Annotated in this window: 54 protein-coding genes (2 of these 54 only partly in view); 23 read left to right on the top strand and 31 right to left on the bottom strand. The window is 61.3% G+C overall.

The window, feature by feature from the left end; translation table 11 throughout:
* The 13 genes in view from puhE to bchF are tightly spaced (at most 56 nt apart) and all read right to left on the bottom strand, a layout consistent with a single transcriptional unit that may run on beyond the window.
* Positions 1-612 carry the 5' portion of a putative photosynthetic complex assembly protein PuhE gene (gene puhE / locus E9677_RS06525; protein ID WP_136557309.1) on the bottom strand. Its footprint begins 288 nt before the window's first position, so the window shows 612 of its 900 coding nt (coding positions 1-612); it begins with the start codon at positions 610-612; its stop codon lies off the left edge, out of view.
* A gap of 10 nt (positions 613-622) precedes the next feature.
* Positions 623-1,672 (bottom strand): magnesium-protoporphyrin IX monomethyl ester (oxidative) cyclase, encoded by a 1,050-nt coding sequence (acsF, locus tag E9677_RS06520; RefSeq protein WP_136558100.1) that lies wholly within the window; start codon positions 1,670-1,672, stop codon positions 623-625.
* Positions 1,673-1,728: 56 nt separating this feature from the next.
* Complete coding sequence (locus tag E9677_RS06515; protein ID WP_136557308.1) at positions 1,729-2,034, bottom strand: hypothetical protein; 306 nt, start codon at positions 2,032-2,034, stop codon at positions 1,729-1,731.
* On the bottom strand, positions 2,031-2,525 hold the full coding sequence (puhC, locus tag E9677_RS06510; protein WP_136557307.1) for a photosynthetic complex assembly protein PuhC: 495 nt from the start codon (positions 2,523-2,525) through the stop codon (positions 2,031-2,033). Before puhC ends, E9677_RS06515 begins: the two co-directional genes overlap by 4 nt.
* Before the next feature lie 9 nt (positions 2,526-2,534).
* Complete coding sequence (gene puhB / locus E9677_RS06505) at positions 2,535-3,209, bottom strand: photosynthetic complex putative assembly protein PuhB (RefSeq protein WP_136557306.1); 675 nt, start codon at positions 3,207-3,209, stop codon at positions 2,535-2,537.
* Positions 3,206-3,985 carry a photosynthetic reaction center subunit H gene (gene puhA / locus E9677_RS06500; protein ID WP_136557305.1) on the bottom strand — a complete coding sequence of 260 codons (780 nt, stop codon included), beginning with the start codon at positions 3,983-3,985 and terminating at the stop codon, positions 3,206-3,208. The genes puhB and puhA overlap by 4 nt, the downstream gene beginning before the upstream one ends.
* Before the next feature lie 36 nt (positions 3,986-4,021).
* A complete protein-coding gene (locus E9677_RS06495; protein WP_136557304.1) occupies positions 4,022-5,461 on the bottom strand; it encodes a BCD family MFS transporter in 1,440 nt (479 codons plus the stop codon).
* A complete protein-coding gene (bchM, locus tag E9677_RS06490) occupies positions 5,458-6,174 on the bottom strand; it encodes a magnesium protoporphyrin IX methyltransferase (protein WP_136557303.1) in 717 nt (238 codons plus the stop codon). Before bchM ends, E9677_RS06495 begins: the two co-directional genes overlap by 4 nt.
* 7 nt (positions 6,175-6,181) lie before the next feature.
* Entirely contained in the window at positions 6,182-7,111 is a 930-nt protein-coding gene (bchL, locus tag E9677_RS06485) for a ferredoxin:protochlorophyllide reductase (ATP-dependent) iron-sulfur ATP-binding protein (RefSeq protein WP_136557302.1), read from the bottom strand.
* Positions 7,108-10,881 (bottom strand): magnesium chelatase subunit H, encoded by a 3,774-nt coding sequence (locus E9677_RS06480; protein ID WP_136557301.1) that lies wholly within the window; start codon positions 10,879-10,881, stop codon positions 7,108-7,110. The genes bchL and E9677_RS06480 overlap by 4 nt, the downstream gene beginning before the upstream one ends.
* Entirely contained in the window at positions 10,853-12,400 is a 1,548-nt protein-coding gene (gene bchB / locus E9677_RS06475) for a ferredoxin:protochlorophyllide reductase (ATP-dependent) subunit B (RefSeq protein WP_136557300.1), read from the bottom strand. Before bchB ends, E9677_RS06480 begins: the two co-directional genes overlap by 29 nt.
* Positions 12,397-13,698: a ferredoxin:protochlorophyllide reductase (ATP-dependent) subunit N gene (locus E9677_RS06470; protein WP_136557299.1), complete on the bottom strand. Its 1,302-nt coding sequence runs from the start codon at positions 13,696-13,698 to the stop codon at positions 12,397-12,399. Before E9677_RS06470 ends, bchB begins: the two co-directional genes overlap by 4 nt.
* Positions 13,695-14,240 carry a 2-vinyl bacteriochlorophyllide hydratase gene (bchF, locus tag E9677_RS06465; RefSeq protein ID WP_136557298.1) on the bottom strand — a complete coding sequence of 182 codons (546 nt, stop codon included), beginning with the start codon at positions 14,238-14,240 and terminating at the stop codon, positions 13,695-13,697. The genes E9677_RS06470 and bchF overlap by 4 nt, the downstream gene beginning before the upstream one ends.
* Positions 14,241-14,617: 377 nt before the next feature.
* On the opposite strand from bchF, the gene E9677_RS06460 reads away from it, so the two are divergent.
* The 5 genes from E9677_RS06460 (at position 14,618) to E9677_RS06440 (ending at position 20,449) form a co-directional block, all read left to right on the top strand.
* Positions 14,618-15,400 carry a cobalamin B12-binding domain-containing protein gene (locus E9677_RS06460; RefSeq protein WP_136557297.1) on the top strand — a complete coding sequence of 261 codons (783 nt, stop codon included), beginning with the start codon at positions 14,618-14,620 and terminating at the stop codon, positions 15,398-15,400.
* On the top strand, positions 15,397-16,848 hold the full coding sequence (ppsR, locus tag E9677_RS06455) for a transcriptional regulator PpsR (RefSeq protein WP_136557296.1): 1,452 nt from the start codon (positions 15,397-15,399) through the stop codon (positions 16,846-16,848). Before E9677_RS06460 ends, ppsR begins: the two co-directional genes overlap by 4 nt.
* A 61-nt stretch (positions 16,849-16,909) precedes the next feature.
* The gene (chlG, locus tag E9677_RS06450) at positions 16,910-17,833 is read left to right on the top strand and encodes a chlorophyll synthase ChlG (RefSeq protein ID WP_136557295.1); all 924 of its coding nucleotides are present in this window, start codon (positions 16,910-16,912) and stop codon (positions 17,831-17,833) included.
* Between the two features lie 10 nt (positions 17,834-17,843).
* On the top strand, positions 17,844-19,208 hold the full coding sequence (locus E9677_RS06445) for a BCD family MFS transporter (protein WP_136557294.1): 1,365 nt from the start codon (positions 17,844-17,846) through the stop codon (positions 19,206-19,208).
* A 35-nt stretch (positions 19,209-19,243) separates the two neighbouring features.
* Positions 19,244-20,449: a geranylgeranyl diphosphate reductase gene (locus tag E9677_RS06440; protein ID WP_136557293.1), complete on the top strand. Its 1,206-nt coding sequence runs from the start codon at positions 19,244-19,246 to the stop codon at positions 20,447-20,449.
* A gap of 265 nt (positions 20,450-20,714) precedes the next feature.
* Here the strand turns inward: E9677_RS06440 and E9677_RS06435 are convergent, their stop codons facing one another.
* On the bottom strand, positions 20,715-21,161 hold the full coding sequence (locus E9677_RS06435) for a TspO/MBR family protein (RefSeq protein WP_136557292.1): 447 nt from the start codon (positions 21,159-21,161) through the stop codon (positions 20,715-20,717).
* Between the two features lie 172 nt (positions 21,162-21,333).
* Here E9677_RS06435 and E9677_RS06430 point away from each other — a divergent pair, with 172 nt between their 5' ends.
* The 3 genes from E9677_RS06430 (at position 21,334) to E9677_RS06420 (ending at position 24,857) form a co-directional block, all read left to right on the top strand.
* A complete protein-coding gene (locus tag E9677_RS06430; protein ID WP_136557291.1) occupies positions 21,334-21,717 on the top strand; it encodes a c-type cytochrome in 384 nt (127 codons plus the stop codon).
* A 202-nt stretch (positions 21,718-21,919) separates the two neighbouring features.
* Entirely contained in the window at positions 21,920-23,809 is a 1,890-nt protein-coding gene (gene dxs / locus E9677_RS06425) for a 1-deoxy-D-xylulose-5-phosphate synthase (protein WP_136557290.1), read from the top strand.
* An 82-nt stretch (positions 23,810-23,891) separates the two neighbouring features.
* The gene (locus E9677_RS06420; protein WP_235882878.1) at positions 23,892-24,857 is read left to right on the top strand and encodes a cobalamin B12-binding domain-containing protein; all 966 of its coding nucleotides are present in this window, start codon (positions 23,892-23,894) and stop codon (positions 24,855-24,857) included.
* Positions 24,858-24,885: 28 nt separating this feature from the next.
* Here E9677_RS06420 and treZ read toward each other — a convergent pair whose 3' ends face one another.
* From treZ to E9677_RS06405, 3 genes are all read right to left on the bottom strand, one after another.
* Positions 24,886-26,664 (bottom strand): malto-oligosyltrehalose trehalohydrolase, encoded by a 1,779-nt coding sequence (treZ, locus tag E9677_RS06415; RefSeq protein ID WP_136557289.1) that lies wholly within the window; start codon positions 26,662-26,664, stop codon positions 24,886-24,888.
* Between the two features lie 102 nt (positions 26,665-26,766).
* Positions 26,767-27,876 carry a Gfo/Idh/MocA family protein gene (locus E9677_RS06410; protein WP_136557288.1) on the bottom strand — a complete coding sequence of 370 codons (1,110 nt, stop codon included), beginning with the start codon at positions 27,874-27,876 and terminating at the stop codon, positions 26,767-26,769.
* Between the two features lie 38 nt (positions 27,877-27,914).
* On the bottom strand, positions 27,915-28,664 hold the full coding sequence (locus E9677_RS06405) for a GntR family transcriptional regulator (RefSeq protein ID WP_136557287.1): 750 nt from the start codon (positions 28,662-28,664) through the stop codon (positions 27,915-27,917).
* 63 nt (positions 28,665-28,727) lie between these two features.
* Between E9677_RS06405 and E9677_RS06400 the strand changes: the two genes are divergently transcribed.
* The 12 genes from E9677_RS06400 to glnT all read left to right on the top strand — a co-directional run bounded on the left by E9677_RS06400 (position 28,728) and on the right by glnT (position 40,788).
* On the top strand, positions 28,728-29,885 hold the full coding sequence (locus E9677_RS06400; protein WP_136557286.1) for an LLM class flavin-dependent oxidoreductase: 1,158 nt from the start codon (positions 28,728-28,730) through the stop codon (positions 29,883-29,885).
* Complete coding sequence (locus E9677_RS06395; RefSeq protein ID WP_136557285.1) at positions 29,885-30,778, top strand: aldo/keto reductase; 894 nt, start codon at positions 29,885-29,887, stop codon at positions 30,776-30,778. Before E9677_RS06400 ends, E9677_RS06395 begins: the two co-directional genes overlap by 1 nt.
* A complete protein-coding gene (locus tag E9677_RS06390; RefSeq protein WP_136557284.1) occupies positions 30,778-31,296 on the top strand; it encodes a flavin reductase family protein in 519 nt (172 codons plus the stop codon). Before E9677_RS06395 ends, E9677_RS06390 begins: the two co-directional genes overlap by 1 nt.
* Before the next feature lie 196 nt (positions 31,297-31,492).
* Positions 31,493-32,083, top strand: coding sequence for a TRAP transporter small permease (locus E9677_RS06385; RefSeq protein WP_136557283.1), 591 nt, complete (start codon positions 31,493-31,495; stop codon positions 32,081-32,083).
* Positions 32,083-33,372 carry a TRAP transporter large permease gene (locus E9677_RS06380; RefSeq protein ID WP_136558098.1) on the top strand — a complete coding sequence of 430 codons (1,290 nt, stop codon included), beginning with the start codon at positions 32,083-32,085 and terminating at the stop codon, positions 33,370-33,372. Before E9677_RS06385 ends, E9677_RS06380 begins: the two co-directional genes overlap by 1 nt.
* A 24-nt stretch (positions 33,373-33,396) precedes the next feature.
* Positions 33,397-34,452: a TRAP transporter substrate-binding protein gene (locus E9677_RS06375; protein ID WP_136557282.1), complete on the top strand. Its 1,056-nt coding sequence runs from the start codon at positions 33,397-33,399 to the stop codon at positions 34,450-34,452.
* 97 nt (positions 34,453-34,549) lie between these two features.
* Positions 34,550-35,596, top strand: a complete 1,047-nt coding sequence (locus tag E9677_RS06370) for a YeiH family protein (RefSeq protein ID WP_136557281.1) — start codon at positions 34,550-34,552, stop codon at positions 35,594-35,596.
* Between the two features lie 81 nt (positions 35,597-35,677).
* Entirely contained in the window at positions 35,678-36,337 is a 660-nt protein-coding gene (locus tag E9677_RS06365; RefSeq protein WP_136557280.1) for a helix-turn-helix domain-containing protein, read from the top strand.
* Positions 36,338-36,426: 89 nt separating this feature from the next.
* Positions 36,427-37,332, top strand: coding sequence for a class II glutamine amidotransferase (locus tag E9677_RS06360; RefSeq protein ID WP_136557279.1), 906 nt, complete (start codon positions 36,427-36,429; stop codon positions 37,330-37,332).
* A 29-nt stretch (positions 37,333-37,361) separates the two neighbouring features.
* A complete protein-coding gene (locus tag E9677_RS06355) occupies positions 37,362-38,048 on the top strand; it encodes a GltB/FmdC/FwdC-like GXGXG domain-containing protein (RefSeq protein ID WP_136557278.1) in 687 nt (228 codons plus the stop codon).
* A 14-nt stretch (positions 38,049-38,062) separates the two neighbouring features.
* Positions 38,063-39,391, top strand: coding sequence for an FMN-binding glutamate synthase family protein (locus E9677_RS06350; RefSeq protein ID WP_136557277.1), 1,329 nt, complete (start codon positions 38,063-38,065; stop codon positions 39,389-39,391).
* An 89-nt stretch (positions 39,392-39,480) separates the two neighbouring features.
* Complete coding sequence (gene glnT / locus E9677_RS06345; RefSeq protein WP_136557276.1) at positions 39,481-40,788, top strand: type III glutamate--ammonia ligase; 1,308 nt, start codon at positions 39,481-39,483, stop codon at positions 40,786-40,788.
* 15 nt (positions 40,789-40,803) lie between these two features.
* On the opposite strand, the gene E9677_RS06340 is transcribed toward glnT, so the two are convergent.
* From E9677_RS06340 to E9677_RS06315, 6 genes are all read right to left on the bottom strand, one after another.
* Positions 40,804-41,883, bottom strand: coding sequence for an ABC transporter ATP-binding protein (locus E9677_RS06340; RefSeq protein WP_136557275.1), 1,080 nt, complete (start codon positions 41,881-41,883; stop codon positions 40,804-40,806).
* Positions 41,880-42,707, bottom strand: a complete 828-nt coding sequence (locus E9677_RS06335) for a carbohydrate ABC transporter permease (RefSeq protein WP_136557274.1) — start codon at positions 42,705-42,707, stop codon at positions 41,880-41,882. The genes E9677_RS06340 and E9677_RS06335 overlap by 4 nt, the downstream gene beginning before the upstream one ends.
* Positions 42,704-43,606: a carbohydrate ABC transporter permease gene (locus E9677_RS06330; protein ID WP_136557273.1), complete on the bottom strand. Its 903-nt coding sequence runs from the start codon at positions 43,604-43,606 to the stop codon at positions 42,704-42,706. Before E9677_RS06330 ends, E9677_RS06335 begins: the two co-directional genes overlap by 4 nt.
* A gap of 121 nt (positions 43,607-43,727) precedes the next feature.
* Positions 43,728-44,960 (bottom strand): ABC transporter substrate-binding protein, encoded by a 1,233-nt coding sequence (locus E9677_RS06325; protein WP_136557272.1) that lies wholly within the window; start codon positions 44,958-44,960, stop codon positions 43,728-43,730.
* A 63-nt stretch (positions 44,961-45,023) separates the two neighbouring features.
* Positions 45,024-45,926 carry a sugar phosphate isomerase/epimerase family protein gene (locus E9677_RS06320; RefSeq protein ID WP_136557271.1) on the bottom strand — a complete coding sequence of 301 codons (903 nt, stop codon included), beginning with the start codon at positions 45,924-45,926 and terminating at the stop codon, positions 45,024-45,026.
* Positions 45,927-45,930: 4 nt separating this feature from the next.
* Entirely contained in the window at positions 45,931-46,974 is a 1,044-nt protein-coding gene (locus E9677_RS06315) for a Gfo/Idh/MocA family protein (RefSeq protein ID WP_136557270.1), read from the bottom strand.
* A gap of 136 nt (positions 46,975-47,110) precedes the next feature.
* Here E9677_RS06315 and E9677_RS06310 point away from each other — a divergent pair, with 136 nt between their 5' ends.
* Positions 47,111-48,127: a LacI family DNA-binding transcriptional regulator gene (locus tag E9677_RS06310; protein ID WP_136557269.1), complete on the top strand. Its 1,017-nt coding sequence runs from the start codon at positions 47,111-47,113 to the stop codon at positions 48,125-48,127.
* A 16-nt stretch (positions 48,128-48,143) separates the two neighbouring features.
* Here the strand turns inward: E9677_RS06310 and E9677_RS06305 are convergent, their stop codons facing one another.
* From E9677_RS06305 to E9677_RS06295, 3 genes are read right to left on the bottom strand one after another with little or no spacing between them, the layout of a single operon-like run.
* Complete coding sequence (locus E9677_RS06305; protein WP_136557268.1) at positions 48,144-49,127, bottom strand: PDR/VanB family oxidoreductase; 984 nt, start codon at positions 49,125-49,127, stop codon at positions 48,144-48,146.
* Between the two features lie 33 nt (positions 49,128-49,160).
* Positions 49,161-49,904, bottom strand: coding sequence for a GntR family transcriptional regulator (locus E9677_RS06300; RefSeq protein ID WP_136557267.1), 744 nt, complete (start codon positions 49,902-49,904; stop codon positions 49,161-49,163).
* A 4-nt stretch (positions 49,905-49,908) separates the two neighbouring features.
* Positions 49,909-50,970 carry an aromatic ring-hydroxylating dioxygenase subunit alpha gene (locus E9677_RS06295; RefSeq protein WP_136557266.1) on the bottom strand — a complete coding sequence of 354 codons (1,062 nt, stop codon included), beginning with the start codon at positions 50,968-50,970 and terminating at the stop codon, positions 49,909-49,911.
* A 142-nt stretch (positions 50,971-51,112) separates the two neighbouring features.
* Between E9677_RS06295 and E9677_RS06290 the strand changes: the two genes are divergently transcribed.
* Positions 51,113-51,292 carry a hypothetical protein gene (locus E9677_RS06290; protein ID WP_136557265.1) on the top strand — a complete coding sequence of 60 codons (180 nt, stop codon included), beginning with the start codon at positions 51,113-51,115 and terminating at the stop codon, positions 51,290-51,292.
* 54 nt (positions 51,293-51,346) lie between these two features.
* On the opposite strand, the gene E9677_RS06285 is transcribed toward E9677_RS06290, so the two are convergent.
* The 4 genes from E9677_RS06285 to dctP all read right to left on the bottom strand — a co-directional run bounded on the left by E9677_RS06285 (position 51,347) and on the right by dctP (position 55,260).
* Positions 51,347-52,276, bottom strand: coding sequence for a dihydrodipicolinate synthase family protein (locus E9677_RS06285; protein ID WP_136557264.1), 930 nt, complete (start codon positions 52,274-52,276; stop codon positions 51,347-51,349).
* 32 nt (positions 52,277-52,308) lie between these two features.
* Positions 52,309-53,604, bottom strand: a complete 1,296-nt coding sequence (locus E9677_RS06280; protein ID WP_136557263.1) for a TRAP transporter large permease — start codon at positions 53,602-53,604, stop codon at positions 52,309-52,311.
* Positions 53,601-54,164, bottom strand: a complete 564-nt coding sequence (locus E9677_RS06275; protein ID WP_136557262.1) for a TRAP transporter small permease — start codon at positions 54,162-54,164, stop codon at positions 53,601-53,603. Before E9677_RS06275 ends, E9677_RS06280 begins: the two co-directional genes overlap by 4 nt.
* Before the next feature lie 79 nt (positions 54,165-54,243).
* Positions 54,244-55,260: a TRAP transporter substrate-binding protein DctP gene (gene dctP, locus E9677_RS06270; RefSeq protein ID WP_136557261.1), complete on the bottom strand. Its 1,017-nt coding sequence runs from the start codon at positions 55,258-55,260 to the stop codon at positions 54,244-54,246.
* Between the two features lie 175 nt (positions 55,261-55,435).
* Here dctP and E9677_RS06265 point away from each other — a divergent pair, with 175 nt between their 5' ends.
* On the top strand, positions 55,436-56,140 hold the full coding sequence (locus E9677_RS06265; protein ID WP_136557260.1) for a GntR family transcriptional regulator: 705 nt from the start codon (positions 55,436-55,438) through the stop codon (positions 56,138-56,140).
* A 71-nt stretch (positions 56,141-56,211) separates the two neighbouring features.
* Here E9677_RS06265 and E9677_RS06260 read toward each other — a convergent pair whose 3' ends face one another.
* Positions 56,212-56,593: the final stretch of a bifunctional sugar phosphate isomerase/epimerase/4-hydroxyphenylpyruvate dioxygenase family protein gene (locus tag E9677_RS06260; RefSeq protein WP_136557259.1), read on the bottom strand. Its footprint extends 1,508 nt past the window's final position; only the last 382 of its 1,890 coding nucleotides appear in the window; the start codon falls outside the window, past its right edge; the stop codon is at positions 56,212-56,214.

Here is a 56,593-nt window from a genome sequence, read left to right as displayed (position 1 = left end):
GGCGAAGATACCTGCAGCGATCGCGAGGAGAACCGGAAACAGAGGGGTCATCCGGTCCGTCTTGAAATAGCTTTTCAGATGCCGAATGCCTTTCGGCATCAGCTCACTTATCGCATGCGGGGCGCCGAGGAAGATGAGCAGCTTGGCAGAGATCCGCATGCCCCAAAGCAAGCCGAAGGCCGCAAGGCCGAAGAGATTGGCCGAACCAGAGAGCATGAACCAGAGGGCGACGGCCGTCACCAGAATGGCGATCTCGTGGTCACTGACCGCCTCCCAGGCTGCACGGAAGCGACGAATGCCGGTGAGACCCGGCGGGCATTCGCCCCTTCTCCGTCCTGTCAGTAACCCTGTCAGGAAGGCGGCCTCATGCCAGGCCCAGACGAGCAACGCGCCGAAGAAGCCGACATAGGAACCGAGCACGGTCGGCTCCTGCGCGCCCCAGACCATCAGCGCAACGCCGAAGGCCCCGATAAGTGTCATCAACGCCATGAGCACCAGGCCCCTGCCCCGCGGCCCATTCGACCGGTTGACCATGGCCAGCACCAGTCCGGTCGAAAGCCACCATACCGAGATGGCAACGAGAACGACGGCGAGCGGGTGCGTGAGGGTCATGGCGATCTCCTCACCAGACCGGCTGCAGGCGGGACGTGGCGGGGATGGCGTTGGACTTCGTCGGGATCACATACATCCGGACGAAATTGACGGCGGCCGCCGCCGACCAGAAGCCTTTGGCAATCTTTCCGCCGAGCCCGCCTTTTTCATTCGCCGCCATGATCTTGCGGTTGATCCGCTCCATCCGGCGGAAACCTTCGTGAAGGGCCGGATTATCAAGATCGAGCACCAGTGGGAAGCACTGGCGCGAGATCTCGCTCGTCAGCCGGAAGACTTTCATATCGTAGTCGTCGATGTCGACCCCAAGCCCCTTGTGGAAGGCCGGCCGCATGTGATCGCGCACATACATGGTCGCAAAAACCGCAAGCAGGAAGAACTTGATCCAGTACTTGTTCATGCCCTCCATCAGCCGCTTGTCGGAGCGGATGATCAGCGAGAAGGCCTCGCCATGGGAGAATTCGTCATTGCACCACTCGCGGAACCACTTGAAGATCGGGTGGAAGCGCTGTTCGGGGTGCTTTTCGAGATGCCGGAAAATGGTGATGTAGCGAGCATAGCCGATCTTCTCGGACAGATAGGTCGCATAGTAGATGAACTTCGGCTTGAAGAAGGTGTACTTCTTTGCCTTTGCCAGGAAGCCCATGTTCACGCCGATGCCGAATTCCTTCAGCGCATCATTGATGAACCCGGCATGACGTGACTCGTCACGGCTCATATAGCCGAAGAGCTCGCAGATTTCCTGGTTCTTGCCGCGCCGCTTCATCTCCTTGTAGAGGACGCAGCCCGAGAATTCTGATGTGAGCGAGGAAACGAGGAAATCGATGAACTCCTCGCGAAGATCGTCCGGCAGGGCATCGATGTCGATATCGTCCCATTGTTCGTTGCGCTTGAAGTGGCCGCGGTTCGGATCGCTCTTCATCTGGGCGATCAGCACGTCCCATTCGGCGCGCACCGGCTCGACATTGATCTTGTCCATCTCTTCGAAATCGGTGGTGTAGAAGCGGGGAGTGAGCATCGTGGAGACGAGCGCGCTGCGGGTCGTGTCGCTGACCCCGGCCATACGTTCCTCGACAGTCGGCTCGTGATCGGAAAGATCAACAGGCGAAACATGGTTGTTCATGACAGTGCCCTCTCCGTGAAGCTAAATTCGCACAATTCCATCATGTCGAGATCGCCGGTGGCCCGGGTCCAGGCCCGTTCCAGGGCACCTGCCCGGGTTATGGTCGCCTTGCGGCGAAAATTCTGGCTGGATCCATAGGGGATGGAGACCGGTGCACCATGCACCTGCACTTCGTCACCGGGATGGACCACGACACCATTGTCGAACCTCAAATGCGCACCGAGCGCCTCGAAGGTATTGTTGATCTCGACGGTACAATCGACCGTCTCCTTCCGTCGCATCAAGGCAAAGACCGGGTTCATTGGCTTTCTCCTCCCTGTGGGCCCAGAAGGGCTTCGAATGCGGCCACGTTGTCGCGACCAAAGGCATCGAGATAGATCCGTTCGCCGGTTCCCGTATCGGACAGGCTGATTCCACCGGCGTCCCACTTGATCAGCCTGTATGGCGTATCGAACGGTACCTTGGAGACCTGGCGCATGCGCTCGAAAGCGCGCAACGAGCCAGGCACAAAGCCACCGGCCTGTGGCGCATAGCTTGCGATCTCCTGGCCAGTCGCAGCATCTCTCACCACGACGAAGTCTGAAGTGCTGCGGGTAATGGTGACGTCGCGGATGGCGATCGGTGCAGCCTGCTGCTGCTTGACGAGACCCAGCCCCGTGGTCTTTCCGAACAGAATTGCTCCTGCCGTGAAAGCCAGCAGACCGACGAGACCAAGGAACAGGCCACGGGGGACCCGATTAGGCGTCTTGCCCTTGCGGTCTGCCCAGTAGCCGAGATGCGAGGCCGATCCCATGAGACGCTCCTATTCGGCTGCGACGACGGAAGTCGGCATTGCGCGTCCGGCCGTCTCTTGCACGATGATCCTTGGCTGCTCCGCGCGGGCGCCACGATACTGGCCGATCGCTGCCGATAGGATGTTCGCCGCCTTGTCCGCGTCCGGAAGATAAACCAGGCTCGGCTCGGGCCTGGCGAAACGGAAACCGCGCACATGCGGCCACTGAATAAGCCAGGAGATGCGCTGCTCCGGCAGGAGCGCGATAGCGATCAAGCCGGCCTTCTCGCCGATGCGTGCGAGCGAGACGCCATCGATCTGGCGGAAGGGCAGGTTCAGCGTCATGGAGATCGCCACGCCAAAGCGGATGACGATGCGCTCCGTCGTGATCGTGTAGAGCGTCGTCTTTTCAACAGCCCAGGCGAAGAGCTCGATCATGCCGATCAGCACGCCGGCAAGAGCAGTCAGAACTGCAACCGAAAACAAGATGCCGCCGGCAGGATGCCCGTCGGATAGACCGGCTGCCACTGCCCAGGTCGCGAGGACCAGGAAGTAGCCGACGATCCAACGGACCTTCAGCAGATGGCGGGCGATGAGGGCAGACGACGGCCGCCCCTGCCAGAGAATGACTTCACCAGCCGGCGGTACGCCGGGAAGGCCCGGCAGCGGCTCGATTTCATGTTCTCGCGTGACGAACTGTTTCACAGCAGTGGCTCCTGACGAAAGCGATCCGCATAGAGGAGACCGGCACCGAAATAGGCGGCGATCTTGTCTTCCTCGAGCAGGGTCACGAGTTCGGGGCGTGCAGTCGCCGGGACATCGGCGAACTGCGCGGCGGTCACGGCATGTACATAGAGATGCCGGACATTGCCGCGACCGGTCTGGAATACGACGAAGTTGTTCGGCAGCAGAACGGTACGGCCGCCCTCGCCAAGCTCGACCTCGTAGTAGCGGATCAGATGTTCCGCGCGGTCGACCCAGATGTCCCTGACGGTTCCCGCCACCTGACGGTCGCAACCGAGAACCGCGAGACCCCGCGGGTCGGCGGCACCTTCGGCGAGCCCGAAACCCTCAGCCACGCGCAGCGGCACGATGCGGGCGTCGCCATGGGCGGTAACGTCAGGCTTGTCGGAACGTTCAGCCCAGGAACCGGGACCGATACCGGCGAGCAGCGGATTGCCGACGGGCTCGGACGGATACCCGGGAGCAGGCGCGATGCGGCGGCTCGAGAAGGTGCGTTCGTCGCGCTTGAAATCCGGAGCATGGCGGATGCCCTGGCCATGCGGCAGGATGAAGGTCTTCTTCGGCGGCACAAAGAGCCAAGGGCTCTTGTTGTAGCGACCCGTCACATCCTCTTCGAGCGGATAGCCCTCGCGGCGGTCTTCCTGGCGCAGATACCAGATCAGCCCCGCGAAAAAGAGCCAGAACGCATAGAGCACCACTTGTGCGACATCGATATTCCCAACCAGCGACCCGGTCATATCAGACCCTCCCGTGTAAAGCGCTTCCGCCGGCGGTCAGCCGGGCAGCTCCGCCAGTCCAAAACGCATGTTATGCAGATAGTCCCTCTGGTAGCGCCGGCCGGTGAGTGGACCCAAGACAGCTAGGCACAGAAAGAGGAGAATGATTTCAAAGGTGTAGACGACCAGATACCCAGCAGCCGGCGTCATCATGGCCTCGCCCAGCGAGCCGTTGAGCGCGAGCGCATTGATCGTGTTCTTGATCACGCCACCGGCCAGCATGCTGGCGCCGATCGCTGTCGCCTGCACGGCACCCCAGGCACCGACAACAAGACCGCTGTCCGAGCGCTCGGCAATGCCCATGGCGGCCAGCATGGTGCCGACGGCAAACAGACCGCCACCCAAACCGATGCCCAGAGCACCGAGATGAAAGAGTGCGTTGAAGCCAAGCGGTGAGGCGAAGATGACAGCGCAGAATGCCCCGAGACCAATCAACAGGCCACGCGCCGCTATCCGATACATCTGCGCGCCATGCTTCAGGCTGTGGGCTGCCCAAGCAAAGCCGATCATGGTTCCGAAGGCCCAGAGCCCCGTCAGGCGCGTTGTTTCGCCAACGGACAAGCCGAGGATTTCGCCGCCGTAGGGCTCGAGCAGAATATCCTGCATCGAAAAGGCCGCTGACCCGATGGCGACCGCCAGCAGAAGCCGCATGACGCCGGGCGCGCTGCGATAGTCTTCAAGCGCGTCGAAGAAGCTCGACAGATCCCGGTCAACGGCCGTGCGGCGCACATCGCGGGCCTCCTGCTTCCAGATCGCAATCAAGTTGATGATGATGGTGAGCAGTGCCGTTCCCTGGATCACCTGGATCAGGAGCATCGGGGAAAAGTCGACGAGGAAAAAGCTATAGAAAGTCGACGCACCGATCATGCCGGTGAGCAGCATGAAGTAGAGAAGCGCGACCACCCGCGGCCGCTTCTCCTCCGGCACGAGATCGCTTGCGAGTGCCAAGCCGGCCGTCTGCGACATATGCATGCCGAAACCGGTGAGGATGAAGGCGAGGCTGGCGCCCGCGGCACCCGCCCAGTCGGGTCCGATGGTCTGCGACTGCAGGAGCAGCAGCGCAAAAGGCATGATCGCGAGACCACCGAACTGCAGCAGGCTTCCGAGCCAGACATAGGGCACGCGCCGCCAGCCGAGCACGGACTTGTAGGTGTCCGAGCGGAAGCCGAAAAGCAGCCGCAGCGGCGCGGCAAGAACCGGAATAGCGACCACGGCAGAGACGAGCGCGACGGAAACGCCGAGCTCGACGATCAGCACCCGGTTCAATGTGCCGGTCAGGAGAACAAGCACGCAACCGGCGGAAACCTGGAACAACGAAAGACGCAGCAGCCTGGAGAGTGGCATCTCGGCCGACGCCGCATCCGCAAACGGCATGAAACGCGTTCCAAGCTTTTGCCAGAACGAGATCATTTTGCGGTTGGCGGCAGCGATCGTCATGACCGGACCACCTCCATGGCTTGCGACGTGTAGAAGCCGACGCCGACCTTGTGGCTGCGGCCGGCCTGCCAATGGGCAAACTCCGGATGGTTGATCATCTCAGCGACGAGCCGGGACGGATCGACTGGATAGATTGCAGGCGCCCGGTTGCCGCGGGGGAAGACCTTGCCGGCAGCGAGCATGGCCCGCAGCAGGCGGGATCCAGGCGCCAGCGTGAAGATCATCTGGCGCGAGGTGCGCTCGGCCAGGGTATGGAGCACGCGCACGGCGTCTGCAGGGCGGTAATGGATCAGTACGTCCATCGCGACCACCGCATCGAAATGTCCGTGACAGGGGTCCAGCATGTCGCCACTGTGGAAACTGACAGAACCCTTGAAGCGCCCGTGTGCGGCTTCCATCTCGTGCGTCCGTTGGCGGGCATGGGCGATCATCTGCGCCGAGAGATCGATGCCGACGACTTCCGCGCCGCGTGCGATGAGTTCGAAGGATAGAACGCCGGAACCGCAGCCTGCATCGAGGATGCGCCAGCCGGTGAGATCCGCCGGGAGCCAGGAAGCGAGCGTGCCGCGCATCTCTTCGCGACCTTTCCGCACCGTGGCGCGGATGCCGCTCACCGGTTGGTCGCCGGTCAGGCGTTTCCATGCATCGAGCGCCGTACGGTCGAAGTAGTGTTCGATTTCACCGGTGCGTCTGATGTAATCGGCCTGGCTCATGGCAACCTCACTCGAAGCCGAGAAATTCGAAGATTTCCCGGTCCTTCATGGGTTCGGCTTCCAGCGCGGGCGTGCCCGCCCAGAGCCGCTCTGCCAATTGCGTATATTCGTTTTGAAGGCCGACGATCTCCGGGCTATCACCCATTTCGAACAAGGTGCACTTCTTCAACCGGCTGAGCCGCACATGGTCCGAATCCTGGATATGGGCCAGGCGTGTCAGCCCGATCGCCGCGTTATAGCGGTCGATCTGGTCGGTGTCGCGCGAACGGTTGGCAATCACGCCGCCCAGCCGCACCTCATAGTTCTTCGACTTCGCCTTGATGGCAGCAACGATCCGGTTCATCGCAAAGATGGAATCAAAGTCGTTGGCGGCGACGATGACCGCGCGTTCGGCATGCTGGAGCGGCGAGGCAAAACCGCCGCAGACGACGTCGCCGAGCACGTCGAAGATCACGACGTCGGTGTCGTCGAGCAGATGGTGCTCCTTGAGCAGCTTGACCGTCTGGCCGACGACGTAACCGCCGCAACCGGTACCGGCCGGCGGACCGCCTGCCTCGATACACTGAACGCCGTTGTATCCTTCGACCATATAGTCTTCCGGGCGGAGCTCTTCGGAATGGAAGTCGACTTTTTCGAGAACGTCGATGACGGTCGGGATCAGGCTCTTGGTCAGCGTGAAGGTGGAATCGTGCTTCGGGTCGCATCCGATCTGCAGCACGCGCTTGCCGATCTTGGAAAAGGCGACCGAGAGGTTGGACGAGGTCGTCGACTTGCCGATCCCGCCCTTGCCGTAGACCGCGAAGACCTTGGCGCCATCGATTTCCATCGTCGGGTCGAGATGGACCTGCACGCTGCCTTCGCCATCGGCTCGCTCCCGGAGCTTCTGAGCAATTCGGGCCTCACGTTCTGCGGTCTTGCCATGGGTGTAGATGTTCATTGGGCAGCCTCCCTGACCAGCCCCTCGAGACGGTCTTCCAATTCTTCACCGGCCTGTTTCAGGGCGGCGAGCGTTTCTGCATCCGGCTGCCAATAGTTGCGCTCATGCGCCTCAATCAGCCGGTTGGCGACGCGGGCGGCCGAAGCCGGATTGAGTGTGGCCAGCCGTTCGCGCATGGCCGGATCGAGCACGAAGGTTTCCGTGATCTGCTGGTAGACCCAGGGGTCCACGTCGCCTGTCGTCGCAGACCAGCCGAAGGTGTTTGTCACCTGCGTCTCGATATTGCGCACGCCCTCATAGCCGTGCTTCAGCATGCCCTCGAACCATTTCGGGTTGAGCGTGCGTGTCCGTGTCTCCAGCGCGACCTGCTCGCCGAGGGTACGGACACGTCCCTCGCCCTGTGTCTGGTCGGAGATGAAGACCGGCAGCGAACCGCCACCCTTGGCCCGCGTAACCGCCTTCGTCAGGCCGCCCAGCGTGTCGAAATAGTTTTCGATCGTGGTCACGCCGATCTCGACGGAATCGAGGTTCTGGTAGGCCATGTCGACCTGCCCGATCATCGCATCGAACACCTCGGCCTGGTGGCTGGTCTTGCCCCGACGGTTGATCGCGAAGCTCTTGCGGTTGCTGTAGGTCTGCGCGATCTCGTCGTCGTCGCTCCAGGAGGAGGACGCGACCAGCATGTTGACATTGGAGCCATAGGCGCCATCGGCATTGGAAAAGACCCGGTAGGCCGCGGCCTCGATGTCGCAGCCATGGCTTTCGCAATAGGCGAGCGCATGCTTGCGAATGAAGTTCATCTCGACCGGCTCATCGGCAACAGCCGCGAGATAGCTGGCTTCAGCCAGCATGCTCGCCTGGATCGGCAGGAGATCCCGGAAGATGCCCGAGAGCGTCATGACCGCATCGATACGCGGGCGCTGCAGCTCCTCGAGCGGCACCAGAACTGCGCCGCAGACGCGATTATAGGCGTCGAGTTTCGGGCGGGCGCCCATCAGTGCCATGGCCTGCGCCAATGGGGCGCCGCCTGTTTTCAGATTGTCGGTGCCCCAGAGAACCACCGCCACTGTTTCTGGGAGGTGCCCATCCGTGGCGAGATAACGTTCAAGTACCTTCGCGGCCTGGCGCTCGCCATCCTGGATGGCAAATGCACTCGGGATGCCGAAGGGATCGAAACCATGGATATTCCGACCGGTAGGCAGCAGTTCCGGCGTGCGCAACAGGTCACCAGAGGGCGACGGGAGCACATAGCGGCCGTCCAGCGCCCGGACGAGGCCGTCGATCTCTCCATTGTGGGACAGTTCGCGGTTCATCGTGACCAGCTTGTCGATGCACTCCTTGAGCTCACCGACCGCATTCTTGATGATCCGCGAAGTCTGTGCGCTGTCACCTTTGGAAATCGCCACGAGCAAATCTGCCTGAAGCTCCGGCTGGACGACGGCCGGCATATTGGCGGCGACATGTTCGAGCATCTCCAGGCGCTCACTTTCGTCCATGGCTCGGCCGGCGATGTGCAGACCATGCGGAATGAGCGCATATTCGACTTCTGCTACCTCGGCTACGAGCGCCTGAATCAGGTCGGCTTCGGCAAGCGCGATACCATCCTTGCCCAGGTCCAGTTGATCCGCCTGCACCCGGATGAGCTGGAACAGCCTCTCACGCTCGACGCGTGCCTCGGGCGACGCGCTGCGATAGCGGTCGAGGTTTCCCTTGATCTCCGTCAGACCCTTGTAGAGACCGGAATGAGTGATCGGCGGCGTGAGATAGGAGATCAGAGTCGCAGCCGACCGACGTTTGGCGATCGTGCCTTCAGACGGGTTGTTCGCGGCATAGAGATAGAAGTTGGGCAAGGCGCCGAGCAGACGATCGGGCCAGCAGTCCGCAGACAGGCCGACCTGCTTGCCCGGCATGAATTCGAGCGCGCCATGGGTTCCGAAATGCAGCACGGCATCGGCGCGATAGGTGTCTCGCAGGTAGCGATAGAAAGCAGCGAAGGCATGGTTCGGAGCGAAGCCGCCTTCGAACAAGAGGCGCATCGGGTCGCCCTCGTAGCCGAAGGGTGGCTGGATCGCGATCAAAAGGTTTCCATACTGCCGACCGAGCACGAAGATGCCGCGACCATTGCTCAGAACGCGGCCGGGCGCCGGGCCCCATTTCGCTTCGATGTCGGCCAGATGCTTTTCGCCACGAACATGCTGATCGACGGGAATGACGGTGTGCACATTGGCTTCGACACCGTAAAGCGGCGCGTTGCCCTCGAGTATTCCATCCTTCAGCGCTTCCGCATCAGCGGGAAGGTCAATCGCATAACCCTCTGCCTTCAGCCGACGCATGGTCTCGAAAAGGCTCTCGAACACGGAGAGATAGGCAGCCGTTCCAATGCTCCCGCTGTTCGGCGGGTAGTTGAACATCGCAATCGCGATGCGGCGCTCGGAGCGCTCCTTGCGCCGCAAATCGACCATGGCAGCAAGACGGTCAGCCAGAAGTGCGACACGCTCGTCATCCGGCTGCATGCAGGCGCGCCCCGATGGGCAGGAGGCGAGCTCTCTCGAACAGATACAGGCGCGCGACCCGCCACCGGCGTCGGAGCGGCCACCGAACACCATCGAACCGATGGACCCGTCGAGTTCCGGGATCGCCACCATCAATGTGGTTTCGATTGGTGTCAGCCCCTGGGTTGACGAGAACCAGACTTCCTTACTCTGGAATTCAGTGGCCATCGCGGAGAAATAGGGAACATCGAGTGCGGCAAGCGTCTGGGCAGCGGCGGCGGCATCGCTATAGGCCGGTCCGCCGACAAGCGAAAAGCCGGTCAGCGAGCAGAGCGCATCGATGCGCGAACCACCTGCGGCCGGAGTCATGAAGCGCTCGATCGCGCCCCGCATGTCGAGCCCGCTCGAAAACACCGGAACGACATTGAAGCCGCGCATTTCGAGCTCGCGGATGACGCGGTCGTAGTGGCCTGTATCGCCGGATAGAATGTAGGTTCTGAGAAGCAGCAAGCCAATCGTGCCGCGGGCATCCGGCGTTTGCGGCAGGCTGGAGAGCTGCGTCGTGACCCTTGGTTTCAGGCCTGGATGATAGAGGCCCATATCGGGATATTGGACCGGGTCCCCGACTGTGACGCGGCCCTGCAAACCCTTCCGCTCGCCCTTGGCATATTTGCCGACCAGCAGACGGACCATGTTGGCGATGTTCTCGTCCGAGGCCGCGATGCGGTATTGCAGCGTCAGGAAATAGTTGCGGACGTCCTGTGCCGTGCCGGGAATGAAGCGGAGCAATTGCGGCAGGCGACGCAGCATGGCGAGCTGGCGCTCGCCGGCGGTGCGGCCGCTGTCCTTGCCGCCACGCGAGCTCTTGCCGCGCAGTTTTTTCAGGAGCGCGAGCGGACCCTTCTGCTCCTCGCTCATCTTGAAACGACCCATGGTCGTGTACTTCATGATGGTGCCGGCCGACATGCAGCAGGCCATGGCGTCGCATTCAAGGTGGCGGGCTTCCAGTACGTCGGCGATGGCCCTCACATGTTCTTCGACGAAGATCATGGAAACGATGATGATATCGCCGGAAAGGATCGCCGAGCGGCAGGCGTCGAGGCTTGCCGGATTGTCATTCCAGTCGGTCGCCGCATGGACGGAAAGCGTCAGGCCCGGAAGATCTTCGGCAAGTCTGCGGCGCGCATCGTCGACGGCCGCCACGATGTGATTGTCGAGCGTGACGAACACCACCCGGACCGGGGTGCCGTCAGCGGGCGAAATGGGCTTTCGCGTCATACAACGTCTCCACGGTGATGGGGCGGATACCCTTGCGGGCGGCGAAGATTTCGGTGTTGCGGCGTGCCTTGCCGCGCACGAAGAAGGGGATTTTCCTGAGCTCGCGCTCGGCGTCTGAGGTCCAGACAGAATCGGCCACAGACGGAGCCTCGGCGACGGCCAGGGTCTCTGCGGCCCTCACCGGCTCCTCCGGAGCATGGGCAGGGAGATGCGACGAGGCCGCCTGATCGTTGAACTCGAAGTCGTCGCGGAACATCTGCAGGAGATGCTCTTCGAGCCCCATCATTAGCGGATGGACCCAGCTGTCGAAGATCACGTTCGCGCCCTCGAAGCCCATTTGCGGCGAGTAGCGGGCCGGAAAATCCTGGACGTGCACGGGGGACGAGATGACGGCGCACGGAACCCGCAGCCGCTTGGCGATGTGCCGCTCCATCTGTGTCCCGAGCACCAGTTCCGGCCGGGCCTCGATGATCGCCTGCTCGACATCGAGATGGTCGTCGCTGATCAGGGCCTCGACACCGAATTCTTCGGCCGCTTCCCGCACATCGCGGGCGAATTCGCGCATGTAGGTCCCGAGACCGCAGACCTTGAAGCCGAGTTCGCGATGAGCGATGCGGGCGGCGGCTATCGCATGGGTGGCGTCACCAAAGACAAAGACACGCTTGTTGGTGAGGTAATTGCTGTCGACCGAGCGCGCATACCAGGTTGCCCGATCCTCGGCCTCTCCGACTGGATTTTCTTCGGGAAGGCCAGCCAATGCCCGGACTTCCCGAAGAAAAGTGTGCGTTGCGCCCACCCCGATCGGAATGGTCGAGATGAAAGGCATGCCGAAGGTCTTCTTGAGGTAGCGCGCAGCGCTGTCACCGATCTCCGGATAGAGCACGATGTTGAAGGCGGCCTGCGGCAGCCGGGCGAGGTCCGCGACCGTTGCGCCGAGCGGGGCAACGACCCGCACATCGATGCCATTGGCGGTCAGCAAGCGACGAATCTCGGTGACATCGTCGCGATTGCGGAAACCGAGCGCAGAGGGACCAAGAATGTTGCAGCTGTTCGGTGCGATCTCCGTCGGGCGCTCCAGTCCGCCGGTAAAGTTGCGCACCAGCCGGTAGAAGGTCTCGGCTGCCCCCCAGTTTTCTTTCTTCTGATAGGAGGGAAGCTCTAGCGGTACGACCGGGATGCCGACATCCAGCGTCTTCGCGAGACCCGCCGGATCGTCCTGCAACAATTCGGCCGTGCAGGAGGCGCCCACCAACAGGGCATCCGGCTTGAAGCGCTCGGCGGCATCGCGGCAGGCAGTCTTGAACACGTCAGCCGTCGACCCGGCGAGGTCGCGTGCCTGGAAGGTCGTGTAGGTGACCGGCGGACGCGACGTGCGACGCTCGATCATGGTGAAGAGCAGATCCGCATAGGTGTCGCCCTGCGGCGCATGTAGCACGTAATGCACGCCCTTCATCGAGGCAGCGATCCGCATGGCACCCACATGCGGCGGTCCTTCATAGGTCCACATGGTGAGCTTCATGGTGCGACCCTCCTGGACACGGAGCGGTCACTGGCGATCATCGCCTTGCGGATCAGCGGACGGGCAAAGAGTTCAGCGAGATCGCCGGCCTGTTCGTAGCCCTGGATCGGCGTGAAGGCGAATTCGATCGACCATTTGGTCACAATGCCCTCGGCCTCGAACGGATTTGCCAGCCCCATGCCGCAGACGACGAGGTCGGGCTTGGCGGCGCGGCAGCGGTCGATCTGGACCTCGACGTCCTGCCCTTCAGATATGGAAACGCCGGGCGGCAACATGGCGAGTTCGCCTGCCACGTGTTCACGGTGCAGATAGGGGCTGCCGACTTCGATGATCTCGGCGTCGAGCTCACGGCTGAGATAGCGGGCGAGCGACGGCTCCATCTGGCTGTCGGGGAAGAGGAAGATGCGCTTGCCCTGAAGGGCACTGCGGTAATGCGCGGTGGCCTCGACCGCGCGGCGGCGCGGAGCCTCGGTGACGGCGGCAAAACGCGCCGGCGACACACCGAACGTATCGGCGATCGCCTTCAGCCAGGCAGTCGTGCCTTCTTCGCCGAGCGGGAAGAGTGCATTGATGCGTGTTGCGCCTAGGCTTTCAAGTGCAGCGGCCGTCGCCCCAAGATAGGGCTGAGCCAGAACGAACCGCGTGTTCGGACCGATCTTCGGCAGGCGGTCGCTGCTGCGTCCGGGCAGGAAGACGACGTCTTCGAGACCGAGATCATCGAGCAGCCGGGCAAACTGGTCTTCCACGACATCGGCAACCGACCCGGCGACGACGAGTTTCGCCACCTTGTCGCTCGCGCCGTGCAGCTGCTGGTCGCGTACGAGTGCCGCCAGGAAATTATCTTCGCCCTGGGTGAATGTCGTCTCGATCCCGCTGCCGGAGTAGCAGAGCACCCGCGGCTTCGAGCCGAAGCGTTTGTCGAGGCGCTCGGCGGCGCGATTGAGGTCGAACTTGATCACTTCGGAGGGACAGGAGCCGACCAGCACCAGCATGCGGATATCCGGCCGGCGCTCAAGAAGACGCGCAACCTCGCGATCGAGCTCGTCATGCATGTCCACCATGCCGGCGAGATCGCGCTCTTCCATGATCGCAGTCGCAAAGCGCGGCTCCGAGAAGATCATGACGCCGGCCGCAGACTGGATGAGATGGGCGCAGGTACGCGAGCCGACCACGAGGAAGAAGGCATCCTGCACCTTGCGATGCAGCCAGATGATCGATGTCAGACCACAAAAGACCTCGTGCTGACCACGTTGGCGGATGGTGGCACCTGGCTCACAGGAGACGAGAGGCTTGTTCATGACGCGCTCCCCGACAAGGAGGAGCCGTCTGCGAGCGTCACCGCGGCGTTAGCCTTACCGGCTTGGTCGAGCCTCGCGAGGCGCAGTTTCCAGAGGAATTGCCCGGCGTTGATGACATAGGTGACATAGGCCGCAAGGGCGAGCGCCATCAACCCGCCTGAGGTCATGGAACCGGTGAAGAGCGCGATCAGGTAAGCCGTATGCAGCGCCAAAACCAGGATCGAGAAGACGTCTTCCCAGAAGAATGGATCGGCGAAGAGATAGCGGCCGAAGACCTGCTTCTCCCAGATAGAGCCGGTGACCATGATGGCGTAGAGCGTGAGTGTCTTCACGACGATAGAGACCTGGGCCGCGAAAAGTCCCTCACCTGTTGCGAGGAAGCGCAGGATCAGCCCGAGACTGACGAGGAAGACGAGGAACTGTACGGGAGCGAGGATACCCTGCACCAGTGTCCAGACACTTTCATCGCGTCTGCGACGCTCTTCCTGTGTGTAGAGAGCCCGGCTTGATGCCGAAGGTTTGGGTATGCGCATCGCAGTCATCCCTTCTCCCGTCCCTCCCAAGGGCAATCGGGATTGAGCAAAGACTACGCCCCGGACAATCAAAGTGTCAACTTAGATTGACGTATATTTTTATTTACAGAAATGAAAACTGAGTTCATGCTCCTCTTGCTCGTCCGACGGAACCTCGCACGTCTCCGCTCGACGCCGCATATTGGTCGTTTCGCGGGCGGGGAGCTTGGCGCGTTATGATGGACGGTTCGCTTCAAGACGGGAATGACCCGAAAAATACCGGGAAACCTGCGCGGCGGGAAGGGTTTAGGCCCCTCATAGGGCTTGCGGCCGATAGCAAGAGGACATACCTAACCCAGAGCGAGGGAGACAAACTCCGACGCCTGATTAAGGGAACGGTGGCTTCGATGACGGCCGAAAAGCTGTCGACGCGTTATGACCGGGGTTTGGAGCACGATCGCCTTTATGAGAAGGCGCTCGCAGAGTTTCGCTTTCTGATCTTGAACCCACGCACGCGCGCGGCATCTCTCAGGGCATTCCTCGAACACGAACTGCCGCCGGGACGCCCCAACTATGTCAAGGCGCTCTTTCTCGAGACCATAGCCCGGCAGCTCGGCAAGGACTGGGCCTCGGATGAATGCGATTTCATCGATGTCACCATCGGAACCGCTCGCCTTCAGGAAATGGCAACCGCCCTGTCGATGGAACTTCGCGGTTCCTCTCGGAACGCCGATACACCGAGCGCGCTGATTCTGGCCCCTTTCGGTGAACAGCACACATTGATGCCGCATCTCATCGGACTGCTCTTCGACAGCCTCGGTTGGTCGAGCCAGGTCCTGGAACCGGCAGCATCGAGAACGGGCGCCCTCGCGCGCGCCCTCGAGGGCGCCGACGTCGCCTGCATTGGTTGGAGCAACATAAGGCTGGCGAGGGAGTTCAAGACCCTTGTCCAGGATATCCGCAAGCTTCGCAAAGGGTCGCGAATCCCCCTCGTCGTCGGCGGCGCGGCCGCACTGGATTCCATTGATTTTCTTGTAGGTTTGGGGATTGATTGCATCTGTGACAGCGTTTACTCCGCCGTCAAGATCTGCGACAGTTATTACGAACTAGAAAGAATCAGTCAGCAGGCCAGCGCCGCTGGCAAAACGGCAGTGGTTTCACCCGGCGGAATCGATTGGCTCACTCCATGAAGCCCCTGAACGGTCATAGTGGTACGGATGGCTTCGCAGTTGCAGACAGCCTGCTGAAGACCCTGGACCTCGATTCGATCGGTTCTCTCGTAAGCCTCGGCGCCGATCTCGTCATTCTGGTGGACCGCAACGACATCGTCTCCCAGATCTACATCGCCGGCAAGGACCTGACTGATTACGATCTGTCAAAGACGGTCGGCAAACGCCTTCAGGACTGCGTCACGATCGAGTCGGTGCCCAAGATCGATTCAATGCTCTCGGCGGACAGCAGCCACCACCCTGTGCGCGGCTATCAGGTCAATCACAAATGCGCAGGCAAGCCGGATCTCCCGGTCGTGTATTCAGCCTATAGCGCCAAAGACTTTCCCTATACGATCGTGGTTGGCCGCGAATTGCGCCAGCAGATGCACGATCAACAGCGCCTCGTCCAGACACAGCTGGAACTGGAGGCGGATTACCGGGAGCTGAAGGAAGCCGAAACCCGCTATCGGACCGCCTTCAAGGTTGCCACGGTCGCCTATGTGATGCTGGATGGCGAACGGCGCACCATACTGGATGCCAATCCGGCCGCGGCCTCCCTCCTGTCTTCCACATCTGCCCCCCTGTCGGGAAAATCCATTCGTGACCTCTTCGGAAAGCAGGACCGGGATCGCTTAGGCGATGCGATCAGCGAGGCTCGCCACAGTCCAGACCCGGTCAATCTGGACGGCATCAGCATTGCAAAAGGACCGACCGTCTCGCTGACGATCCGCTCCTACCGCGAAAACGGCATCACGAATGTGCTGCTTGCGCTCTGGCCATCCGAGCAGGACCAGGAGACCAAGCGGCAGCGTACGGAAAAACCGATCGGCGGCGCAGCTGTTGAACTTGCCGATCTGCCGGAAGCAGTCATCCAGACCGACATGAACGGCCTGGTTATTTCGGCAAACACGCTGTTCCTCGACTTGATCCACGCCCCGTCTCTGACCCAGGTTCTCGGCCGCAATGTCACCTCCTGGTTCGGTGGTGCGGCAATCGATATCCGCGTCTTGTACACACGCCTGCTCGACGAGCCTTGCGTTCGAGGCTTCACCTCGACGCTTACCGACAATCTCTCGGCCGAGAGCGCCGTCACCATCTCCGCCCGCCTCAATCTTTCGAGCAATACGGTTCAGCTCATCGTGGCTCCTCAGGCAAACAGCGGTGAGCGACTGACCATTCCTTCGCCGGGCGTTCCCGACCAGGCAGAAGGTTTCTCGGCCCTCGTCGGCAAGGTCCCCCTAAAGGATCTCATTCGCGAATCCCTCGACGTGATCGAGAAGATCTGTATCGAGGCCGCCCTCGACCACACCAACAACAACCGCGCCTATGCGGCAGAGATCCTCGGGCTCTCGCGCCAGAGCCTCTACATCAAGCTGCGTCGGCATGGCCTGGAAGACTACCGTCCAGGCGCCGGGCAACCCAACTGAACGACAGACAAAACTGTCAATTTAAGTTGACACATTCCCGGGTGCGGCTTAGCCTTCATCCATGGCTCAAACTCATTCCCATGTTCCGGCAGCCTCGCATCCGTCCCCTAAGGCGGTCCTGCAGCTGTTGAAGCCGATCACCTGGTTTCCGCCGATGTGGGCTTATGCCTGTGGCGCGGTCGCCTCAGGCGCGGGCATGGGGGAAAGATGGCTTCCGATCGCCCTTGGCATCGTCCTCGCCGGCCCGCTGCTCTGTGGCACCAGCCAGGCCGTCAACGATTGGTTCGACCGCCACGTCGATGCGATAAACGAACCGGACCGCGTCATCCCTTCGGGACGGATGCCGGGCCAATGGGGGCTGTTCGTGGCCATCGCCATGTCCATTCTCTCCATGGCTATCGCTGCCCTGCTGGGCCCGCTGGTCTTCGGCGCCGCGCTGGTAGGCCTCGCAATGGCCTGGGGTTACAGCGCACCACCCTTCCGTTTCAAGCAGAACGGGTGGCTCGGCAATGGGGTCGTCGGACTGAGCTACGAGACACTGCCCTGGATCACGGCGGCAACGGCAGCACTCGGTCACGCCCCGTCGGGAATGACAATCATGGTGGCGATCCTCTACGGTCTGGGAGCCCACGGCATTCTGACCCTCAACGATTTCAAGTCGATCAAGGGCGACCACGAGATGGGCGTCGATACCCTGCCGGTGTTGCATGGCCCGAGGAACGCGGCCCGGATCGCTTGTCTGGTCATGGCGACGACGCAACTCGGCGTGATCCTGCTTCTGGCGCAGGCGGGCCTGACGACAGGTGCGGCCCTGGTCGGCCTAGTCCTGGTCCTCCAAGTCCTCTGCATGCTGCGTTTCCTACGTGATCCGGAAGGCAGGGCCGTCTGGTACTCGGCGGTGGGCGTCGGGCTTTATGTTAGCGGCATGATGGCCGCAGCGATCGCGCTGCGCTCAATGCCCCTGGCAACCGCGACCGTCGGATAGGAGACGGGTGATGGGCCGGGCAATTTCAAACGTCGCGAAGCACCGGCCCTCCATCGAAGGACTGGGCTGGCTTGCGATCATCCGCCTCGGCCTTGTCCAGGCAGCACTCGGCGCGATTGTGGTGCTGACGACCTCGACGCTCAACCGTGTCATGATCGTCGAACTCGGTCTGGCGGCCGTGATCCCGGGGCTTCTGGTCGGGCTGCATTACGGCATCCAGATCACGCGACCGGTCTGGGGGCACAAGTCGGACACCGGGCGCTCGCGAACTCTGTGGATCATCGGCGGCCTCGCACTTCTCGCCTCTGCTGGAACTGGCGCTGCAGCCACAACGCTGCTCTTCGAACAATCCTTCCTCGCCGGCATCATCGCCGCGGTGCTCGCCTACATCCTGATCGGGATCGGTATAGGCGCTTCCGGCACCTCGCTGCTGGCGCTGATTGCGATGAAGACCGCGGTGGAGCGACGCGCCGCAGCCGCGACGATCACCTGGATGCTGATGATTACAGGCATCATCGTCACCTCGATTCTGGTCGGATCCCAACTCGATCCCTACTCACACGAGCGGCTGATTGCCATCACGGCTGCGACCGGCCTCGTGGCGTTTGTGGTCGGCCTTGTCGGCGTTTTCGGCATGGAGTCGCGACCGACCGTCGAGAGGTCAAGATCCCGGGCAGCATCGACGAGCTTTCGCGACAGCCTCAAAGATGTTCTGGAGGATCGCGAGGCCAGACTCTTCACTGTGTTCATCTTCCTGTCGATGCTGGCCTTCGCCACGCAGGACCTCATTCTCGAGCCCTATGCCGGATTGCTCTTTGGCATGACGCCGGGCGAGACCACCAGCTTGTCCGGCACGCAACATGCAGGCGTTCTCCTGGGCATGATCATGGTCGGGCTTTCGGGAGCCCTTTTCGGCAAACGCCACCCGGACCTGCCCCGACATTTCATCACATCGGGCTGCTTTGGCTCCGCTGTTGCGCTCGCAGCGCTCGCTCTCTCGGCCCAGGCTGCACCGAATTGGCCTTTGCAGATCAATATCTTCCTGCTCGGCACTGCCAACGGCGCCTTCGCCGTTGCCGCCATAGGCACGATGATGATCCTAGCGGGCCGCGGCCGCACATCGAACTACGGTATGCGCATGGGCATCTGGGGCGCGGCACAGGCCGTCGCCTTCGGGCTGGGCGGCGTCTTGGGCACGGTAGCCCTCGATCTGGGGCGCTGGCTGACCGCGAAAGATGCACACGCCTTTGCTGCCGTCTTTTCGATCGAAGCAGGCCTCTTTCTCATCTCTGCCCTTGTTGCCACGCGCCTTGGCCGACCGAGCAAACCATACCCGGAGACCATGCCCGATACTGCCTTCATACCTGGAGAATGAACCCTGGCGCCGGCGCTGCCGGCACGGAGACGCGCATGCGCAAGTTCTATGATGTCGCCGTCATCGGCGGAGGCCCCTGTGGGGCCATGGCAGCCGAGAGATTGGCCGAGATGGGCCATAGTGTCGTTCTGATCGACCCCGACAACCGCATCAAGCCCTGCGGCGGCGCCATCCCATCGCGGGCCCTTGCAGATTTCGCAATTCCCGATTCGCAAATTGTGGCGCGGGCGAATGCTGCTCGCATCATCGCCCCCTCCGGGCGAACAGTCGACATGACGATCGGCGATATCGGCTATGTCGGCATGGTCGACCGCGCCACCTTCGACCCCTATTTGCGCCGGCGCGCCGCCGAAGCCGGCGCTGACCGTTTGACCGCAAAGCTGGAGGCGATCAGCGAAGGAGCGAACGACGCGCTCGAACTCACCTTGACACCAACCGCAGCCGAGGCGGATCGTGCGGCTATCCATGTCACTGCACGCCGTGTGATCGGCGCAGATGGTGCCAATTCTGCCGTTCGAAGGCTGATGTTTCCAGCCTCCCGAAAGCCGCCCTATGTCTTCGCCTATCACGAGATCGTGGAAAGCCCTGAAGAAGCGGACCCGGACGTCTTCCGCGCCGATCGGTGTGATGTCGTTTATGACGGCCGGATTTCGCCTGACTTTTACGGCTGGGTCTTTCCGCATGGCGGACATACCAGCATCGGCACAGGCACTGCGGTCAAGGGACACAACATCCGCGAAGCGACCGCAAAGCTCAAACACGCGGCCGGCCTCGCCGATTGTCGGGTCATCCGGCGCGAAGGGGCCCCCTTGCCGCTGAAGCCGATGAAGCGCTGGGACAACGGCCGTAATGTTCTTCTCGCCGGCGATGCCGCAGGCACGGTGGCGCCGTCTTCGGGCGAGGGCATCTACTATGCCATGCTCTGCGGCCAACTATCGGCAGATGCCATGCATCAATCGCTGCTTACAAGCAGCAGCAGGCCACTCACCGAGGCTCGCAAAAATTTCATGCGCGCGCACGGGCGCGTATTTTTGATCCTCGGCATCATGCAGACGGTATGGTACCGCAACGACCGCTTCCGCGAAAAATTCGTGGCCATGTGCGCCGATCCGGACGTGCAGCGCCTGACCTGGGAGTCCTACCTCAACAAAAAGCTCGTCCGACGCGATCCTCTGGCGCATCTGCGCGTCTTCGCCAAGGATCTCGCGCAACTCTTCGGGATACCGGCAGGCCAGAGATGACGGCATGGTTCACGGCACTCTTCACGTCCGGCTGGATCAGCGTGATTGCGATCTTCGTTCTCTGGACAGTCACGATCATGGCCGCTTGGCAGTCTCCAACCCCTGCAGCTATGCTCCGTAGCTTCGTTCCCAACGCCATTTCAGGAAGCGCTTTGCTTGCGGCTTTCGGGGTGGCGATACGCCAGGGCCCGATCCCCGTACTCGCGGCGCTCTTGGCCGTCTCGTTGATCGCCTTCCTCCTGGACCTCCGAGCGAGACTTGCCACTCAAGCCCCTGGATTGAGACGTCGAACGGAATAATTGAGCGTTGCGGCAGCGGTCACCCAGGCGAGATACGGCACGAAGAGCAGCGAGGCCATTGGCGATACCGGCCAGGCAGTCAGAATGAACAGAGCAACCGACAGCCACAGGACCGCGACGTCGATCAGCGCCAGACCCATGCGCCGCTGCCCGAAGAAGAAGAATGACCACAGAGCATTGACCACCATCTGCAGCGCCCAGAAGGCAATCGGCAACGACCAGCCAACCGTGGTCCACACCAGCCAGCCGGCATAGCCGATCATGACATACAGGATTGACCAGACGACCGGGAAGGCCCAGTTCGGAGGTGTCCAGCCGGGCTTTCGCAAGTTTTCATACCACGCGCCAGGCTTGAAGATCGCGCCACTGGATGCGGCTGCAAGCACGATGACAACAAAGATGGCTGCGGCCATGATCCGGCTCCGGGTTGGTTTTCGTATAATCAAACGCATAAGGCCTGCGTCACGGTTCCGCAAATGGGACCGCGACCCGAGGCAAACCATCCTCCCCGAATTGGGGAGTATGGAAAAATGTCATGCCAGCATTACATATGATTTGAATCCGCGATGCCATGGGAGGATACACATGTCGAGGATAATTGCAGCCGCATGCACCGCCGCAGCACTTCTGCTGTCTTCTAGCGCCTTCGCCCAGGACGTGGCGGCCGGCGAGACCGTATTCAAGAAGTGTGCCGCCTGTCACAATGTCGACAGCGACAAAAACAAGATCGGCCCTTCGCTTCAAGGCGTGATCGGCAGGCAACCAGGCATTGTGGAAGGCTTCAAATACTCCAAGGCCATGACCGATTTTGGCGCTGGCAAGGTGTGGGACGATGCCCAGCTCACCGCCTACTTGGCGAACCCTCGCGGCGTCGTGAAGGGCACACGTATGGCTTTCGTAGGTCTCAAGGATCCGAAAGAAGTCACCGACGTCATTGCCTACCTGAAAACCTTCAGCACAGCCCAATAATTGGTCTGCTTTCTTCCGCCGGGATGAAAATTCCGGCGGAAATCGCGACGAATGTGTAAAAAAAAGTTTACATATCGCTCGTCTTCTCCGAATATGTGCATATTGGACCATTCTCAGGCATTCGTTGCCGTTCCTGCCATATCGGCAGCCTCGTCAGCACCACGTCTAGAAGAATTGGCCACATGCGTGGGAGGAGAGCGCAGTGGGTTTGTCTTGTGCGAATGACGTCGCCACCCCTTTGCTCGACCAGGTGAAATCACCGGACGATTTGAAGCGCATGGGCCAAGACGAGCTCTGTCATCTGGCGCGGGAGTTGAGGGGGGAAACCCTCAGGATTGTCTCCGAAACAGGCGGCCATCTCGGATCCAGCCTCGGCGTCATCGAATTGACCGTCGCACTTCACGCGGTCTTCGACGCCCCGAGAGACACGATCATCTGGGATGTGAGCCACCAGTGTTATCCCCACAAGATCCTTACGGGACGACGCGACAGGATGCGGAGCCTCAGAAAACGGAACGGCCTTTCCGGTTTCACGCGCCGCATGGAAAGTGCATTCGATCCCTTCGGGGCCGCTCATTCCTCCACATCCATTTCAGCCGGCCTCGGATTTGCCACGGCACGCGACCTGAAGGGCGAGGACGGCCATGTCGTCTGCATCATAGGCGACGGCGCCATGTCTGCGGGTATGGCCTTCGAGGCGATGAATAATGCCGGAAAGTCGGGTCGTCGCCTGATCGTGATCCTGAATGACAACGACATGTCGATCTCAGCGTCCACAGGCGCGCTGCCCGGTCATCTCGCGGCAATCAGGGACAGGGCGCAAACCCTCGCTGGCAACCTCTTTCAGAATTTCGGGTTCGACTATCGTGGCCCGGTGGATGGCCACGATCTCGACGCCCTAATCCCTCTGCTGCGCGAGCTTCACACCAACAAGACGGGTCCGGTTCTACTCCACGTGGTGACACGGAAGGGCGCAGGTTATGATCCGGCCGAACAGGCCGCCGACAAATACCACGGCGTCAATCCCTTCGACGTGACGACCGGCGTCCAGGTCAAGGTGCCCGCCAAGGCGCCGAGCTATACGAAGGTCTTCGCAGATGCCTTGATCAACGAGGCGAAGGCGGATGACCGGATCGTCGCCATCACGGCGGCCATGGCCTCCGGCACCGGCATCGACCGGTTCGAAGCCGCCTTCCCGGACCGTACTTTCGATGTCGGGATCGCCGAACAACACGCAGTGACCTTTGCCGCGGGCCTCGCGGCAAGTGGCATGAAGCCCTTCTGCGCGATCTATTCGACCTTCCTGCAGCGCGCCTACGACCAGATCATCCATGACGTTGCCCTGCAACAGCTTCCGGTGCGTTTCGCGATAGACCGCGCCGGACTGGTCGGCGCCGACGGACCGACCCATGCCGGCGCTTTTGATATCATGTATCTCGCCCATCTCCCGGGTTTCACCGTGATGGCCGCGAGCGACGAGGCGGAACTGGTCCACATGGTCGCGACAGCCGCCGGGCACGACGAGGGTCCCATCGCCTTTCGTTATCCACGCGGCGAAGGCACGGGCGTCACCATGCCCGCGAAGGGAGAGATGCTGCCGATCGGCCGAGGCCGCATCATCGAACTAGGAACGCAGGTTGCCCTGCTTTCATTCGGCACGCGGCTCGCAGACTGTCTGAAGGCACGACGCCTGCTCGCTCTCGAGGGCATTTCGGTTACCGTTGTCGACGCGCGTTTTGCTAAACCACTGGACACGGCCCTGATTGCCGATCTGGTCGACAATCACGCCATGCTCGTCACCGTCGAGGAAGGCGCTACGGGCGGCTTCGGGGCACTTGTCCTGCATCATCTCGCCAATCGCGGCATGCTGGACGGACGCTGCGCCGTGCGAACATTGACATTGCCCGACACCTTCATCGCACAGGCAAGTTCCGACGACATGTACGAGGAAGCGAAACTGACAGCACGGCATATCGCGGCTGCGGCCCGCAATGGCATCGCTTCGAGCCGCGTTCATGGCGACATTCGCCGATCGGGAAGAGCCGGCCAGCAGGAACTGACAACGCGCCTCCACCGCGCGGAGGATCGCTGAAGCAAAACCGTAGGACGCCGACAATCGTATTCGACTACGAGAAGTTTGCGGTGACGAAAGAATGGAGTAGTATCCCATCGGGATGAGCGAAACCGCCCAAGCCGATGACCGGGAGGGTGACATGGCGGGTGATAGACTTGGGGGGCCGCCGAAAGGGACGGACCAGCCCCCTTATAAAAATGATGGCAGAGCAGGACAGAATGCAGGCGATCCGAGGCTTTCCAGCCTTGAGCAAAAGATTCTGGAAAGTGCCATCAGGGGTGCCGTTCCTCGACTTGTCGAGGCGGCGCAAAAGGAGTTCGTGACTGATCTCCAGGACGACAAGGTGCCGCCGGAGATCGACCTCCACCTGTACCCGGAACTAGACCCGAAGGCTCGGGAACTTCCGGGAATGGAGAAGGCGATCACCTATCGCGGAGCTCTGGCCCAGGTGCTGGTTCAAGCCGACCCTCGCGGCCATCGCGAGATGATCGAGGAACTGCAGCGCAGCGACATTCCCATGCATACGCTGGCGATCCACCTCTTTTCTCCGGTGGCCGCGCAACTCGGGCGCTTATGGTGTGATGACGAGACAGATTTCATCCAAGTGGCCGTTGCATCGACCAGGCTTGGCATGATCGTCAACCATCTGTCCCAGAACCGCAGCCAGACCATCCGAGACCGACAGAGGGCGCGGCGCGTGCTGCTCGCACGGACACAAGGGGCGATGCATACGATCGGCGTGTCGATAGTCGCCTCCTGTTTCCGCGACATGGGTTGGGACGTCGACGGCGGCGCGGACCTGGAACTGGATGACAGTCTCTACATGCGCCTGTCGAATTCTTCCTATGCCCTTCTCGGCATATCGGTCGGCCGCGTCGACGAGGTCGAAGAATGTGCCGAGGCGATTCGTCGGGTCCAATCCAACAGGGCCCTGAGCCGAATGAAGATTGCGGTCGGCGGACCGGCCGTAATGAAGAACCCCGTCGCCTTCGGCGCGATCGGCGCCGACATGGTGGCGAAATCTGCGCTTGAAGTCATGCAGTTGGCCGACAGGATGAGTGCCTGAGAAACCTCAGCCTCTGTCGGCCAGGCGATCAGCGCCCGGCCGAAATGCCGAAGACCAGCGACCATGCCCCCACCCCGTCCGGACGATGTTCGCCGAGGGCGTAGAGGACATCGGTGATATCCGCTTGCATCTGCGTGGGAATGTAGCGGTCTGACGGATTGGCGACGAGTAGATAGACCCGCCCATCGTCGAGCGGCCACTCGACACGCAAGACACCATCTCTCACCTTGTAATGCCCACCTTTCGACATCATCGAAACCAGGGGAACAACACGTTCGCGCCGTAAGGCGATCATCTGCCTGTAACGCTCGACCCAGACAGATCCAGGCTCGGATGATGTGGCCTCCCAGTCGAGCACTGCAGAGCGGAAGGTCTCCTCGGCAGTCGGGTCGAGAACATGTTCCCCGTCGAAGCCCGGCAGTTGGCAAAGCTCGTCCCTGCGACCTTCGCGGACCGCAGCATTCAAATCTTCATCGAAGTCACAGAAGTATGGGAATGGCCGCTTCGAACACCATTCTTCCCCCATGAACAACATGGGCACCTGTGGGGAGAGCAGCATCAACGAGACGGCGAAGGCGAGCGCAGGCTCCGGCAAGGTTGCCATCACCCGATCTCCGGCGGCACGATTGCCGACATGATCGTGATTGTGCAGAAAGGAAACGAAGGCTGTGGGTGGAAGGTGGCCGCTTGGAGCACCGCGTCGTTCGCCGCGATAGGGCATGACCTCACCCTGGTATACAAAACCCTCGGCGAGTGCCTTCGCCAGGGCCTCGATGGCCTCCGCATAGTCGCCATAGTAGCCGAATGTTTCACCTGTTGTCGCGACATGCAGCGCATGATGCACGTCGTCGTTCCATTGGGCGTCGAACAAGGACGCGCGGGCGACCGCGTCCCGTGACAAGAGCCCAGGATCATTCTCCTCGTTTTCGACGATCAGATGCACATGGCGATCCGGGAATTTTCGCCGGATGCGGATTGCGAGTTCTTCGAGAAAATGGCGGGCGCTGTCGTCGCGGATTGCATGCACCGCGTCGAAACGAAGTCCGTCGATATGAAAGTGCTCGATCCAGTAAAGCGAATTTTGCAGCAGGAATTCGCGGATCGGACCATTCTTTGCGTCGTCGAAATTGATCCCGTCACCCCAAGCAGTCTGGTGATGCGGCGTGAAGAGCGGCGCATAGGCGGGCAGGAAATTACCCGATGGTCCGAAATGGTTATAGACAACATCGAGGAAGACCGAGATCCCTCGCCTGTGCGCTGCCTCGACGAGTTCGTACAGATCCTGCGGTCGCCCATAGCGGCTATCCGGCGCATAGGGAAGCACGCCGTCATAACCCCAGTTCCACCGCCCCGGAAAATCGGCAATGGGCATCAGCTGGATCGCTGTGACGCCGAGCTTGGACAGATGATCGAGCCGATCGATGGCCGCGCGAAAAGTCCCCTCCTCCGTAAACGCTCCGACATGCAGTTCGTAGAGCACCGTTTCGTGCCACAGCCTCCCGCGCCAGACGGAATCCCTTGCCCAGAGGTCGCCCAGATCGACGACCTCACTTGGACCGAACACGTCGTCCGGCTGATGACGGCTGGCGGGATCAGGAACGGTCAATCCGCCCGGCAAGTGGAAGCGATAGCGTGTCCCACATGCAGCACCTGGTACCTTCAGCTGGAACCAGCCAGACCCTCGCAGCTCCATCTCCTGCGGCGAGGCGCCATCGCATTCGATGAAAACCCTGTCGATCTGCGGTGCCCATAAGCGAAACAGGACACCATCATTTTCGATCAAGGGCCCAAACAAATACTCTGTCACCGCTGCGTCTCCCTCGATTGATACGAGGTAAGCAAACGCCGCTGGCGCCGAATGGTTCAACCCTGGAGAGCACCCCAAAACAGAGGAGCATCAACGCTCCATTCAGCCAGGAGAGAATGAAAGCGGGAAGGTCACCGCTTGACCTGTCTGTGCCGATTGTTGCGCCGCAAGCCCCATCGACACGGCCCACCAGCCATCGTCGAGACCAACTTCCACCGGACGCTCGCCCTGCACCGCCTTCTGGAAGCGCTGGTGCTGGTAAAAAGTCGAGCCATTATGGTCACCAGCCTCCAGCAATTGCGGATCAACAGGGATTTCCACCACACGCGGCCCCTTGGGGTCACGTGGCGAGACGATGACCTGCGCAACCGGCGGCTCGCCGAGATGCTCCGGCCAGAAGCGACCTGGGCCGGGAACAAGGCACTCGATCTTGCCCTTCGGTCCGACCGCTGAAATCTCTTCCTGATACCGAGCGCCTTCCGCGAACATGCAGAGCTCCAGCATGGCCCGCGCGCCCGACGCGAAGTCGACGATGACATAGGCATTGTCCCAAACATCGGAAGGCTTGCCGTCATAGACCTCATCGAGATGGTTCACAGACTGGCCGCCGGACGCCATGACGCGCACCGGATCGGATTTCAGGATGTGCCGCATCAGATCGAAGAAATGGCAGCATTTCTCGACCAGCGTGCCGCCGGTATTGCGGTTGAAGCGGTTCCAGTCGCCGACCTTCTCGAGAAAGGGGAACCGATGCTCGCGGATGGTCAGCATGCGGATGCCGCCGGTTGCCTCCTCCGCTTGCTCGATCATTCGTGCCACGGGTGGCATGTAGCGATATTCCATCGCCACCCAGATCGGCGCCGGATAGGCGGCGCGCAATGCGGCGAGACGCGGCGCATCGGCCGGATCGGTGAAGAGCGGCTTTTCGACCAGAACCGGCAGCGCTCGGATCGCGGCAATTTTCTCCAACTGGTCGAGATGGACGAAGTTAGGGCTCGCGATCAGCAGGCAGTTCACCGCCTCGACGGCAAGCAGTTCTTCAATGGAATTCACCATATCTGCCGTCGGAACCGCTTCTGCCGACAGCGCCCTCATGCCGGCATCCGGCTCAAAGATCGCCACCACCGATGCGCCCTGCAGAAGGGCAATGTTGCGCAGATGCTCCTGCCCCATCATGCCGCAACCGATGATCCCGTAGTTCAGTCCTGCCACTCTTTCCTCCTGGGTCTGGCCCGCCTCTCGCGGCCCTGTTATTTCAGTCGCGACACGTAGCGGGCGACGTTGTGATCGAGCCAGGTCCGCGAAACTTCGGCGCGGAACCCCTCCTGGTCCTGGCTGATGCGTTGAATGTGGGTGATCGGCGCACCGGAGGCCTGGCCGAAGATCGATGGGACCCAATCGGGCACACGATCGAGGCCGATCTGGTCCTCGGCCCGCACGATCCAGAGCGAAAGCTTGGTGCGGTAGAAGAGATAGAGGGATTCCGACACCGCCTCGAGATCGATCGTGTCGACATAGGATCCGTCCAGCCAGATCTCCTCGATCGCCGCAGGCTTGCCGGAAAGCCTGCGCAGACGGCGGATCCGATGCGCTTCACCGGAACGACCGAAGGAAGGCAGCTCCGAGGGCTTGGCCAGCCGATCGATCGTGAGGATTTCGGCCGTCGGCAATCCACCACCACCCAACAACTCCAGCCGGAACATCGCGTAGACGGACTGGGGGTCGGAAATCGCTCGGACGTAATTGCCGGAGCCCTGGATGCGCTCCAAAAGCCCCCGATTTTGCAGCTCGGCCAAGGCCTTGCGCAAGGTACCCACGGCGATGCCGAGTTCTTCCGCCATGTCCCGTTCCGGCGGCAATTTCTCGCCGTCGATGAGCCGCCCCGCCGCAATATCGCGCACGAGGAGTTCTGTGATCTGGACATAGATCGGAAGGCTGCCGGGCGGCTGGGTCGCGGAGTTCTGTGGCACTTCGGTATCGCCGAGAAAAAATTGATACACTATTGATCTACATCAAATCGAGTGTTAGGCAAGAGGAAAGTTGGAGCCTTGGAGGAGACCTCAATGACTGTCGTACCCGTCACATCGGCCGATCTCGATGGCGCGGAAGTGTCGTGGTTCGCCGCTCTCTGCTCTGACGATTATCAATTCCTTGGCGTGCCAGATGGTGACCTGCGCTCGAGCTGGGAGCACTGCTCCGACATCGTGCAGAAGGCCGAGCAACTCGGCTTCCGCAATATTCTTTGCCCCTCCTCCTACCAGGTCGGCCAGGACACGCTGAGCTTCGTTGCCGGTTGCGCGCCGATCACATCAAAGATCAACATGCTTGCCGCCATCCGTTGCGGCGAGATGCAGCCTATCATGCTGGCGCGCACGGTCGCGACGCTCGACCATATGCTGAAGGGTCGTCTGACACTCAACGTGATCAGCTCGGATTTCCCCGGCGAAGTGGCCGACAGTGCTTTTCGCTACAAGCGCAGCCACGAAGTGGTCGAGATCCTCCGCCAGGCCTGGACCCGCGACACGATCGACCATGAAGGCGAGGTCTACCAGTTCAAGGGCGTGTCGACAGAACCAGCCCGCCCCTACCAGCAGAATGGCGGTCCCCTGCTCTACTTCGGTGGCTACTCGCCCGACGCGCTCGAACTCTGCGGCGCCCAATGCGATGTCTATCTGATGTGGCCGGAAAAGAAGGACCAGCTCGCCGAGCGCATGAAGGCTGCTCACGCTCGTGCGGAAGCCCATGGCCGTACGCTGGACTACGGCCTGCGCGTCCATATGATCGTCCGCGACACCGAGAAGGAAGCCCGGGAATACGCCGAATACATCGTCTCGAAGCTCGATGACGAATACGGCAAGCTGATCCGCGACCGCGCGCACGACTCGATCTCGCTCGGCGTTGCCCATCAGGCCCGTGCCCGTGAGCTTGCGGACCAGTTCGGCTATATCGAACCACATATGTGGACCGGCATCGGCCGGGCCCGATCCGGCTGCGGCGCAGCCCTTGTCGGCTCGACGGACCAGATCCTGTCGGAACTCGAAGTCTACAGAAAAATGGGTATCCGCGCCTTCATCCTGTCAGGATATCCGCATATCGACGAGGCGGTTCACTTCGGCACCAAAGTGCTGCCGGAACTCAAGACCGCGTCGCTCCCCCATGCTTATGGCCGCGTTCCCTCGGAAACGCCGGCTACCCCTCTCGGAAATGGAGTTCGCCGCTGATGCAGCGCGTCAATATTACCCCCGACCTCACCTTCAGTCGCCTGGTCTACGGCATGTGGCGCATCGGCGATGATGCCGACACCTCGCCGAAGCACGTTCAGGCCAAGATCGAAGCCTGTCTGGCTCAGGGCATCACTACGATGGATCAGGCCGACATCTATGGCGGCTACACTGCCGAAGCGGTACTCGGCGGCGCGCTGAAGGCATCGCCTGGCTTGCGCGACAAGCTCGAAATCGTCACCAAATGCGATATCGTAGCGCCTGCTGGCCGGCATTCGGCAGCACGGGTGAAATACTACGACACCTCCGCCGCCCATATCACGGCCTCCGTCGAAGCCTCGCTCACCGATATGGGAACTGATCATGTCGACCTGCTGCTGATCCACCGCCCTGATCCGCTGATCGATCCCGACGAAACAGGCCCCGCACTCGATGCGCTGGTCGCCTCTGGCAAGGTGCTCGCGGTCGGCGTCTCGAATTTCCGGCCCTGGGATTTCTCGCTCCTTCAGTCGTCGATGGAGACCAATCTCGTCACCAACCAGATCGAGATGAGCCTGCTCGCGACAGACACTTTCGTGAACGGGGATCTCGCCTATCTGCAGGAGCGCATGGTCCCGCCCATGGCCTGGTCGCCGCTCGGCGGCGGGCGGCTTCTCGATGGATCGAAACCCGAACTCCTCGCAGCTCTCAAGCGCATCGGCGCCGAACACGGCGTCGATGATACAGCCGTCGCTGTCGCGTGGCTTCTTCGCCATCCGGCCACCATCCTGCCGGTCATGGGCACCAATTCGCTCGATCGCATCGCCAAGATCGCGGACGCGACGAAGGTAGAGATGGATCGCCAAACATGGTTCGAACTTTACACACTCGCGATCGGACGGGAGGTTGCCTGATGATGGCTGCCAATGACATTCATGCGATGGAAGCCCTCTTCGTTCCCGGGGGCGACAATCATCGCGCCTATCGCAATGCGCTCGGCAGCTTCACCACTGGGGTGACCGTGGTGACGGCGACGACAGCCGACGGTCCGATCGGCATGACCGTCAACAGCTTCGCCTCCGTCTCGCTCGATCCGCCGCTGGTGCTATGGTCGCCGGCCAAGAGCTCGTCGAGATACAGCGCCTTCACCGGCGCCAGGCATTTCGCGATCCATGTTCTCGGCGCAGATCAGGACCACCTGAGCGCCGCCTTCACACGCGGCGGCAGCGGTTTCGACGGCGTCGAGGTCTGCTTCAACGACGAGGAGGTACCAGTCCTGCCGGGCACGCTCGCACGTTTCGAATGCGTCCAGCAGGCACTGCATGACGCAGGCGATCATACGCTCGTCATAGGCAGGGTGTTGAGAGTTGCACATCGGCAGGGAGAACCGCTGTGCTTCTCGGGGGGACGGTTCGGACGCTTCGCCGTCTGAGCTGGAGTTTGGGAGGAGGTCGTCGGTGCATGCCGGTGCATGCTGCGACGAGACGATCGAGGATCATCCGGATCATGCGACCCAAGGAGGATTTTACTCCCGGGCGACCTGAAACTGGAAAACCCGTGTTTGCACGGGATGGATTAGTCTTCGATAGTTTCGCCGAATGGACCGATGACAAGTAACGGGTGGAGACATGACGGCACTTTCAAACCTGACCAATCTGCTCGGCCGGCTGAATGCTGCCGTATTGACACTCGGTCTTTGGCTGGGGGCGGGTGCACTCGGCGTCATGCTCGTCTTCATTCTCGTCCAGGTCTTCTTCCGCTACGTCCTCGGAAACGCCCTGCCTTGGAGCGAAGAGGGATCGCGCTTCCTGATGCTTTGGATGACCGGACTGATGGTGCCGACGGCCTTCCGCCAGGGCGGCTTCGTCGCAATCACAATGGTCCTCGACATCTTTCCGCGCGTGATCGGAACCATCGTTGCCTTGCTCTTTCTTGGCCTTTCGGCCGTGATGCTATTCGTTGGAATGCGTATCGGTTGGGCGGAAGTGACGGGGTTGGGCGGACGGTTTGCCATGCCCGCGATTGCGGTGCCCACTTCGCTTGATCTGAGCACCTGGATGAAGGTGCCTCGCGGCTGGATGATGGCCTCGCTGGCGACAGGTGTGACGATGATGTTCGTGGTCAACATCGAACTGATTCTGCGCAGCCTACTCGAATTGCTGGGACGTGGTGAGGCGTTGCAGCCCATCACGACGCTAGGCGGCATGGGAGCCGAATGATGCTCAGTCTTTTCCTTCCGCTCTTCATGGTCCTCCTGCTGCTCGGTTTCCCGATCGTCTTCGGTCTGATCGCAGCACCCGCCATCCTGCTCTGGCTGAACGGCCAGGAGCGCGACATCGTGCTGCTTTATCGAAACGTCTACAACGGGATGGACAGCTTTCCGCTGATGGCGATCCCCTTCTTCATGCTGGCCGGCGAATTGATGAACCGGGCCGGCATCACCATGCGTCTGGTCGAATTCGCCCAGGCGGTGATAGGGCACCTGCGCGGGGGGCTTGCGCACGTCAACATCCTCTCCTCGATGCTGTTTGCCGGCCTGTCCGGCTCGGCTGTAGCTGATGTTTCAGCGCTCGGCTCCATGCTGATACCCGCCATGGAAAAGCAGGGCTACAGCCGGAAATTTGCGACCGCTGTGACGGCCGCATCCTCCATCATCGGGCCGATCATCCCGCCTTCCGGCATCATGATCATCTATGCCTATGTCATGGGCGAAAGCGTCGCGGCCTTGTTCCTCGCCGGCATCGTACCCGGCGTCCTCATCGGCGTCAGCCTGATGGTGATCGTGTATCTGCTGGCGGACCGCGAGAACCTCCCAGCCGCGACGAAGCGCGCCTCCTGGTCCGAGCGCGGGCGCGCGAGCCTCAACGCATTCTGGCCACTGATGACCCCCGTTATCATCATGGGCGGCATTCTCGGCGGCATCTTCACCCCGACGGAAGCCTCGGCGGTCGCCGTCGGTTACGCCATCTTCATCGGCCTGTTCGTGCTGCGCACCCTCAATGTCGCTGACATGCCAAGAATTCTCATGCGCGCGGCAATGACATCTGCCGTCGTCCTGTTGCTCGTGGGCGCGGCAATGGCGTTCAAGACCGTGGCCAGCCTGTCGCACACGCCAGAACTGCTCGCTTCGATCATTCTCAGCCTGAGCGACAACCCGCTCGTTCTGCTCCTGCTGATCAATCTGCTGCTGTTTGCGGTCGGCATGTTCCTCGATGCGGGGCCTGCGATCATCATTCTCGGGCCTATCCTCGGCCCGATCTTCACCCAGATGGGTGTGGACTCCGTTCACTTCGCCATCATCATGGCTGTGAACCTGACGGTCGGCCTCCTGACCCCGCCCATGGGTCTGGTACTCTTCGTGTCATCGTCGGTTTCCGGACTTCGCGTCGAGACGATTGCAAAGGCTACCCTGCCATTCCTGGCGGCGGAAATCGTGGTGATCTTCCTGATCACCTACTTCCCCGCCCTGACCCTAACGGTCCCGCGCCTTGCGGGCTTCGTCGACTAACTTGAGAAAACGGGAGGAACCAGAATGCTCAAGTCCATGTTCAAGACCCTGCTGCTCGCCAGCGCATTGACGATCACGGGAGTAGCACAGGCGGCAGACATCACGCTGCGCGCCACCGCCAATTCCAATGAGAACGACGAGGACTATGACGGCCTCGTCGTCTTCAAGAACTACATCGAAAACGCCTCGAACGGCGCGATCGCCGTCGAAATCTTCATGGGCACACAGCTGTGCGCCACCGGGGAAGAATGCCTGCAAGGCATCGCCGACGGCTCGCTCGATGTCTACATCTCGACATCGGGTGGTGCTGCTGGCCTCTTTCCCTACATCCAGGTGCTCGACCTGCCCTACCTGATGAGCGACGACCGGATTGCCGAGGAAGTGCTGACCGGTGACTTCACCCGCAAGCTCCGCGAAAAAGCGCTGACCGACAGCGACAACAAGATCCGTCTGATGACGATCGGCAACACGGGTGGCTGGCGCAACTATGCCAATACCCAGAAGACGGTGAAGACACCGGAGGATCTGAAGGGCCTGAAGATGCGCACCGTCCCGGCCGACCTGCCGCAGCAGGCCGCCACCGCGGTCGGTGCCGCACCGACCCCGATCCCGTGGCCGGAACTCTTCACCTCGCTGCAGACGGGCGTCGTCGAAGGCACCGCCAACGGCATCACCGACATCATGTCGATGAAGTTCCCCGATGCAGGCCTCAAATATCTGACGCTCGACGGCCACAGCTACATGGGCGCCTTCTGGTGGATGTCGAACGACCGTTTCCAGGGCCTGACGCCCGAGCAGAAGCAGATCGTCGTCGATGGCTTTGCCGCCCTCCAGCAGGCAACCTTCGCCTCGCCGAAGCGTAAGGAAATCGCGGCCTATCAGGACTTCGCCAAGGCTGGCGGCGAGATCTACGTGCCGAGCCCTGCCGAGAAGGAAGCGTTCAAGAATGCCGTCTCGCCCGTCTTCGACTGGTTCAAGACGAACGTGACAGGCGGTGCCGAAGTGTTCGACCAGTTCACGGCAGCGGTTGCCGACGCCCAGAAGAAGGTCGACGCGGAACGCGCGGCCGATCTAAACTGACAAGCGCGGGATGCGCGGCGCACCCGCGCATCCCGTCTCACGCCCTCGGCATCGCATGATGCCGCCATTCCCCCGGGCGAATTACCAGAGGTGATCCATGCCAGAACCGTCGACCGCCTCGCCCGATCCGGAGCGGGAGAGCCACTCTGCGACCATGAGCGAGCGATGGCATAAACTGTTTCCCGGTCTTTCGGTCACCGTCCTGATCGCGCTGGCATCGGCCTTCCTGTCGGAACACTACGGCGCACCGGCCATGCTGCTTGCCATCCTGATTGGTCTCGCGCTGCACTTCCTGGCAGAGGATCCGAGAACCGCAGCTGGCCTCGATTTCGCTTCGCGCGCAGTGCTTCGCATGGGTATCGCCCTGCTCGGCCTCAGGGTGAGTGTCGCCATGTTCGCGGAACTGGGTGCTGCGGTCATCGTGATGATCGTCGGCGCCGTCCTGCTCACCATTGTCTTTGGCATTCTCGCTTCCCGCCTTTCCGGCCAAGGGACGGCCTTTGGCGTTCTGACGGGTGGGGCAGTCGCGATCTGCGGCGCATCGGCCGCTCTCGCGATTTCGGCAACGCTTGGAAACCGCAGCAAGGAGGCCGACCAGCAGATGGTCTTCACCGTCATTGGTGTGACCATGCTGTCCACGCTGGCGATGATCTTCTACCCGATCCTCGCAAGTCTGGCAGGGTTGGACGACCATCAAACCGGCATCTTTCTCGGCGCGACCATCCATGATGTGGCCCAGGTCGCAGGCGCCGGCTTCTCCGTATCAGTCCCCGCCGGCGAAACGGCCGTCTTCGTCAAGCTCATCCGCGTCACCATGCTGGCGCCGGTGGTCCTCGTGGCGGCGCTCGCTTTCCGCCGCACGGTCTCCGGCGACGTCAAACGCCCGCCCCTTCTCCCGGGCTTCGTGGTCGCCTTTCTTTTGCTCGCCGCTTTGAACTCGCTCGTCACCATCCCGCCCATGGTCGGCGATTGGGCCGGTATGATCTCGCGCTGGGCTCTTCTCGTTGCAATCGCCGCCGTCGGCGTAAAGACCTCCCTGCCCGAGGTGTTCAAGATCGGCGGACGTGCGATCGGCCTGCTCATTGCCGATACGGTCTTCCTGGCCGCCTTCGTGCTTGCCGTCCTGGTCTTCGTCGGACTGTGACGGGCTGCTCTCACACCATTGGGCAGAGACGCAGAATCCGCTAGAGCATCAGTTGACGTCGGCGGAGTTTGAGGAGGATCCATGGCAAAGACAACCAAGACAGCGGCGAACGGCCTGAAGCCCGCGCTGACACAGGATCCCCATGCGGTGCGAGAGCCCCGCGCCAACAATCTCGAAATGGCGATCGGCCACGAGGTGCGCACCTATCGGAAGAAGCTCGGCATAACGGTCGCCGATCTCGCTGCGGCCACCGGCATGTCGGTCGGCATGCTCTCGAAGATCGAGAACGGCAATATATCGCCCTCACTGACCACACTTCAGGCGCTGTCAAAGGCGCTCGGCATGCCCATTACCGCCTTCTTCCGTGGCTTCGAGGAGCCGAAGTCGGCGAGCTTCGTGAAGGCGGGCGAAGGCGTGAACCTGGAGCGCCGTGGAACCCGCGCCGGCCATCATTACAGCCTGCTCGGCCACATCGAAAACAACACCTCGGGCGTCGTCGTCGAGCCTTATCTGATCACGCTGAACGCGGAATCGGATGTCTTTCCGACCTTTCAACACGAGGGCATGGAGTTCCTCTACATGCTCGAAGGCGAAGTGGTCTATCGCCACGGGGACAGCCTCTATCGGATGCAGGCAGGCGACAGCCTGTTCTTTGACGCCGATGCACCACACGGCCCAGAAGAACTCGTCAGCCTGCCGGCGCGCTACCTGTCGATCATCTCCTATCCGCAACGCCGGTAGTTGCCCACCAAGAAAACTTTATTCCTTTAGATTGATTTTCGTGATAACCGCTGCTAGCCCTTTCTCCAGAGACTTTGGAGGGCGTAGCCATGTGCGGCATTGTAGGTCTGTTTCTCAAGGACAAGGCGCTGGAGCCCCGGCTCGGCGATCTCCTCTCGGACATGCTGATCACCATGACCGACCGAGGACCGGACTCGGCGGGCATCGCCATCTATGGCGGCGTCGATGGCAAAACGGCCAAGGTCACCATCCAGTCGGCCGCCCCGGAAAGTGATTTTGCGGGCCTCGCCGAAGATCTGGCCAAGGCAGGCATCGCCGCGGAAATCGATTTGAAGAGTACCCATGCGGTCATCTCGATCGGCGCGAGCCAGCTAACCGAAATCCGGGCGGCCCTTGCCGAAATCCGCCCCAATGTCCGCATCATGGGCTCAGGGGAAAGCGTCGAGATCTTCAAAGAAGTCGGCCTACCAAAAGACGTGGTGCAGCGTTTCGGCGTCCGTGCCATGGGCGGCACCCACGGCATCGGCCATACCCGCATGGCAACCGAAAGCGCCGTCACGACACTCGGCGCCCATCCCTTTTCAACGGGTGCCGACCAATGCCTCGTGCACAATGGCTCCCTGTCGAACCACAACAACCTGCGCCGCGAACTGATCCGCGAAGGCATGTCCTTCGAGACCCAGAACGATAGCGAAGTCGCCGCTGCCTATCTGACAGCCGAGATGGCCAAGGGAAAGGATCTCGGCGAAGCCCTCACCGGCGCGCTCGACGATCTCGATGGCTTCTTCACCTTCGTTGTCGGCACCAAGACCGGCTTCGGCGTGGTGCGCGACCCGATCGCCTGCAAGCCCGCCGTCATGGCCGAGACCGGCCAGTATGTCGCCTTCGGTTCCGAGTATCGGGCGCTCGTGAACCTGCCAGGCATCGAGACCGCCCGCGTCTGGGAGCCGGAGCCGGCCACCGTCTATTTCTGGGACCACGAAAAGGCCGCCTGAACCGCTCCCTTCCGAGAAAGCTTTCTTGAATGCCAATCTTCGACCTCTCCCATACCCCGCTTCGCGAATTGAACAGCGCACTTCACAACCTCGGCGCAGGGTCGAACGACACCCTGTTCGAGGTGGTGAACCCGCGCGGCAGCCATGCCGTGGCCGTTGGCATCGACGCGCCGGTTACCGTCGAGGTGAAGGGCTCCGTCGGTTACTATTGCGCCGGCATGAACGACGGTGGTTCGGTCACCATCCGTGGTTCCGCCGGCCCGGGCGTCGCGGAAAACATGATGTCCGGCACTGTCGTCATCGAGGGCGATGCCAGTCAGTATGCCGGCGCCACCGGTCGCGGCGGCCTGCTGGTCATCAAGGGCAACGCCGCCTCTCGCTGCGGCATCTCGATGAAGGGCATCGACATCGTCGTGCACGGCTCGATCGGCCACATGTCGGCCTTCATGGGCCAGTCGGGCCATCTCGTCGTCTGCGGCGACGCGGGCGAAGCTTTGGGTGACAGCATCTATGAAGCGAAGCTCTTCGTGCGCGGCTCGGTGAAGAGCCTCGGCGCCGATTGTATCGAAAAGGACATGCGCCCGGAACATCTCGAAATGCTCGCCGAACTGCTGGCCAAGGCCGGTGTGACGCATGCCAAGCCCGAAGAGTTCAAGCGCTACGGTTCGGCCCGCAAGCTCTACAATTTCAACATAGACAATGCCGACGCGTATTGAGGCGAGGACAGGCCATGAGCTACCACAACCCTTTCACCCCGCCGCGCAAGTCCGCCACTTTCGATGATCACACACTCGCCGAGATCCGCCGCTCTGCAGCCACCGGCATCTACGACATCCGCGGCGGCGGCACGAAGCGCAAGGTCCCGCATTTCGACGACCTGCTGTTCCTCGGTGCCTCGATCTCGCGCTATCCGCTAGAAGGCTACCGCGAGAAATGCGACACCTCGGTGGTACTCGGCACCCGCTTCGCCAAGAAGCCGATCGAGCTGAAGATCCCGATCACCATCGCCGGTATGAGCTTCGGCGCCCTCTCCGGCAATGCCAAGGAAGCCTTGGGACGCGGCGCAACACTCGCAGGCACCTCGACGACAACAGGCGACGGCGGAATGACCGACGAGGAACGCGGCCATTCCGAGAAGCTTGTCTACCAGTATCTCCCCTCTCGATACGGCATGAACCCGAAGGATCTGCGCCGCGCCGATGCGATCGAGATCGTGGTCGGCCAGGGTGCCAAGCCCGGCGGCGGCGGCATGCTGCTCGGCCAGAAGATCTCCGACCGTGTGGCCGAGATGCGCAACCTGCCCAAGGGCATCGACCAGCGCTCCGCCTGCCGCCACCCGGACTGGACGGGCCCGGACGATCTGGAAATCAAGATCCTCGAACTGCGAGAAATCACCGATTGGGAAAAGCCGATCTATGTGAAAGTCGGCGGCGCCCGCCCCTATTACGACACCGCTCTTGCCGTGAAGGCTGGTGCCGATGTCGTCGTGCTTGACGGCATGCAGGGCGGAACGGCGGCAACGCAGGACGTGTTCATCGAGAATGTCGGCATGCCAACCCTCGCCTGCATCCGACCCGCCGTCCAGGCGCTGCAGGATCTCGGCATGCATCGCAAGGTGCAGCTGATAATCTCGGGTGGCATCCGCTCCGGCGCCGATGTCGCAAAAGCCTTGGCGCTTGGTGCCGATGTCGTTTCGATCGGCACGGCAGCGCTCGTTGCGATCGGTGACAACGACCCGAAGTGGGAAGAGGAATACCAGAAGCTCGGCACCACCGCAGGCGCCTATGACGACTGGCATGAAGGCAAGGACCCGGCCGGCATCACCACGCAGGATCCCGAGCTTGCAGCCCGCCTCGACCCGGTCGCTGCCGGCCGCAGGCTTGCCAATTATCTGAAGGTCATGACGCTGGAGGCGCAGACCATCGCGCGTGCCTGCGGCAAGAACAAGCTGCACAATCTGGAGCCGGAGGATCTCTGCGCACTGACGATGGAGGCCGCCGCCATGGCCCAGGTGCCACTCGCCGGCACCAGCTGGTATCCTGGCAAGGGAGGTTTTTAAAAGCCCTGATGACCGCATCCGACTCCCACGGATGCGGCCATTCTTCTTATCTAAACATGTGTCTCAATCCATAAAAACAGGGGAACGACGTGACACAGGATCTGGCAGGCTTCGCGAAGGAGCGAGGCATCAAATATTTCATGATCAGCTATACGGACCTCTTCGGTGCCCAGCGCGCCAAGCTGGTCCCGGCCCAGGCGATCGCCGACATGCAGAAGGAAGGTGCGGGCTTTGCCGGCTTCGCCACGTGGCTCGACCTGACGCCCGCCCATCCGGACCTCTTCGCCATCCCTGATGCCGCATCGGTCATCCAGCTGCCCTGGAAGAAGGATGTCGCCTGGGTTGCCGCCGACTGCATGATGGATGATCAGCCGGTTGCTCAGGCCCCACGCGTCATGCTGAAGAAACTGGTCGCCGAAGCTGCGGAACTTGGCCTCCGAGTCAAGACCGGCGTCGAGCCGGAATTCTTCCTGATCTCTCCGGACGGCGAGACCATCTCCGACCAGTTCGATACGGCTGAAAAACCCTGCTACGACCAGCAGGCGCTGATGCGCCGCTATGATGTCATCGCTGAGATCTGCGACCACATGCTGTCGCTCGGCTGGAAGCCCTATCAGAACGACCACGAGGATGCGAACGGCCAGTTCGAGATGAATTGGGAGTATGACGACGCGCTGAGGACGGCCGACAAGCACTCCTTCTTCAAGTTCATGGTGAAATCCGTCGCCGAAAAGCACGGCCTGCGCGCGACCTTCATGCCGAAACCCTTCAAGGGCCTGACCGGCAATGGCTGCCATGCGCATATCTCCGTCTGGGATCTCGACGGCAAGGTCAACGCTTTTGCCGACAAGGACATGCCCTTCGGGCTCTCGGCCAAGGGCAAGACCTTCCTTGGCGGCATCATGAAACACGCCTCGGCACTGGCCGCGATCACCAACCCAACGGTCAATTCCTATAAGCGCATCAACGCGCCGCGCACCGTCTCCGGCGCCACCTGGGCACCGAATACCGTCACCTGGACCGGCAACAACCGCACGCATATGGTGCGCGTCCCCGGTCCCGGTCGTTTCGAACTGCGGCTGCCCGATGGTGCGGTAAACCCCTATCTGCTCCAGGCGATCATCATCGCGGCAGGCCTGAGCGGACTGAAGAGCAATGCCGATCCAGGCCCGCACCACGACATCGACATGTACCGCGACGGCCACATGGTGAAGGATGCCCCACGGCTGCCGCTGAACCTCCTCGATGCCTTGCGCGCCTTCGAACAGGACAGCGCGCTGAAGTCAGCTCTAGGGTCGGAATTCTCCGACGCCTATCTTAAGCTCAAGCACGACGATTGGAACGGCTACTGCGCGCACTTCACCGCGTGGGAGCGCCAGACCACGCTGGACATCTGACGGGATAGCTGTCGATCATTCCGCGATTTCGATCCGCCTTTCGCTATCTGCATCGAACAGGTGCAGATGCGCCGGATCGAAGCCGAGCGACATCATCTCTCCATGCCGAAGAGACTGGCGCTCGGAGACGACGACATTGATCTCCGGTTGGCTGGCCGACGTGATGTAGGTCATCGAACCCGTGCTCTCGACGATGCCGACGGGCAGCCGGATCTTGGCCTCGGCGTCCGGGACAAGCCGCAGATGTTCGGGCCGCAGTCCGACGGTCAGATTGGACGCCGTCGGAATGGGCCGATCGAGGGAGATGTTTTGCGGGCTGCCGAGATCGAGCACCAGCGACTTGCCATCCGCACCGACCTTGGCGGGGATGAAGTTCATGGCGGGTGAGCCGATGAAGCCGGCGACGAACTTGTTGACCGGGCGATCATAGAGCTCAAGCGGCGCGCCCTGCTGCTCGATTACCCCTTGCCGCATGACCACGACATGGTCGGCCATGGTCATCGCCTCGATCTGGTCATGGGTGACATAGACCGAGGTCGCACCGAGCCGGTCATGCAGAGAGCGGATCTCCTTGCGCATGTGGACGCGGAGCGCAGCGTCGAGATTGGACAGCGGCTCGTCGAACAGGAAGGCCTTGGGATGCCGGATAATCGCCCGGCTCATCGCGACGCGCTGGCGCTGGCCGCCGGAGAGTTCGCGCGGGTAGCGATGCAGCAGATTGGAAAGACCGGTTGTCGCCGCCACCTCCTCCGCTGCCTTCTTCGCCTCCGCCTTTTTCACCCCGCGGATGCGCAGCGAATAGGTGAGGTTCTCTTCAACCGTCATGTGCGGGTAGAGCGCGTAGGACTGGAAGACCATGGCAAGGTCACGCTTGCGCGGCGGCACGCCGTTCATCCGCTCACCCGCAATGACGAGGTCCCCTGTCGAGATGCTTTCGAGGCCGGCCAGCGACCGCAGCAAGGTAGACTTGCCACACCCGGACGGCCCGACAAGTGCCACGAAGGAGCCTTTCTTGATCTTGAGGTCGATGTCGCGCAGTGCGTGATAGGCGCCGTAGTGCTTGTTGACGCCGGAGAGTTCGATCTGGTGGGTCATTTGAGGGCTCCAGACGTGAGACCGGACACAATCCGGCGCTGCAGAAGGACGAAGACGGCGAGGATCGGGGTCACGTAGATCGTGGCGAATGCCATGATGTTGTTCCACTCATTGGTGTTCGGACCCATGAAGGAATTGAGACCGACGCTGGCGGGTTGGTATTCGACGGCCTGAATGATCGACTTCGAGTAGACGAACTCGCCGAAGGCCTGCATGAAGATCAGGATGGCGGCGACCAAGATGCCGTTGCGAGCGAGCGGCAGCACAATGTTGAAGAAGGCCCCGACCCGCGAATTGCCGTCGACGAGAGCCGCCTCCTCGAGTTCGATCGGCACGCTCATGAAGGTGGCGCGCACGAGCACGACGAAGAAAGGCATGCTTTTCGCCGCAATCGCTATGATGACCGCCACTCTGGGATATTCGAGCATGCCCAGCTGGGAAAAGCCGACGAAGATCGGCGTGATCATCAGCGAGGCAGGCAGAACCTGCAGCATCAGGATCAGGAACAACCCGACATCGATCCATCGGTTGCGATAGCGGGCGAGCACATAGGCGCAGCCGGTGCCGAGCACCGTGATCAGCGCGACGGCCCCAAACGCGATGACCAGCGAGTTCCACATGTAGCGGGCGAGGTTGCGGCTCTCCCAGACATAGGCGTATGTCGACCACTGCGGGTCGGATGGCCAGAAGCTGGGCGGCGTGGCGAACATCGCCGAGCCGCTTTTCAAGGTGGTGATGTACATCCAGTAGAGTGGGAACAGATAGATCGCGGCGAGCACGAGTGCGATCGCCAACATCAGTCGGTTTCGATTGGTCTCACTCATCCGCGCACCTCATGTCGGGTAGATCGCACGTAGACGATCGAAGCGAACATCACGAAGACGATCATGATGACCGAGATCGTCGCACCTTGGGCGAAATCGTATTGTCGGAAGGACAGGTCCCAGGCCCAGTATTGGGTGACATTGGACGAATTGTTGGGTCCGCCAGATGTGATCGCCGCGAAGAGATCGAACTGCTGCAGTGTAAAGATCAGGCCGAGCGAGATGATGGCGCCGATGGTCGAGCGCATCATCGGCAGAGTGATCGTCCAGAAGCGCTGCCAGACATTGGCGCCGTCCAGCTCCGCCGCCTCGTAAAGATCCTTCGGGATGCCCGACAGGCCGACGGAAAGCAGGATCATGTTGAAGGACGTGCCGAGCCAGACATTGGCGATGATGACAGCCCAGAGCGAAAAATCAGGGTCCGAGCGCCAGAAGATGTTGCTGGTTATGATCCCTGTTTCCCGCAGCATGTAGTTCAGCACACCGAAGTCACCGGACAGGATCCAGTTCCAGATCGCGCCGACAACCAGACCCGGCATCACCCAGGACACCAGAAAAAGACCGCGAAGCCACGAAGCTCCCGGGAAATTCACCCAGAAGAACAAGGCCAGCGAAAAACCGATGACGAACTGGCCGATGATCGAGGCGACGACGAACAGGGCCGTATTGCCGAGGATCGGCCAGGTTTCGCGCTGGGAAAACAGCGTTTCGTAATTCTTGAAGCCGACGAATGGGCGGATGAAGCTGCCCAGCGAGAACATGTCGACTTCCTGGAAACTCATCAGCACGTTGTAAATGAGCGGCAGGCCGGACATCAGGAATAGGAAGCCGAGCGGCAAGGATACGAGGCCGATATCGAAGCCTCTTCCGTCGGTCAGGCTGGTCAGGATCTTGCGCATGCATGTCTCCGCACTGCCAAAATGCTCCCCGGTCGGGCCGCCCCCCGGATGACAAAACGAGGGACGGCCTTCCGGGAGGTTTCGAAGGGCAGGCGCAAGGATTGGCGCGCCTGCCGATTGGTCAGCCGAGAACGGCGCTGATTTTTTCCGCCGCCTGATCAAGCGCCTCCTTGGGCGACATTTGGCCCGTCAGCGCCCCCTGGATGGCATCCTGAATCGCCTTGGAGATCTTCGGCCATTCGGGATGCGGTCCGCGCGGCTGCGCATATTGCAGCTGTTCGATGAAGACCTTGAGGCCCGCGTCCTTCAGAGCCTCGCCGGTGGGCGGGATGGTGATGTCGGAACGTGGCGGAAGCTGGCCGAAGTCCTTGAACATGCGGTCGTCCTGCGACACGAAGTATTCGAGAACCTTGAAGGCTTCGTCGGGATGCTCCGTGTTGGAGAAGATCGCCCAGTTGAAGTCACCCATGGCCGAGGACCGCTGCGCGCCCTCTTGCGGCACCGGCAGGAGAGCGACGCCCCAGTCGAACTTCGCTTCCTTGAGCATGCGGTCCAGCTCCCAAGGGCCTGAGATCGCCATGGCCGCGTTGCCGGAATTGAATGTGCCGGTCGAATCCCATTGGCTGCGCGTCAGCGTATCCGGCGAGGCGAGCTTCTCGTCGATGATTGTCTTCCAGGTTTCGAGCGCCTTGACCGCGCCTTCGGAATTGACCTTGTCGTAACTGCCACCGCCCATCTGGGCCCAGGGCAGGAACTGGAAGGTGCCTTCCTCATTGGCCTTGGCCGAGAAGGTCAGGCCATAGATGTTCTTCGAGGGATCAGTTAGCTTGCGGGCCGTCTCCACCAGCTCGGCCCAGGTCTGAGGCGGCTTGTTCGGATCCAGCCCCGCCGCCGTAAACATGTCCTTGTTGTAATAGAGCGCGATCGTGTTCGTCGCCTTGGGGATGCCGAAATACTTGCCGTCCCACATGACCGACTTCAGCGGACCGGGATAGTAATTGTCAGGCTTGACGACATCCGAGGCGGCGATCTTGTCGCTCAGATCGAGAAAGGCGCCACGCGAGGCGAAAAGCGCATGCTCGGGATTGTCGATCGCGATGATGTCGGGCGCCTGGCCGGTCGAATAGGCGCGCATCGCCTCGCTGACGACGTCGTCGAACTGGATCTGGCGATATTCGACGGTGATGCCGTTCCCCAACGCGTTGAAGTCCTTGATCAGGTTGGGAGCCGGCTGGATATCGCGATCGAGCGACCAGACGGTGATCTTGACGTCCTCTGCCTGGGCGGAAAGCCCGAACAGAGAGACACTGGCGAGCGCCAAGGCGCTGAAGACGATATGCTTGCGAATACCCATGGTTTCCTCCTCTTGGGTTTCTGCATGGGCCTTGTCCTCCACAAGACCCATATTTCCGAAAATTCAGGCCGGATCGGTGACGAAATCCCCGCCCCGGCAATTCTTCAGGTAATTCAAGCCGTGCACCTGGCCGGTCATCTCAAGCGCGTCGCGATAGACCGGATCGTGCCAGCCCTCGATGTCGATCGAACCGGACCAGCCGGCGAGCCGAAGCTCGGAAATCACATCCGTCCAGTTGGTGTCGCCGAAGCCCGGCGTGCGCATGAAGACGAAAGGATGTTTGCCGAAGACGCCATGCTCGCGGATCACGTCCCAGCGAATGGTCGCGTCCTTGCCATGCACGTGAAAGAACTTGCGCGCCCATTTGCGGATCTGCGGGATCGGGTCGATCAGATAGACCATCTGGTGGCACGGCTCCCATTCGAGCCCGATATGCTCGTCCGGTGTCTCGTTGAAGATCAGCTCCCAGGCATCGGGGTTGTGGGCGATGTTCCAGTCGCCGGTCTGCCAGTTGCCGTCCATGGCGCAGTTTTCGAAGGCGATCTTCACGCCCTTATCGGCTGCACGCTTGGCGAGCTCGCTCCAGATCTCGCGGTAACGCGGTAGGCTCTCCGTCAGTGGACGGTTACGGATACGCCCCGTGAAGCCGGCGATACAGGTCGCACCGAAATGATGGGCATTGTCGATGCAGTCTTTCCAGCCCTGCAGGGTCTGAAGGTCCATCTCGGTCTCTTCCAGCGGATTGCCGAACATGCCGAGCGTCGAGATGGTGATGTCGCGATCGCCGATCGCTTCCACGCAACGCTTGCCGAGATCCGCAAGGTCCTGGCCGTTCGTGGTCTGCCAGAAGAAGGGCTCGAAGCTCTCGAAGCCCATGTCGGCGATCTGTCCGATGCGCTCGGCTGCCTTACCGCCGCTGGCGCTGACCATGGTTCCGATACGAATGGATTTTGCGGAATTGCTCACGGGCTCAATGTCCTTCGACTGAAATGCTGACGGGAAGACCGGTCCGGGCGCTCTCGATCGCGCCGAAGACCATGGAAAGGCTTTTGATGTTGTCGTAGCTGACGGTCTCGGGCTTTCGCCCGGACTTGACCGCATCGATGAAGTCGATGAGCACGCTCTGATGTCCGTGGGTCTCGCCATCGTCGGGCGCGGATGGAATGGGAAGAATACGATGACCACGCAGCAGACTAGGCTCGCCTCCGGCGACAGTCGCCTCGAAACCTTCCTCGCCGTCCCAGGTGATCATGCCCTTCGAGCCAACCAGCCTCCAGGCGCTCTCCCAGCTCGTGCGCCGCCCTTCGGCACACCAGGAACCGCGATAGGTGAAGACGGCATCGCCGGAGAGCCGGAAAATCGCGTTGGCAGAGGCACCATGGGCATACCAGGAGCCGGATGGATTGGTCTCGACGCAATAGACAGAGAGCGGCTGCTTGCCGGAGACGAAACGTGCGGCGTCGAAAGTGTGGATGGCCATGTCGAGCAAGAGCACATTGTCCATGGCTTCCCGGAAGCCGCCGAAATGCGGGGCGAGGAAGAAGTCGCAATGGATACCCGAGACCTCGCCGATCAACCCGTCCTCGACGGCACGGCGCAGACGCCGGACGCCGGAGATGAAGCGTCGGTTCTGCACCACGGCATGCACGCGGCCCGTTTCAGCAGCGAGCGAAAGCAATGCCTTCGCTTCTTCCATGGAGGCAGCAAGGGGCTTCTCCGAGAGCACATGGCAGCCGAGTTTGAGGGCGGTTGACACAACGGCGGAACGGGCGGAAGGCACGACCACGTCGAACACCATATTCGCCTGCGTCGCCTCGATGACCGAAGCCAGATCCGATCCGATGGTCACTTGATCGAGACCGAACTCAGTTGCGAGCGCGTTCGCCACCGAGAGATCGAGATCGACGAGACCAACGATCTCGACCTCGTTGCTCAGATCGGAAGCAGACTGAAGCGCTCGAAGCCAGCCTTTGGCCATAGCTCCGCACCCACACAAAACGGCCTTGTATGTCACTGATATCCTCCCAAAGGATGAGCAGAACTCCTCTTCCGCACATCCCGTAAACGTTTACGACACTATGAACGAGACAGCCCATGTGTCAATAGAGATTTCGTAAACGATTACGGCGTGCGTTTCAGCGGAGGGGTTGATGAAGGGCATCCGGCAACTGGCCGAACATCTCGACATATCGATTGGGACGGTCTCCCGTGCACTGAACGGCAAGCCCGACGTCAACGAGGAGACCCGTCGGCGTGTGCTGGAAGCAGCCGAACAGCTGGGCTATGTGGCGAACCAGGCCGGGCGATCTCTGCGCAAGGGCGCAACCGGCATCATCGGCTTCATGATGCAGACCGGCCACGACATCACCGGCCAGGGGGACACCTTTTTCATGCGTGTCTTCGACGGCATGCAAACGGTGCTTGCGCGCCACAAGCTCGATCTCGTCGCCCTCCTCTGCTCATCGGAGGAAGACCCCGATGATTACCTGAAACGCATTGTCGCGCGAGGCTTTGCCGATGGCATCATCCTCTCGGCGACCCGTTTTCAGGATCCCCGCTTCGAACTGCTGCACAAGACGAAGATCCCCTTCATCACGCTAGGCCGAAGTCAGACCGACGTTGGTCAGCCCTGGTACGACCTCGATTTCGAGGGCATGGCGGAGGATGCGCTGGAGCGTCTGGTGGCGAAGGGTCATCGGCGGATCGCGATCAGCCGACCGCATGGCGACATCAATCTCGGCCACGTCTTCGAGAACCACTGCCGCGTGGTGCTTGCCCGCCACGGGCTCGAACTCGATCCGGCGCATGTCTATCGCTCAGGACCGAACGAGCCGGGCGGGTATCATGTCGCCCAGCAGGTGATGAAATCCCGCGACCGCCCGTCCGCAATCATCCTCCTCAACGAGGCAACCGTGGTTGGTTTTTATCGCGGGCTGCAGGAGGTGGGATTGAAGCCGGGCAAGGACATTGCCGTCATCGGCCAGTATAGCCCCCAGGCGCAGTTTCTGAACCCGGTTCTGACCTGCTTTCGCCCCGACCTCAGAGCGCTCGGCATCGCCCTCGCCGAAAGCCTGCTCGCCACCATGCCGGACTTCGCGCATCACTATCCGGATGCTGTTCGCAGACGCCTGTGGCCGATGATCCTGATCGAGGGCGAAAGCGACTGATGCAACTGCAGGCTCATCAAGCCCACAATGCCTCTTGCCGATAGCCGGTATCGATCGTCACGTTCCCACCCACCGCCCGCGAGACACAGGCGCACATCTTCTCGCCTTCGTGCCGCTCTTCGGGAGAGAAGAACACATCGCGATGGTCGAGCGGCGCCGAGGCGTCGACGATGTTGACGGCGCAGAGCCCACATTCGCCGCGCCGACAGTCATAGACCATGTCGATGCCCGCCTCCATCAGCGCGTCCAGCATCGTCTGGTCGGCCCGCACCTCGACCGTCCGACCATATTGCGGCACCGTGACCGAGAAGGGCTGCTCGGCGAAGCGGCCGCTATCCCCGAAGACCTCGAAGCGCAATCGGCTCATCGACCGCCCGCTCTCCCGCCAGGTGTTTCGCGCTGCTTCCAGCAGACCATGCGGACCGCAGATATAGGCCTCGCCGTCGACCGGCAGCGCGGCAAATTCGGCCGCCAGATCAAGGGCCCGCCCCTCGTCCTGAACGAAGGTTGCAAGCCCCTCACCCAACTCGGCCTGCAATTCCTCGACAAAGGCCATCTGGGCCCGGCTCTTAGCGCCATAGATCAGCCGCACAGATTGCCCGCGCGCGACCAAAGCCTTCGCCATGCCATAGATCGGCGTGATGCCGATTCCCCCTGCGATCAGCAGATAGCGTGACGCCCGCCAGGAGAGCTCGAAGCGGTTCTCCGGCTCCGTCATCTCGGTCTCATCACCGATCGACAGCCCCCAGACGAAGGCCGATCCGCCCCGGCTGTTCGGATGCAGCTTGACGGCGATCGTCAAGGTCCCCGGAGCACTCGGCAGCACGGTATAGGTGCGGATCGCCGGCTCGCCCCGGATGACAACCTTGATATTTGTGTGCGACCCGGGATCGAAAGCCGAACGCAGGCCCTCGACCGCAAAGGTCACGGCCCGGACGTCCTCCGCCGGGGTTTCGATCGATACGACGCGCGCTGCGCGCCATTCCAGCTTGGAACGCATGAAGTCCTCCCACATATGAATTCGACGAACCGATCAGCCAGCCATCAGGGCAAGCGCCAGAACCTTCCGGCGCAGATCGGGCTGCTCCTCCAGCACAAAATCAAGGTTCTGCCGGGCGAGTCGTGCATGTTCGCGCGCGAGCGCCTCGGCGCGCGCACCCTCACGCAATTCGATCGCTCCAACGATCGCCTTATGCTGCGCCTGCGCCACGACCAGCGTCCTATAGAAGGCGGGTGCATTGGACTCGGTATTCACAAAGGCATTGGGGCTCGCAAAGGGCAGGCTCGTCATGCGTTCGACTTCCCGCCGCAACAGGTCGCTGCCAGACAGATCCCAGAGTAGCCGATGGAACTTGCCGTTCAGCGCCTCGTACCGATCGAAATCCATCGCCGGGGCCTCGGCCTGCAGGACCTCATCTAACTGTGTCACGACCTCACGTATGGCTTTCATGCGAGCAGGCGTCACCCCTCGCTCCGCCGCCAGCCGCGCAGCCGTCCCCTCCAGAACACCGCGCAACTCGATCGCATCGATCACCTCCTGCCGACTGAAGGAGCGCACGGCATAGCCGCCGGAGGGAATGAGCGCAACGAGCCCCTCCTGCTCGAGCCGCTGCAAGGCGGCCCGCAACGGCGTACGCGACACCGCGAGCCGATCCGAAAGCGCGACTTCCGACAAGCGTTCACCCGGCTCGATTTCACCGGTGAGGATGAGGTCCCGGAGCCCGAGCAGCGCCTTTGCCGTCTGCTGCTTGGGCGCCCTATCCGTGTCGAGGCTCATGCCGTCACTCCGCCGCAACGGAATGAGGGCTGACCTGCGGTTTCAACTCCGCGTCGATCATCCGGTCGATGAGCTTGCGGGCCCACATTGACCCCGCATCGATGTTGAGGTTGTAGAACTGATGGTCAGGATTGGCATCGATCGCCTTCTGCTGCGCCTCCAGCACGACCTCGTCCTCGCGAAACACGCCAGCCACGCCTTCGCGCAGCTCGTGCGTCCGCGCCTGATTGCCGAGATCGTAGTTGCGGGCAAAGGCCCAGAAGTAGAGACAGGTCTTGTCCGTCGACGGCGTGATCGTGTTCAGAACATAACCATTCACCCCCTTGGACCGGTCGCCATGCTTGGCACCTGTCCCGGCCTCGGCAACGCCGACGTCGATGGTCACCGTGCAGGGCGCCTCGAAACGGATGATCTGCCAACGGTCGACCTTGCCCGGACGGCCATACTGCTTGCGCCAGAACGGTGGCGGGTCGATGTCGTCCATCCAGCGGGTGATATAGGCGAAGCGATCCGAATGGCTCGCCTCGAACGGCGCCTCGGCGACCGCCCGATTGCCGATCGACGAGCCGTGCACGAAGGTTTCGTGGGTGAGATCCATGAGGTTGTCGACGACGAGGCGATAGTCGCACTTCACCTCGATCATCTTGCCGTCGGCTGCCCAATCGGGATCCTGGTTCCAATGCATGTCGGGCACGAGCGCTGGATCGGCCAGCGCCGGATCCCCCGGCCAGATCCAGATGAAGCGATGCTTCTCCGCAATCGGATAGGATTTCACGCAAGCAGACGGATTGATCGTGTCCTGCGAGGGCATGTATACACAGCGACCTGTCTCGTCGAATTCGAGGCCGTGATAACCACAGACCACATTATCGCCGTCGAGCCGGCCCAGCGACAACGGGACCAGCCTGTGCCAACAGGCATCGGCAAGCGCAACTGGCGTGCCATTTTCCTTGCGATACAAAACGATAGGCTTGTTGCAGATCGTGCGCGGCAAAAGCTGACGCTTCAGCTCGACGTCATAAGCAGCAGCATACCAGGCATTCAGCGGAAAGGTGGGTTTGGACATGACAGCTCCTCCTCTATCGCCGGATAGAAAGCCATAATGTATACATCACGTCAACCCAGGACCGCCATTCCTGGTCTAGCCTGACAGAATCCACTAGAACACCGTCACCCTGTATACAGGACAGACTTCACTCCAGTCATGAGTGATCCGACGCCTCTGCCGGCTCGATTGCCATATCCGTGACGGCCCGTTTCGCCGCCGTTTGACGACGCCTTTCCCGATAGCTCCGGAATTGCGTATCGCCGACCTCGCTGGCGGCCTCGCCAGCTCGCACGAACAGCTGAAGGTCGAGTGCGTCCTCGTGGAACGCCAGTCGACCTGATCGCGGCGCCCGTAATGACAGAAGGAGCAAATCCCCCCATGCATCAGGCAAACGTCAAGCGCTTGCAATTCTGGATCGGAAGCGCTCGGCCCCTGTCACGATATGGTCGAGGATCGTTTCCACAGCCCAGTGACGCTCCGTGATGTCATGGGGGACGGCGCGGCTGTGGACATTCGAGAATGTGCCGATGCGCCGATGGTAGTGCTTGGCGAGCTTCGGGTAGCCGAGGCTCTCCGACATCGCCGAAAGGACGAGAAAAGTGTCTAGTTCGGCGGCCAGTTCTGGATGATCGTCACCGTGATCGTAGAGCCAGCGATAGAGATCGGGGTGGAAGTTGTTCATCACGCCGGAAAAGCCATGTCCGCCGGCCTGCAGGAAAGGCCAGGCGATTGCAGCATTGGCATTGTTGATCGCCAGCGGCGTATTCTCAACGATGGCAAGGCGACGCCTGATGTGGTCGAGATCACAGGAAACATCCTTCAGAAAGGCGAAGCGGCCGCTCTCGGCACACCATTTCACCTCGTCATCGGTCAGCAGGCGGCGATAGGGAGCCGGGCACTCGTAGAGGCCAAGCATCATCTCGCTGGGAAGTGAACCGAGCAGATCCTGCATCCGCGTCATGAAGACGGACGCATCGTCATCGGCGGCGGCAAGCCGGTTCGTGACCAGCACGACGGCATCGACACCCGTCTCGGCCATGGCCCGCAATTCCGCCTTCTGATCGTCCATGCTCTGCGAAATATGCCCGGAGGCGACGACCGGCACTCGCCCCTTCACCTGCCGGACCGTGAAGTCCGCCAGCGCACACCGCTCCTCGAGTGAGAGAAACATCATTTCCGAAGACTGGCAGACGGCAAACAGACCGTGCGAGCCGTGATCGATATACCATTCGATCAGCCGAGAATATCCATCCCAGTCGATTGTGTTGCCTTCATTGAAGGGCGTGATGACCACGGGGAAGATCCCGTGAAAGTTATGCGGCATGGGAGGCACCTCGAATTTCGGAACAGTTGCGATCAGCCGGCGTAACCGAGGGCTCGCGGCAGCATGAGCGTGATATCGGGTATGAGGATCAGCAGCAGGAGCGCCACGAGAAGTGCGGCGAGGAACAGCCAGATTTCCCGGATGATTTCCGCAAGCGGGATCCGGGTCACGGCATTGATGACGAAGAGCAGGATGCCGTAGGGCGGGGTGATCAGACCGATCATGCAATTCACCACGGCGACCACGCCGAAATGCACGAGGTCGATGCCGAGCGCACGGCATGTCGGTATGAAGAGCGGAATGATGACGAGGATGATCGTTGATGCATCGAGGAAGCAGCCAAGAACCAGAAGCAGCAGATTGATGCCGAGCAGGAAGACCAGAGGATGCACATCCAGGCCGACCAGCGCGTTGGCAACCACAGTCGGGATGTTCTCTGACGCGACGATGTAGTTCAGGATGAGTGCGCCGCCAATGATCAGGCCGACGGCCGCCGACGAGCGCGCACTGCTGACCAGGATCTCGTAGAAATGCTTGAAACTGAGCGACCGGTAGAAGATCGTCGCCAAGATCAGTGCGTAAAAGGCTGCAACCGCCGCCGCTTCGGTCGGCGTCGTGACACCGCCATAGATGCCGTAGAGCAGGATCGCGGGCATCATCAGCGCCGGACCTGCATTGATCGTGAGCGCCGGGAAATCCTTGAGCGGCACGGGCTCATGCTTGGCGAAGCCCCGCTTACGCGAAATCCAGGCATTCATGGCCATCAGCACGGCGCCCATGAACAGGCCCGGCACGATGCCGCCGAGAAAGAGGAAGCCGATGGAGGTGTTCGAGACGAGCGCATAGAGCACCATCGGGATCGACGGCGGAATGATCGGCCCAATCGTGGCGGATGCAGCCGTGATCGCAGCGGCATAGCCGCGCGTGTAGTGACCCGACTTCACCATCATGTCGATGATCATCTTGCCGATACCCGCGGCATCCGCGATGGCCGAACCCGACATGCCGGAGAAGACGAGCGAGGAGAGGATGTTCACATGGCCGAGGCCACCCCGGAAACGCCCGACCAGCGCCACACAGAATTGCAGCAGGCGATCGGAGACGGATCCGGCATTCATGATGTTGGCGGCGATGATGAAGAGCGGCACGGCAAGCAGGATGAAGCTCTGATAGAGCCCGTCGATCAGGATCTTGCCGCTGATGCCGATGCTCTGGCCGGTGGCCGCCAGATAGGCCAGTGATGCGACCAGGATCGCATAGGCGATCGGCGTCCCCATGACGGCGAGGCCCAAGAGAATGACGATGCAGAGAAGAAAAGCGATACTCATGCCTGGCCTCCTGTCTGGCCAGAATTAGCAGGACCGTTGAGGCTTTCGCGCAGAGCCTGCCAGACATGCCAGAAGTAGCGGGCCGCCACAGCGACAAGAAAGACGATGTAGATCATGTAGACGTCACGCATCCGGATCCAATCGCCGAAGAGATCACCCAGGGTGGCAGTCCTCTTCAGCCGGAGAATATAGAGCCGATCCCAGGTGGGCGCGACCGACAACAATAGGGCGATGGCGACCGCAAGGCCGGTGATGATTGTGAAGATGCGTCGGATACGAGGGGACACGGAAACATAGAGCACATCAAAAGTGACGTGGTCCTCGACCCGGACGACGAAACTGTTCCCCCAGAAAATCAGCCAGACCCACACGGCCAGACAGAACTCGAGCGTCCATCCGAAATTGGCCGGCTGCAGGAATGGCATGTTTTCCGCCACCCAGGGCATGCGTGCCGTGTAGCGCACGAGCACCTGCAGGATGAACGTCGCGAACATGGAGGCCATGAGAACGGCAGCGACCGCCTCTGCCGATGTACGAAACAGTTTCGATAAAGAAGACACATCGTCACCTTTGCCAGGACGCAGCGTTGAATGAGCGAGCCGGAGATGTCTCCCCGGCCCACGTCACTGGTTCTATCGCTTAGTCGGCGAGAGCGTTGATCTTGTCGAGAAGACCTTCCGGCCAGGCCTTGGCGAACTCCGACCCGACATATTGCGCCTGAACATGCGTGCGGAAGGCATTGAGATCGGGCTCATAGACTTCGAGACCCTGCTCCGTCAGGAAGGCAACGAGTTCGTCCTCCTTCTTCAGCTGGCCTTCACGACCCGACTGCGCCGCATCTTCCGCAGCCTTCTGGACAGCCGCCTGCTGTTCAGGGCTCAACTTGTCCCAGACGGCCTTGGAGAAGGCAACATAGTTCAGGTCGACGAGATGAGCGGTCAGGCTGACCTGCTTCGTCACCTCATAGAACTTCGCATCGACGACCGTGGGCAGCGGATTGTCCTGACCGTCGACCGAGCCGGTCTGCAGACCGGTATAGATTTCGGTGAAGGCCATCGGCGTCGGGTTCGCACCGATGGCGCGGCCGAGGAACTGCCAGGCATCACTGCCGGGCATGCGCAGATTGACACCAGCCAGATCGGCCGGAGTCATGACGTTCTTCTCCGAACGCGGGAAGCGCAGGTTCACATGGCGCTTTCCAAGATACATGACGGCGAGCAGCTTGACGCCGAGCTCGCTTTCCACCTTCGCCTTGAGTGGATCCATCATCGGGTCGTTAAAGACATTGACCTGATGCTGCGCACTCCGGTGCACGTAGCCGGTGGCGAAAATGGAGAATTCCGGCAGGAAGTTCGCGAGTTCCTGCGCCGATGTGATCGACATTTCCAGGTCACCCGCAGCGATAGCTTCGAGTTCGGACCCCTGCGGCACGAGTGAGGCGTTGTAGTGTGGCTGGTAGGTTGCGAATTCACTGATCGCCGGACCGAAGACGGTCGAAAGTGCGACAGAGCGTTGATCGGTCTCGGATGCCGGCGTCGACATCCGGATGACCGGCTTGTCCTGTGCGACGACAGACGAAAGTGGGCTGCTCACCGCAAGAGCAGTAAACGTGATGGCGGATGCCATCAGGAAGCGGCGGGTCATTGTGAGTTTCATTGCGTAGTCTCCTCCCGTTTTGACTATAGAAATTACTGGATTTCTTCGCTGCCCCGCCGCGTTCCGTTCCTCCAAACGTTTTCAAACGCACTCTGGACAGCAATCTTGCCTTACTGATATCGAACTAACATGTTAGTGTACTGTTATCAACCCCGAACGCGAACAGTGTGAAGTCATGAAAGACAGAGCGACGGCACGGCAAGCTTCGCCCGGAGGCGAGAACTCTCTTCGACAGCTCGCCTACAGCCGGATCGAAGAACTTCTCAACTGGGGCCGACTGAGGCCTGGCCAGATCATTTCCCAGCGCGAACTGGTCGAGACGACCGAGATGACACTGAGCGCCATCCGCGAGGCCATCCCGCGGCTTGAGGCCGAGGGCCTTTTGCAGACCTTGCCCCAGCGAGGACTGATGGTGCCGAGCCTCGACGTCACCTTTATCCGGGAAGCCTACCAGATGCGGCGGGTGATCGAGCTCAGCGCGATCCCGGACCTGATCCAGCGGCTCGATCGGGCCGTGATTCGGAGCTGGCTTGACTGGCATACGGCCGCACGCGAGCGACTGTCCTCGGACGAGACTGTCGATCTCCAGATTTTCCTGCGCGACCTTCAGGTCTATGACTGGCATATGCATGCTGCCATGGTCGGCGCGATGGAGAACAGCCTGATCTCGAATGTCTATCGGGTGACCGCCATCAAGATCCGGATGACGGCGCAGGCCAGGGTTCGCGTGACCCGGGACAATGCGAAGAGAGTGATCGCGGAGCACATCGCCTTCCTGACGCCCATGCTCGAAGGCTCGGCCGATGCCGCCGCCGAGGCGCTCTCCCGTCACATCGATCAATCGCTGACGATTGCGCTCGGAGGCACTGTCGCAAACTGAAGCTGCGCTCCTGGCGATAGGCGACAACGACGCGAAGCGGTGCGAACTGATGGCTCTCTGCTCATGGGGCGTCATCTCGGCATCCCCCTTGGCCGCAGATGACGCTTGAGGGCCGCGATCCGGAAGATCGCATTCGGCGCTCCATATCCGCGATAGCCGCGTCTTTCGACGATCTCGAAAAAGAATCCTTCACCGTAGGTCGGGGAGTAGAGCTGGAAATACTCTCCTGCATCGTCCCGATCATAGAGAATGTTGGCGATCTTCATGCGCTCGACCAACTGCGGATCGAGGCCGAACCGAGCTTCAATATCGTCATAGTAGTTCGGTGAAATGACCAGCGCACTAAAGCCGCGGGCGGCAAGCGCCTCGGCCGTTGCAAAGATGTCGTCAGTCTCGAAGGCGAGATGCTGGATGCCGGAGCCGAAAGTTTCGGCGATGAAACGGCCGGCGAGT

This window comes from Peteryoungia rhizophila (assembly GCF_004912145.1).
Classification (GTDB): domain Bacteria; phylum Pseudomonadota; class Alphaproteobacteria; order Rhizobiales; family Rhizobiaceae; genus Allorhizobium; species Allorhizobium rhizophilum.
The sequence above is the reverse complement of the archived record's forward strand: the minus strand, read 5'-3'. Positions and strand labels throughout refer to the sequence as shown.

What these genes read in the sequence shown, in the direction of transcription:
- puhC (WP_136557307.1), bottom strand. Translation starts at nt 2,525, where the DNA reads ATGGGATCGGCCTCGCATCTCGGCTACTGGGCAGACCGCAAGGGCAAG.
- E9677_RS06285 (WP_136557264.1), bottom strand. Translation starts at nt 52,276, where the DNA reads ATGCCGCATAACTTTCACGGGATCTTCCCCGTGGTCATCACGCCCTTC.
- E9677_RS06515 (WP_136557308.1), bottom strand. Translation starts at nt 2,034, where the DNA reads ATGAACCCGGTCTTTGCCTTGATGCGACGGAAGGAGACGGTCGATTGT.
- dctP (WP_136557261.1), bottom strand. Translation starts at nt 55,260, where the DNA reads ATGAAACTCACAATGACCCGCCGCTTCCTGATGGCATCCGCCATCACG.
- E9677_RS06310 (WP_136557269.1), top strand. Translation starts at nt 47,111, where the DNA reads ATGAAGGGCATCCGGCAACTGGCCGAACATCTCGACATATCGATTGGG.
- E9677_RS06340 (WP_136557275.1), bottom strand. Translation starts at nt 41,883, where the DNA reads ATGACCCACCAGATCGAACTCTCCGGCGTCAACAAGCACTACGGCGCC.
- E9677_RS06355 (WP_136557278.1), top strand. Translation starts at nt 37,362, where the DNA reads ATGCCAATCTTCGACCTCTCCCATACCCCGCTTCGCGAATTGAACAGC.
- E9677_RS06370 (WP_136557281.1), top strand. Translation starts at nt 34,550, where the DNA reads ATGCCAGAACCGTCGACCGCCTCGCCCGATCCGGAGCGGGAGAGCCAC.
- E9677_RS06385 (WP_136557283.1), top strand. Translation starts at nt 31,493, where the DNA reads ATGACGGCACTTTCAAACCTGACCAATCTGCTCGGCCGGCTGAATGCT.
- puhA (WP_136557305.1), bottom strand. Translation starts at nt 3,985, where the DNA reads ATGACCGGGTCGCTGGTTGGGAATATCGATGTCGCACAAGTGGTGCTC.
- bchF (WP_136557298.1), bottom strand. Translation starts at nt 14,240, where the DNA reads ATGACTGCGATGCGCATACCCAAACCTTCGGCATCAAGCCGGGCTCTC.
- E9677_RS06330 (WP_136557273.1), bottom strand. Translation starts at nt 43,606, where the DNA reads ATGCGCAAGATCCTGACCAGCCTGACCGACGGAAGAGGCTTCGATATC.
- E9677_RS06460 (WP_136557297.1), top strand. Translation starts at nt 14,618, where the DNA reads ATGACGGCCGAAAAGCTGTCGACGCGTTATGACCGGGGTTTGGAGCAC.
- ppsR (WP_136557296.1), top strand. Translation starts at nt 15,397, where the DNA reads ATGAAGCCCCTGAACGGTCATAGTGGTACGGATGGCTTCGCAGTTGCA.
- E9677_RS06380 (WP_136558098.1), top strand. Translation starts at nt 32,083, where the DNA reads ATGCTCAGTCTTTTCCTTCCGCTCTTCATGGTCCTCCTGCTGCTCGGT.
- E9677_RS06295 (WP_136557266.1), bottom strand. Translation starts at nt 50,970, where the DNA reads ATGTCCAAACCCACCTTTCCGCTGAATGCCTGGTATGCTGCTGCTTAT.
- E9677_RS06300 (WP_136557267.1), bottom strand. Translation starts at nt 49,904, where the DNA reads ATGAGCCTCGACACGGATAGGGCGCCCAAGCAGCAGACGGCAAAGGCG.
- E9677_RS06420 (WP_235882878.1), top strand. Translation starts at nt 23,892, where the DNA reads ATGAGCGAAACCGCCCAAGCCGATGACCGGGAGGGTGACATGGCGGGT.
- E9677_RS06360 (WP_136557279.1), top strand. Translation starts at nt 36,427, where the DNA reads ATGTGCGGCATTGTAGGTCTGTTTCTCAAGGACAAGGCGCTGGAGCCC.
- E9677_RS06325 (WP_136557272.1), bottom strand. Translation starts at nt 44,960, where the DNA reads ATGGGTATTCGCAAGCATATCGTCTTCAGCGCCTTGGCGCTCGCCAGT.
- E9677_RS06430 (WP_136557291.1), top strand. Translation starts at nt 21,334, where the DNA reads ATGTCGAGGATAATTGCAGCCGCATGCACCGCCGCAGCACTTCTGCTG.
- bchM (WP_136557303.1), bottom strand. Translation starts at nt 6,174, where the DNA reads ATGAGCCAGGCCGATTACATCAGACGCACCGGTGAAATCGAACACTAC.
- E9677_RS06305 (WP_136557268.1), bottom strand. Translation starts at nt 49,127, where the DNA reads ATGCGTTCCAAGCTGGAATGGCGCGCAGCGCGCGTCGTATCGATCGAA.
- E9677_RS06375 (WP_136557282.1), top strand. Translation starts at nt 33,397, where the DNA reads ATGCTCAAGTCCATGTTCAAGACCCTGCTGCTCGCCAGCGCATTGACG.
- E9677_RS06400 (WP_136557286.1), top strand. Translation starts at nt 28,728, where the DNA reads ATGACTGTCGTACCCGTCACATCGGCCGATCTCGATGGCGCGGAAGTG.
- E9677_RS06480 (WP_136557301.1), bottom strand. Translation starts at nt 10,881, where the DNA reads ATGACGCGAAAGCCCATTTCGCCCGCTGACGGCACCCCGGTCCGGGTG.
- bchB (WP_136557300.1), bottom strand. Translation starts at nt 12,400, where the DNA reads ATGAAGCTCACCATGTGGACCTATGAAGGACCGCCGCATGTGGGTGCC.
- E9677_RS06390 (WP_136557284.1), top strand. Translation starts at nt 30,778, where the DNA reads ATGATGGCTGCCAATGACATTCATGCGATGGAAGCCCTCTTCGTTCCC.
- bchL (WP_136557302.1), bottom strand. Translation starts at nt 7,111, where the DNA reads ATGAACATCTACACCCATGGCAAGACCGCAGAACGTGAGGCCCGAATT.
- E9677_RS06470 (WP_136557299.1), bottom strand. Translation starts at nt 13,698, where the DNA reads ATGAACAAGCCTCTCGTCTCCTGTGAGCCAGGTGCCACCATCCGCCAA.
- E9677_RS06445 (WP_136557294.1), top strand. Translation starts at nt 17,844, where the DNA reads ATGGGCCGGGCAATTTCAAACGTCGCGAAGCACCGGCCCTCCATCGAA.
- E9677_RS06495 (WP_136557304.1), bottom strand. Translation starts at nt 5,461, where the DNA reads ATGACGATCGCTGCCGCCAACCGCAAAATGATCTCGTTCTGGCAAAAG.
- E9677_RS06265 (WP_136557260.1), top strand. Translation starts at nt 55,436, where the DNA reads ATGAAAGACAGAGCGACGGCACGGCAAGCTTCGCCCGGAGGCGAGAAC.
- chlG (WP_136557295.1), top strand. Translation starts at nt 16,910, where the DNA reads ATGGCTCAAACTCATTCCCATGTTCCGGCAGCCTCGCATCCGTCCCCT.
- E9677_RS06335 (WP_136557274.1), bottom strand. Translation starts at nt 42,707, where the DNA reads ATGAGTGAGACCAATCGAAACCGACTGATGTTGGCGATCGCACTCGTG.
- E9677_RS06280 (WP_136557263.1), bottom strand. Translation starts at nt 53,604, where the DNA reads ATGAGTATCGCTTTTCTTCTCTGCATCGTCATTCTCTTGGGCCTCGCC.
- E9677_RS06440 (WP_136557293.1), top strand. Translation starts at nt 19,244, where the DNA reads ATGCGCAAGTTCTATGATGTCGCCGTCATCGGCGGAGGCCCCTGTGGG.
- E9677_RS06350 (WP_136557277.1), top strand. Translation starts at nt 38,063, where the DNA reads ATGAGCTACCACAACCCTTTCACCCCGCCGCGCAAGTCCGCCACTTTC.
- E9677_RS06435 (WP_136557292.1), bottom strand. Translation starts at nt 21,161, where the DNA reads ATGGCCGCAGCCATCTTTGTTGTCATCGTGCTTGCAGCCGCATCCAGT.
- E9677_RS06395 (WP_136557285.1), top strand. Translation starts at nt 29,885, where the DNA reads ATGCAGCGCGTCAATATTACCCCCGACCTCACCTTCAGTCGCCTGGTC.
- E9677_RS06365 (WP_136557280.1), top strand. Translation starts at nt 35,678, where the DNA reads ATGGCAAAGACAACCAAGACAGCGGCGAACGGCCTGAAGCCCGCGCTG.
- acsF (WP_136558100.1), bottom strand. Translation starts at nt 1,672, where the DNA reads ATGGCCGGGGTCAGCGACACGACCCGCAGCGCGCTCGTCTCCACGATG.